Here is a 55,870-nt window from a genome sequence, read left to right as displayed (position 1 = left end):
GTGCCGTCTTCGGCGGCTGGCGTGGTCAAGGAAATCAAGGTCAAGCTCGGCGACAACCTCTCCGAGGGCGACGTCGTGCTGGTGCTGGAGGCCGAAGGCGAGGGCGCTGCCCCGGCCCCGGCCCCGGCCGCGCCGGCCAAGGCCGAGGCACCCAAGGCCGAGGCACCCAAGGCCGAGGCACCCAAGGCCGAGGCCCCGGCCAGCAAGCCGCCGGTGACCCCGTCGCACCGCGCCCCGGCCGAACCGGCGGCGCCGCAGCCGGCGCTGTCGTCGGGCAAGCCGGCCGATATCGAGTGCAAGATGGTGGTGCTGGGCGCGGGCCCGGGCGGGTATACCGCCGCGTTCCGTTCGGCCGACCTGGGCGTGGACACCGTACTGGTGGAGCGTTATGCCAGCCTCGGCGGCGTCTGCCTCAACGTGGGCTGCATTCCGTCCAAGGCGCTGCTGCATGCAGCGGCGGTGATCGACGAAGTGGCCCACGCGGGCGATTTCGGCGTGGAATTCGGCACGCCGACCATCACCCTGGACAAGCTGCGCGGCTACAAGGACAAGGTGGTCACCCAGCTGACCAAGGGCCTGGCCGGCATGGCCAAGCAGCGCAAGGTGCGCACGGTGCAGGGCCTGGCCACGTTCGTGTCGGCCAATGAGCTGGAGATCGTCGGCGACGACGGCAAGACCCAGCTGCTGCGCTTCGAGCAGTGCATCATCGCCGCCGGTTCGCAGGCGGTGAAGCTGCCGAACTTCCCGTGGGACGACAAGCGGGTGATGGATTCCACCGATGCGCTGGAACTGGCGGACGTGCCGGGGTCGCTGCTGGTGGTGGGCGGCGGCATCATCGGGCTGGAAATGGCCACGGTGTATGCGGCCCTGGGCAGCAAGGTGACCGTGGTCGAGTTCATGGACCAGCTGATGCCGGGCGCCGACAAGGACCTGGTCAAGCCGCTGGCCGACCGCCTGAAGAAGCAGGGCGTGGAGGTCCACCTGAAGACCAAGGCGTCGGGCGTGAGCGCCGATGCCAAGGGCATCACGGTGACGTTCGAGGCCGCTGCCGAAGGCGAGGCGCCGGCACTGGCGCAGGGCACCTTCGACCGCGTGCTGGTGGCCGTGGGCCGCTCGCCGAACGGCAAGAAGATCGCTGCCGAGAAGGCCGGCGTGCAGGTCACCGAGCGTGGCTTCATTCCGGTGGACCGGCAGATGCGCACCAACGTGCCGCACATCTTTGCCATCGGCGATATCGTCGGCAACCCGATGCTGGCCCACAAGGCCACGCACGAAGGCAAGCTGGCCGCGGAAGTGGCCTCGGGCGAGAAGAAGGAGTGGGTGGCGCGGGTGATTCCGTCGGTGGCCTACACCAACCCGGAAATCGCGTGGGTGGGCGTGACCGAGACCGAGGCCAAGGCCAAGGGGCTCAAGGTGGGCGTGGCGAAATTCCCGTGGGCGGCCAGCGGCCGCGCGATCGGCATCGGTCGTACCGAGGGCTTCACCAAGCTGATCTTCGATGAAGAAACCCACCGCATCATCGGTGGCGCCATCGTCGGCGTGCACGCCGGCGACCTGCTGGCCGAGATCGGGCTGGCGATCGAGATGGGCGCCGAAGCCGAAGACATCGGCCACACCATCCACGCCCACCCGACGCTGAGCGAATCGGTGGCGATGGCGGCGGAAATCTACGACGGCACCATCACCGATCTGTACATGCCGAAGAAGAAGTAAGCCGCCCGCAAGGCAATGGCACCGCATCAACAAAAAACCCGGCGAACGCCGGGTTTTTTGTGCGCGGCGGGCAAGGCGCGGTACCCACATCAGCGGTCAACGCACGCCAACGCCAGGCACCACTACATCAAGTCCGCCCGCCGCCCGCAGCGCTCGTCGCTCCCCCAACCGCACCCCCGATGATCCCTCCAGAGGGTACCGGGCAGCCCGGCCCGGGACCGTCAAGCGGCATGGATGCCGCTTGTCGAGCCCCCATGGAGGGGTTCACGGCGTGTCCCGGGCCGGGCTGCCCGGTACCCTCCGGCGACACCCGCAAGGCGCCAGGCAGTTGCCTTCGCCCTTGCCTTCGCCCTCAAGCCCACGCACCCAATCACCAAAAAACAAACACGCAAAGAAAAACGCGACAACAGGTCACCCTGTTGCCGCGCTCGGAGAGAGACGCTTGAACCGACTTAGAAGACGAAGCTCACACCGGCCACCGGGCCCTTGAACTCCTGCTTCAGACCGATCGTGCCGTCGCTGCCGGTCTGGTCCACGTCCAGCTTGAACCAGTCGTAGCCGGCGAACAGGCCGAAGTTCTTGGTCAGGCGGTAGTCCACGATCGCGTTGGCGCGGGTCAGGTCGCCGTCGTAGTCGTCGAAGTTGCCCCACTTGGTGTTCAGGTACTGGCCCTGCAAGGTGATCATCCACTTCTCGGACGGGTTGAAGCTCATGCGTGCGCCAACCACCGGCGCCACGCCGTCGGCCTTCTCGTCCAGGAAGCGACCCTGGTACAGGTCACCCACGTCCGCATAGGCCTTCGTGCTCACCTTCGCGTACTCGGCACCCAGCTGCAGGCCAAGGTCGAAGGTATCGGTGTCCACCACCGAGTAGTCGTACACCAGGCTGGCCACCTGGTACTTCAGCTCGCCCTTGATGAAGCTGCCGGCCGGCACCGACACATCGCCGAAGCTCACGCCGTCATCCAGCGTCTCGCGGCGGTCCTTGTCGTACTTGAAGTAGTTGAACAGCAGGCGCTGGCGGTCGCTGATGCGGAACATGCCGTCGACACGCGGCTCCCATTCCTTGCCGCCCAGCTTGAAGTCCTCGGAGAAGCCCACGTCCTGGCCAGCGACGTTGGTGTTGCCGCGGATCGTGTTGTCCGAATCGATGTTCATCGCGCCCAGGCGCAGCGCGAAGCGATCATCGCCCTCGGCGGCACTGGCGGTGTTGGCATGGGTCAGCGCGGCCATGGCCAGCGGCAGGGCGAGGAGGGGGAGCATCAGGCGCATCGGTGTGTGTCCTTGCAGTGGTTCATTGATGTGCCGACACTCTGCCCAGCGCCGCGTCCACCATTCGTGAACGTATGGTGGAGGATGTGTGTACCGTTCATGCGCAAAGGTGCGCCGCCGATCACATTCTGTGTCCGCCGGCTGGCCTGGCCCACGTTATTGGGCAGTCGTGCCGCGGGGCAGTGAAGGCCGCAGCAGGGCCGCGAAAAAAGTGGCCCCGGAGAGAGCTCGGGGCCACTTTGTGGTGCAGACCTGCCTTCGGGGCGTCGACGAGGATCGAAAAGTGCAGGTCGATGGGTCTGACCGGACGCTGCGACCAAAGTTCAATATGTTGCGTTGCAGCAGGCGGAGAGCCTGACAGGCCGGGATTGGCCCGGAGGTGGACCGCAAAATCTGTGGCGATGCAGCAACTTGCGGCCATCCGGGATGAACAGGGGGCGGTTGTCTCGCAAATTGTCCCGTTGCTATAATTTGGCGGCTCGACGGGGCGCTAGCTTGCGACCCCGGCCTTTCTACTCAAGAACATGCAGGACATACGTGTGCTGAACTCCGTTGATTCGGGTCGGCGACTGATGCTGCGCGCAGCGGTTTACCCGCTGGCTGCAGTGGCTGTCCTGGCCTTGGCCTTCCTGCTCCTGGCGGGCACGATGTACGCCCTGGGGGCGCTGGCATCGGGTGTGGCGGTTTCAGCCGGTGGTTGGGTTGCCGCGCGCATGGCCCTCGGGGGCGGTGTGCAGGCTGCGGGATCGGCGATGACCCGCCTGATCCTGGCAGTAGTGGCAAAGTGGGTGCTCGTATTCGGCGTCCTGATGGTGGGGTTCCTGGTCTTCAAGCTGCCTGCATTGGCGCTGCTGGCCGGTATCGCCGTCGGGTTGATGTTCCAGGTCCTGGCTCTGGCCAGGCGCTGATCCATTTTATTTAACTCAAGGTTCCGGACACATGGCAGGCGAGGCGCTGACACCCACCTCCTACATCCAACATCACCTGCACAACCTGACGTTCCATATGCAGGAAGGTGGTTTCTGGGCGATCCACGTCGACACCATCGTGACTTCGGTCCTGATGGGCCTGTTGATGGTGTTCGGCTTCTGGATGGCGACCCGCAAAGCGACCGCGGGCGTCCCGGGCAAGTGGCAGGCGTTCGTGGAGATCTGCCTGGAGTTCGTTGACCGCCAGGCCAAGGACACCTACCACGGCACCAGCAAGCTGGTGACCCCGATCGCGATCACGATCTTCTTCTGGATCCTCCTGATGAACCTCATCAAGATGATCCCGGCCGACTTCATCGCCATGCCGCTCGAACTGCTCGGCGTGCCGTACTGGAAGCCGGTCCCCACCGCCGACGTCAATGCCACCCTGGGCATGTCGATCAGCGTGTTCTTCCTGATGCTGTTCTTCGCACTGCGCGCCAAGGGCCTGGGTGGCTTCACCAAGGAGTTCCTGACCGCACCGTTCGGCAAGTTCATGATGCCGTTCAACCTGATCCTCAACATCGTCGAGTGGCTCAGCAAGCCGATCTCGCTGGCGATGCGACTGTTCGGCAACATGTTCGGCGGCGAAATCGTCTTCCTGCTGATCTGGGTGCTCGGCAGCGCGGGTATTGCCGGCGCCATCGCAGGCGGTGCATTCGGCCTGGGCTGGATGCTGTTCCATCTGCTGGTGATTCCGCTGCAGGCCTTCATCTTCATGATGTTGTCCATCGTGTACCTGAGCCTGTCGGAAGACGCTCACTGAGTTTTCGCTTCACCCTTCATCCGTTTGTTTCTAAACCCTTAGCTATTCAAAGTTCCAGGAGAAAACCATGTACCTCGCCGTCCTGACCAACCTCGCCCAAGTCCAGAGCTCCACCGTCCTCGCCGTCGGCATCATGATCGGCCTGGCCGCGCTGGGTGCCGGTCTTGGTCTGGCCATCATGTCCGGTAAGTTCCTGGAATCGGCTGCCCGCCAGCCGGAACTGATTCCGGTCCTGCAGGTCCGCATGTTCATCACCGCCGGCCTGATCGACGCCGCGTTCATCATCTCGGTCGCCGTCGGCCTGCTGCTGGCCTTCGCCAACCCGACCATCGGCGAGTTCGTTGCACGCCTGCCGGCTGTTGCTGGCTGATCCAGCAACAGCGAAACGATCAGGCGCCCCGTGCGCCTGATCGCGGATGAAGGATCGGATGCGCCGCCACGGCGGCCCATCCACCCCGTCACCCCCGATTGAGCGAACCCCATGGATATCGGTTTTACCCTCGTTGCCCAGGCACTGGCTTTCGCCGGTCTGATCTGGATCATCGCGACCAAGATCTGGCCGCCGTTGATGAATGCCATCGAAGAGCGCCAGCAGAAGATCGCTGAAGGCCTCGCCGCTGCCGACCGCAGCCAGAAGGATCTGGCCCAGGCGCAGGAAAAGGTCAACGAAGCACTGAAGGATGCACGCGGCAAGGCCAACGAGATCATCGACCAGGCCCACGCGCGCGCCAATCAGATCGTTGAAGCCGCCAAGAATGAAGCCATCGCCGAAGCGAACCGCCAGAAAGACCTGGCCCACGCCGAAATCGAGGCTGCCGCCAACCGTGCCCGTGAAGACCTGCGCAAGCAGGTGTCCGCCCTGGCCGTGAGCGGTGCCGAAAAGCTGCTCAAGCGCGAAATCGATGCCAACGCCCACAAGGCGCTGCTCGACGAGCTGGCATCGGAGATCTGATCGATGAGCCAGGCCCTCACGCTTGCACGCCCGTATGCCCGCGCCGCGTTCGCGACCGCGCGCGACGAAGGCACGTTCGCGCCGTGGTCGGACGCGCTTGCGTTCTCCGCCCACGTAGCCGCCGACCCGCGCGTGGCGGCCTTGCTGTCGAACCCGGAACTGGAGCGCGGCGATGCCGTCGCGCTGCTGGCCCCGGAATCGTCCAGCGAGACCTTCGGTCGCTTCCTGGCCCTGCTGGCCGACGCGCACCGTCTGCCGCTGCTGCCGGAAATCGCCGGCATGTACGCCCAGCTGCGCGCTGAAGCCGAACACGTGGTCAAGGCCACGGTCACCTCGGCAACCGAACTGTCCGCATCCGAGCTGGACGCCATCAAGGCCGCGCTGCGCAAGCGCTTCGGCTGCGAGGTGGACGTGACGACCGCGGTCGACGCATCGCTGATCGGCGGCGCCGTGATCGACGCCGGCGATGTGGTCATCGATGGCTCGCTCAAGGGCAAGCTGTCGCGCCTGCAGACCGCGCTCGCTAACTGAATTCATTTAACGTCCGGCGTGACCGCCGGCACTAGGACTTGACGATGGCAACCACGCTCAACCCCTCCGAAATCAGCGAACTGATCAAGAACCGCATCGAGAAGGTCAAGCTGGCCGCGGAATCGCGCAACGAAGGCACCGTGACCAGCGTGTCCGACGGCATCGTGCGCATCTTCGGTCTGGCCGACGTGATGCAGGGCGAAATGATCGAACTGCCGAACAACACCTTCGCCCTGGCCCTGAACCTGGAGCGCGACTCGGTCGGCGCCGTGGTCCTGGGTGATTACCAGCAGCTGCGCGAAGGCGACGTCGCCAAGACCACCGGTCGCATCCTGGAAGTGCCGGTCGGTCCGGAACTGCTTGGCCGCGTGGTGAACGCGCTGGGTGAGCCGATCGACGGCAAGGGCCCGATCGCCGCCAAGACCACCGCGCCGGTGGAGCGCGTTGCGCCGGGCGTGATCTGGCGCAAGTCGGTCGACCAGCCGGTGCAGACCGGTTACAAGTCGGTCGACTCGATGATCCCGATCGGCCGCGGCCAGCGCGAGCTGGTCATCGGTGACCGCCAGACCGGCAAGACCGCCCTGGCCATCGATGCGGTGATCAACCAGAAGGACACCGGCATCAAGTGCGTGTACGTCGCGATCGGCCAGAAGGCCTCGACCGTGGCCAACATCGTGCGCAAGCTGGAAGAAAACGGCGCCCTGGCGCACACCGTGGTGGTGGCTGCCACCGCGTCCGAGTCGGCTGCGATGCAGTACATCAGCGCCTACTCCGGCTGCACCATGGGTGAGTACTTCATGGACCGCGGCGAAGACGCGCTGATCGTGTACGACGATCTGTCCAAGCAGGCCGTGGCCTACCGCCAGATCTCGCTGCTGCTGAAGCGTCCGCCGGGCCGCGAAGCCTACCCGGGCGACGTGTTCTACCTGCACTCCCGCCTGCTCGAGCGCGCGGCCCGCGTGTCCGAAGAGTACGTGGAGAAGTTCACCAACGGCGCCGTCACGGGCAAGACCGGCTCGCTGACCGCGCTGCCGATCATCGAAACCCAGGCCGGTGACGTCTCGGCGTTCGTGCCGACCAACGTGATCTCGATCACCGACGGCCAGATCTTCCTGGAAACCGACCTGTTCAACTCGGGCATCCGCCCGGCCGTGAACGCCGGTATCTCGGTGTCGCGCGTCGGTGGTGCGGCCCAGACCAAGATCATCAAGAAGCTGTCCGGCGGCATCCGTATCTCGCTGGCCCAGTACCGCGAGCTGGCTGCGTTCGCGCAGTTCGCCTCGGACCTGGACGAAGCCACCCGCAAGCAGCTCGAGCGCGGCCAGCGCGTCACCGAGCTGATGAAGCAGAAGCAGTACGCGCCGATGTCCATCGCCAACCAGGCGCTGTCGATCTACGCCGTCAACGAGGGTTACCTCGACGACGTGCCGGTCAACAAGCTGCTGGCGTTCGAAGAAGGCCTGCACGCGCACTTCGCCAACACCCAGGGCGAGCTGATCGGCAAGGTCAACGCCACCGGCGGCTGGGACAACGACATCGAAGCGGCCTTCAAGAAGGGCATCGCCGAGTTCAAGACCACCGGCAGCTGGTAATACCGGTCCTGTAGCGCGGAGCGTTGCTCCGCCGGGCTGAAAGCAGCGGAGCATGGCTCCGCTCTACGTCAAACGCGGGGCATGTGCCCCGCGCCACGGGAATAAGAGATGGCAAGCGGTCGCGAAATCAAAACCAAGATCAAAAGCGTGCAGAACACCCGCAAGGTGACCCGTGCGCTGGAGATGGTCTCGGCCTCCAAGATCCGCAAGGCGCAGGAGCGGATGAAGACGTCGCGTCCGTATGCGCAGGCGATGAAGCAGGTGATCGGCCACCTGGCCCAGGCCAGCACCGATTACCAGCATCCGTTCCTGGTCCAGCGTGACGAGGTCAAGCGGGTCGGCTACATCGTGATCTCGTCCGACCGCGGCCTGGCCGGCGGCCTGAACAACAACCTGTTCCGCAAGATGCTCGGCGAAGTCCGCGAGTGGCAGGACAAGGGCGCGGACATCGACGTGGTCACCATCGGCCAGAAGGCATCCACCTTCTTCCGCCGGGTCAAGGTGGACATGGTCGGCAGCGTCACCCACATGGGCGACGTCCCGCACCTGGAACAGCTGATCGGCGTGATCAAGGTGATGCTCGATGCCTTCACCTCGGGCAAGGTCGACCGCGTCTACCTGGTCTACAACCGCTTCATCAACACCATGACCCAGAAGGCCAGCTTCGACCAGCTGCTGCCGTTGCCGGCCGCTGAGAAGCAGGTCGCGCACCACGACTGGGACTACCTGTACGAACCCGATGCCGCGACCGTGCTCGAGCACGTGATGACGCGTTACATCGAATCGCTGGTGTACCAGGCCGTGCTGGAAAACGTGGCGTCCGAGCACGCGGCCCGCATGGTGGCGATGAAGTCGGCAAGCGACAACGCGAACAAGCTGATCGGCACCCTGCAGCTCGTCTACAACAAGGCGCGCCAGGCAGCGATCACCCAGGAAATCTCCGAAATCGTCGGCGGCGCGGCAGCAGTCTGACGCGCACAGTCAAAGCACACATTAGAGGATTGCAGCAATGAGTCAGGGCAAGATCGTTCAGATCATCGGCGCCGTCGTCGACGTCGAATTCCCCCGCGAGTCGGTGCCGAAGGTGTACCACGCGCTGAAGGTGGACAACACCGAAATCACGCTGGAAGTGCAGCAGCAGCTGGGTGACGGCGTGGTCCGCTGCATCGCGCTGGGCTCCACCGACGGCCTGAAGCGCAACCTGGTCGCCACCAACACCGAACGCGCCATCTCGGTGCCGGTCGGTGCAGGCACCTTGGGCCGCATCATGGACGTGCTGGGCCGTCCGATCGACGAAGCCGGCCCGGTGGCCGCCAGCGACAGCTGGGAAATCCACCGCGAAGCGCCGTCGTACGAAGACCAGTCCCCGGCCACCGAGCTGCTGGAAACCGGCATCAAGGTCATCGACCTGATGTGCCCGTTCGCCAAGGGCGGCAAGGTCGGCCTGTTCGGCGGCGCCGGCGTCGGCAAGACCGTCAACATGATGGAACTGATCAACAACATCGCCAAGGCGCACAGCGGCCTGTCCGTGTTCGCCGGCGTGGGCGAGCGTACCCGTGAGGGCAACGACTTCTACCACGAGATGAAGGACTCCAACGTCCTGGACAAGGTCGCGATGGTGTACGGCCAGATGAACGAGCCGCCGGGCAACCGTCTGCGCGTCGCCCTGACCGGCCTGACCATGGCCGAGTACTTCCGCGACGAGAAGGACGAGAACGGCAAGGGCAAGGACGTGCTGCTGTTCGTGGACAACATCTACCGCTACACCCTGGCCGGTACCGAAGTGTCGGCACTGCTGGGTCGCATGCCGTCGGCAGTGGGCTACCAGCCGACCCTGGCCGAGGAAATGGGCGTCCTGCAGGAGCGCATCACCTCGACCAAGAATGGCTCGATCACCTCGATCCAGGCCGTTTACGTGCCGGCCGATGACTTGACCGATCCGTCGCCCGCCACCACCTTCGCCCACCTGGATTCGACCGTGACCCTGTCGCGTTCGATCGCCTCGCTGGGTATCTACCCGGCCGTGGATCCGCTGGATTCGACCAGCCGCCAGATGGACCCGCTGGTCATCGGCCACGAGCATTACGACACCGCCCAGCGTGTCCAGCAGACCTTGCAGAAGTACAAGGAACTGAAGGACATCATCGCCATCCTGGGCATGGACGAACTGTCCGAAGAAGACAAGCAGGCCGTGTCGCGCGCCCGCAAGATCGAGCGCTTCTTCAGCCAGCCGTTCCACGTGGCCGAAGTGTTCACCGGCTCGCCGGGCAAGTACGTGTCGCTGAAGGACACCATCCGTGGCTTCAAGGCCATCGTCGATGGCGAGTACGACCACCTGCCGGAGCAGGCGTTCTACATGGTCGGCAGCATCGAAGAAGCGGTCGAGAAGGCCAAGAAGATGGCCGAGAAGGCCTGATGCGGCAGGGACGGGCACACGCCCGTCCCGACCGTGACACGGGGTGGGCCTGCGCCCACCGCTGCGGAATCCCTGCGGTGGGTCCAACCCGCCCCCTAGCGAAGAGAGTTACATGAGCACCATCCGTTGCGACATCGTCAGCGCCGAGCAGGAAATCTTCCGTGGTGAGGCGACCCTGGTCGTGGCCACCGGCGAGCTGGGCGAGCTGGGCATCGCGCCCAAGCACGCCCCGCTGATCACCCGCCTGAAGCCGGGCAAGGTGGTAGTGACCACGCCGAATGGCGAGCAGCTGGATTTCGCCATTTCCGGCGGCATCCTCGAGGTGCAGCCGCAGGTCGTGACCGTGCTGGCCGACACCGCCATCCGCGCCCAGGACATCGACGAAGCCTCGGTCCGCAAGGCCAAGGAAGAAGCCGAGCGCATCCTGGCCAACCGTGGTGAAGCGATGGAAGTGGCCGAGGCGCAGCAGAAGCTGGCCGAGGCGGTCGTGCAGCTGCAGGCGCTGGAGCGTCTGCGCAAGACCCTCAAGCACTGAGGCCTGCAGCAGCAGTGACACCCGACGACGCCGGCATCTTGCCGGCGTTGTTGTTTGGGGTTTCGGCAACGGAGTAGCGCATGCAGCAGCGGCAGACCGAGGTGGGCATCCCGGGGCGGCGCCATCGCGTGCTGGCCAGTACCGAGGCGTGCCTGATCGCGCTCTGGGCGCTGTTGTGCCTGCCCTGGCTGCTGGGCCTGCGGATCATCCCCTTCGATGCCGCCCAGCAGTTCTTTCCCGCGGTCAGCTTCGTGGCCCAGCAGTGGCTGCACGGGGAGGCGGCCTGGTGGAACCCGTACCTGTACGGCGGCTACCCGCAGGTGGCCGACCCGCAGATGATGAGCTTCCAGCCCAGCGTGCTGCTGCCGATGCTGCTGGCGCCCACCTCGCTGCACGGGTTCACCGTGGTGGTGCTGCTGCACGTGCTGGGCGGTGGCATCGGCAGCCTGCGCCTGGCCCGCCATTACGGCCTGGCGCGCGCGCCGCAGTTGGTGTTCGCGCTGGTGATGATGTTCGGCGCGGTCGCCGCCTCGCGCCTGCAGCACACGCCGATGATCGTCAGCTTCAGCTATCTTCCGTGGCTGTGGCTGGGCCTGTCGCGACTGCGCCGGCAGGGGCGCCTGCGCGATGCGCTGCTGGCCGGCGTGAGTGGCGGGCTGTGCGCGCTGCAATTGACCCAGGTGACGTACCTCATCGTGCTTGGCTGCGCGCTGTATGCGCTGGCGGCGGTGGTGCGTGCACCGCCGGGGCGACGCGGGCGGATCCTGCTCGGGGTCGTGGCCACCGCCACGCTGGCGGCGTTGATCAGCGCACCGCAGTGGTTGTCGACGCTGGCATGGTTGCCGTCCACCAACCGCAGCGTGATCACGCTGGCGACCAGCGTTGGCGGTGGCATCCACTGGCAGACCCTGGCCACGCTGTTGTCGGGCAATGTCTTCGAGCAGGGCCGCGGCCACTACTGGGGCCCGGGCGACATCACCCAGGATTACCTCTACCTGGGCGCGGTGCCGCTGGCGCTGTGGCTGGGGTGGGGCGCGGCGGTGGTGCGCGCGCAGCCGTGGCGGGCGCGCATCGCGCTGGCGGTGATCGTGCTCGCCGTGGCGTGGGCGCTGGGCGGGCGGACGCCACTGTTCCCGTGGTTGTTCACCTGGTTGCCGGGCCTTGACCTGTTCCGGCGGCCGGCCGATGCGCTGTTCGCGGTGGTGCCGGCGGCGGCCTGGCTGGCCGCGCAGGCGCTGCAGCAGGCGCGCATGGGATCGGGCATGCGCCCGCACTGGCCGTCGCTGCTGGCCATCGGCGTGCTGGTACTGATGACCCTGCGCTGGGTGCTGCCGGCGCATCCGGCGGCGCTCGCGTGGCTGCTGGTGAGCGGCATCCTGATGGGGCTGGCCGTGCGCGCTGCCACGCGCCCCAGCGCGGCGATGGTGCTGGCCGTGCTGGTGGTGGACATGCTGCTGTTCAACGTCGGCACCGACGTCAACACCGGCAGCGCGACCAAATCGGTGCTCGATGGCGATCGCGATGGTCCCGCGCAACGCGCCTATCGCCTGTTGGCCGCGCAACGCCGCGACGGCATCCCGGACCGCGCCGCGGTGTTCGGCCTGCGCGCGCTGACCAACGGCGCCAGCGTGCAGCGGCTGGCGCTGGTCAACGGCTACAACCCGATGATCGATGCGCGTTACCTGCAGGCGGTGGGCATGCCTGGCGAGCCACCGACGCGCGTGCAGGACAAACCCGCCACGGCGTGGACACCGGACTGGGAGGCGCCGCTGTACGACCTGCTCGGACTCCGCTGGCAGATGGCGACCGCGCCGTTCCCGGGCAGCAGCGGCGACGGCGTCCTGTTCGTTGCCGAGCGCACGAGCGTGCTGCCGCGCCTCCTCGTCCCGCGCAGCGTGCGGCGGCACGCCGGGGCACTACCCGATCCGCAGGCCTTCGCCGTCACCGACTTCCGTCAGCAGCTGTGGTTGCCGGCGGATGCACGCAGCCCCTGCGCCGAGGTGCAGGCCGGTCGGGTGCGGATCGCCGCGGTCCACTACCAGCCGCCCGGGCTGCGCGTGGCCTACCAGGCCGATGCACCTGCATGGGTGGTGATCAACGAGGTGCACGCACCGGGCTGGCGGGCGCAGGCCGACGGCGAGGACGTGCCGGTGTTGCGCGCCAATGGCCTGTTCCGCGCGGTATGCGTACCTGCCGGCGCGCACGTGCTGCAGCTTCGTTATGGTCCGCTCGCGCTATGGAAGGATGGACTGCTGTCTGCGCACTAGCCGGGCAGGGCCAGGCGCTCAGCGATAGACCAGGCGCCGCATCGCCAGGAACGACACCGCCGCCAACCCACCCTCGACCAGCGGCTTGGCCAGCCATGCATACGTCAGGCCCAGCTGACTGGCGGCCAGGCTCACCAGCACCGTGCTGATCGCGGTCAACACCGCCCACAGCGCCAGGAAGCGCGCGAACCGCTGCCAGCCCAGCCGATGCTGGCCGTCGCGGGCGAAGGTGTGCCGGCCGTTGAGCCAGAACCCCAGCAGCATGCCGCATACCCGGCCGAGCAGGTTGGCCGGCGACACCGGCATGCCCAGCGCGGTGGCGGCCACGAACACGGCCCAGTCCACCCCAAGCTGGATCAGGCCGATGACGATGTAACTGGCGCCTTGGCGGATCAGGCTCACGAACGCTACCGATGGGGAGAAGGCGGCATGTTAACCCCACTCGTTCTAGAATCCACGCCACTACCAACGAACGCTGCGTTGCCCCATGACCCAAGCCCTGCACGTCATCATCCTCGCCGCCGGTGCCGGCAAACGCATGAAGTCGGCCCTGCCCAAGGTGCTGCAGCCGATCGCCGGCCGGCCGATGCTGGCCCACGTGATCGATGCCGCGCGTGCGCTGCAACCCGATGCGATCCATGTGGTCTACGGGCACGGTGGCGAGGCGGTGCGCGAGGCGTTTGCCGACCAGGGCGACCTGGTCTGGGCCAAGCAGGCCGAGCAGCTGGGTACGGGCCACGCGGTGCAGCAGGCCATGCCGAACGTTCCCGACGCGGCCACCGTGCTGGTGCTGTACGGCGACGTGCCGATGATCCGCGCCGACACCCTGCGGCACCTGCTCTCGCAGCCGGGCCGGCTGGCGGTGCTGGTGGCCGAGGTCGCCAACCCGACCGGCTATGGCCGTATCGTGCGCAACGCCGAGGGTCGCGTGGCCGCGATCGTGGAACAGAAGGATGCCAGCGACGAGCAGCTGGCGATCCGGACCATCAACACCGGCATCATCACCGCCGAGTCGACCGCGCTGCGCACCTGGTTGTCGCAGCTGTCCAACAGCAATGCGCAGGGCGAGTACTACCTCACCGACGTGTTCGCCGCCGCGTCGCACGACTACACCCCCGCCGACATGGCCTTCGTCGAGGACGCCCAGGAAGCCGAGGGCGCCAACGATCCGTGGCAGCTGGCCCAGCTCGAGCGCGCCTGGCAGCTGCGCGCGGTGCGTGCGCTGTGCGCGCAGGGTGCGCGCGTGCTGGACCCGGCACGGCTGGACATCCGCGGCACCGTGGTCGTCGGCAGCGATGTGCAGCTCGACGTCAACGTGATCCTGGAAGGTCACGTCGAGCTGGGCGATGGCGTCAGCATCGGTGCGTTCACCCGGCTCAAGGATGTCCGCCTGGCGGCAGGTACGGTGGTCAAGCCGCATTGCGACCTGGACGGGGTGGTCAGCGAAGGCGCGGCCGATATCGGGCCGTTCGCGCGGCTGCGCCCGGGCACGGTGCTCGCCGCCGGCAGCCACGTGGGCAACTTCGTGGAAACCAAGAAGGTCACCCTGGGGCCGGGCAGCAAGGCCAACCACCTGACCTACCTGGGCGATGCAGTGATCGGTGCGCGGGTCAACATCGGCGCGGGCACCATCACCTGCAACTACGACGGGGTGAACAAGTCGCAGACCACCATCGGCGACAACGCCTTCATCGGCTCCAACAGCGCGTTGGTGGCGCCGGTGGTGATCGGCGAGGGCGCGACCATCGCGGCCGGATCGGTGGTCACCCGCCATGCGCCGGACGGCAAGCTGACGGTGGCGCGTGCGCGGCAGGAAACCATCGAAGGCTGGAAGCGCCCGGTGAAGAAAACCTGATCCCGCTGATGGCCGTTGGCCGGCCATCGGCCGATGCCGGATTGAGGCGGTTGCCGGCCAGCGGCCGGCCCTCCCGGGGCATGCCGCCGCGCGGCTGCCAGCCGCGCGTCAGGCGCTGGGCAGGAAGATCGCCACGCACAGGCCGCCTTCGCGGCGGTTCTGCAGCGAGATGCGGCCGCCGTGGGCTTCGACGATTTCTCGGGTGAGCGCCAGCCCGAGCCCGGTGCCATTGCGCTTGGTCGAATAGAACGGCATCAACGCATTCTGCAGCACCGCCTCGTTCATGCCCCGGCCGCGGTCCAGCACTTCCAGGCGCAGCCACTGCGGCAGCCGGGTCAGCCGCACCTGGACGTCGTCGTTGGGCGGTTCGGCTTCGCCGCAGGCTTCGTGCGCGTTCTTGAGCAGGTTCAACAGCGCCTGGCCCAGCTGGGCGATATCGACCCGGCTGTGCACGTCGTCGCTGATCCCCTCCATGCGGAAGGGGATCTGGTGCTGCAGGCTGGTCAGGAACTGCAGCCACTGCACGTTCTGCAGTTGCGGCTGCGGCAGCTTGGCGAAACGCGCATAGCCGCGGATGAAGCCCTCCAGGTGCCGGGCGCGGTCCTCGATGGTGGTAAACACTTCTTCCAGGCGCTCGGTCTTGCCACGTCGTACCAGCTCGCCACCGGAATGGGCCAGCGAGGCGATCGGTGCCAGTGAGTTGTTGAGCTCGTGGCTGATCACCCGGATCACCTTCTTCCAGGTCTGCACTTCCTGGCGGCGCAGTTCGGCGGTCAGCAGGCGGATCAGCAGCAGGTCGTGCGGGCGGCCATTGAGATGGAAGTTGCGCCGCGACAGGTGGTAGACCTGCTCGTCCTCTTCATCGTCGCTGTCCTCGGCACGCACGGCGAACAGGCTGTCGCCCCCGCGCACGATCGCATCACGCAGTTCCACCGGCATGGTCTCCAGCACGTCCTGCATGCGCTGGCCTTCCAGTTTCCAGCCGTTGTGCAGCAGGCGGCGCGCAGCCAGGTTGGAGAACACCACCCGCTGGACGCCATCGCCGCCATTGGCCAGCAGCAGCATCGACACCGGGGTGTTCTGCACCATGGTGTCCAGCAACAGTTCGCGCTGGACCAGGCCCTGGCGCTGCTCGCGCAGCACGTCGCCGAGCTCGCGATGCGCCTTGACCAGGTCGCCGAGTTCATCGTTGCCCGGCCAGTACACGCCGAAGTTGTATTCGCCGTCGCGGTAGCTGCTGGTGGTGCCCGACAACGCGCGCAGCAGCGAGCGTACCGGCGCGGTGGCGCGGCGCAGGCTCCACCACATCAGCGACAGCAGCACGACCGCCGAGACCAGGGTGATCAGCCAGCCGTGGTCCAGCCAATAGGCCAGGTACCACGGGAATGCCGCCGCCAGCGCCAGCACCGGCAGCAGGCGCAGGAACAGACGGAGGGTGAACGAGCCTCGCTTCATTCGCGGGGGATGCCGTGGCGGTCCATGCGCCGGTACAGCGCCTGGCGGCTCAGCCCGAGTTCGGCGGCGGTCTGGGCGATGATGCCGTGGTTGCGGGCCAGCGCCGCCTCGATGTGGCTGCGGTCCGGGTCGGCGGCCGGGCTGGCCGGGCGCGGTGCGCTGGCGGCACGCGGCAGGTTGAGGTCGGCCACCTCGATGCGTGGGCCGGCGGCGAGCAACTCGGCGCGCTGCAGCACGTTGCGCAGTTCGCGCACGTTGCCCGGCCACGCATGCCGTTGCAGGGCGGTGGCGGCCGCGGTCGACAGCGGCTTGTCGCCCTCCAGGAAGCGTTCGGCCAGCGGCAGGATGTCGCCGGGGCGTTCGGCCAGCGGCGGCAGCGCAAGCTCCACGGTGTTGAGCCGGTAGTAGAGATCTTCGCGGAACTGCCCGTCGCGGATCATCGCGGGCAGGTCGGCATTGGTGGCGCTGATCACCCGCACCTTGACCTGGCGCTCGCGGTTGGAGCCGAGCCGCTCGAAGCGCCCGGTTTCGAGCACGCGCAGCAGCTTCATCTGCCCGCCCAGCGACAGGTTGCCGATTTCATCGAGGAACAGCGTGCCGCCATCGGCGGCCTCGAACTTGCCCTCGCGCGCCTTGTTGGCGCCGGTATAGGCGCCGGCCTCGCTGCCGAACAGCTCGGCCTCGATCAGCTCGGCGGGAATGGCGCCGCAGTTGAGCGCGACGAACGCCCCCTTGGCCACCAGCGAATTGGCCTGGATGATCTCGGCGATCTTCTCCTTGCCGGCGCCGTTGGGGCCGGTGATCAACACCGGCAGTGCCGAGCGCGCGACCTGGCAGGCCAGGTTCACCACCCGTTCGCTGGCCGGGTCGGCCACGACCGCGCCGCGCAGGTCATAGCGGGCTTCCAGCGCCGAGCGCTCGCGTTGCTCGCGGTCGCGGCGGCGGTCCAGCTCGCGGCGGGTCTCGGACAGTTCCAGCAGGTTGTTGACCGTCACCAGCAGCTTGCGGTCGTCCCAGGGCTTGGCCAGGTAGTCGGCGGCACCGGCGCGGACCAGGTCCACCGCGCTGCTCAGGTGGGTCCACGCGGTCAGCAGGATCACCGGCAGGTCGGGATGACGTGCGCGGATCTTGCCGAACAGGGCCTCGCCTTCCTCGCCGGAGGTGGTGTCCTCGGTGAAGTTCATGTCCTGGATCACCAGGTCCACCGGCTGCTGCTCCAGCAGCGCCAGCCCGGCGTCCGGCGACAGCGCGTGCAGCGTGTCGATGTCGTGCAGCGAAAACAGCACGTCCAGTGCGGTGCCGACGCTGGCGTTGTCGTCAATGATCAGGATCGAAGGCATGCGTCGGCAGGAAAGAGGGAATGTGGACAGGCAGAGAGTACCGGAGCGCAGGGCCGGCGGGCAGCCGGCCCTGCGTGCAGGCTCAGGTGCCCGGGCGCGGCGGCGGCGGCGGCGGTGCCGGGGGAGCCGGCGGGGCGGGCGGCAGCACCTTGCCCCATGCCGCCGGGTCGATGCTGACGGTCACCTGGTTGCCCTTGCGCAGCACCGTCATCGGGACCTGCGACCGGCTGCTGGCGGCCAGGTAGCCGGTGAGGTCGTCGATGCTGCGCACCGGCTTGCCGTCGATGCGCAGGATCCGGTCGCCGCTGCGCGCGCCGAAGTAGTTGGCCGGCTCGGTGGTGGTGACGCGGACGATGCCCTGGCTGGCATCCACGACCAGGTGATGGTCGCCTTCGCGCCATTCCAGGCGCCCGGTCTCGGTGGTGGTGGGGGTGGTGGCGGCCAGCGCGGGGGCGCTGGCCAGCAGGAAGGACAGTACGAGGGTGGAGAGGACGGTCTTGCGCATATCAGGCACTCCGGGTGGCGACGGCGGGAGGAACGGCGGCGGCACGACGGGCCGGGCCGAAGACGGCGATCTGGCCGAGCAGCCACAGCAGCACCGCGCCGATTGGCAGGTAGCTGATGGGCATGCGCGGCAGCTCGTAGTTGTTCATCAGGTACAGGTTGATCGTGTAGGCCATCAACATGCCGAGCACGATGCCGACCGTGGCCAGCAGGAAGTTCTCGGTCTGGAAGTAGCGCAGGATCTGCCCGCGGGTGGCGCCCAGCGCACGCCGGATGCCGATCTGCTTGGTGCGCTGCTGCACCCAGAAGCTGGCCAGGCCGACGATGCCCAGTGCGGTCACCACCAGCAGTGCCACGCAGACGGTGATCAGCAGGCCGACCATCGCCCGATCGTTGGCGAAGTACTTGTTGCGGGTTTCCTCATAGGTGACCTTGGCGCGTACCAGGCGGCTGGAGTCCACCCGTTCCAGCGCGGCCACGGCGGCCTTGAGGACCTCATCGCGGCGCGCCGGATCGGTGACCCTGATCAGGTAGAAGCCCATGTCGTAGGACATGCGCACCGGCAGCATCATCGAGTGCTGGGTGTTGCCCTCGACCCGGCTGGGACGGCCCAGTTCCTTGACCACGCCGGTCACCCGCAGCGGCATGCGCCCGCTGTAGACGGTCTTGCCCAGCGCGTCGCCGTCGGGATACAGCTTGTCGGCGGCGGACTTGCTCAGGATCACCGAGCTGCCCTTGGTTTCCGATTCGGGGTCGTTGGCCACCTCGTCGTATTCGCGGTATTCGCCGGGCTGGAAGTCGGCGCCGGCGATCAACTCGACGCCCAGCGTGTCCAGCGTGCCTTCGCGGGCGAAGTACTGTGCGGCGCTCAGCGTCGGGCGCTCCTGGTCGGGAACGCGCGACAGGCTGCTGTTCCAGGAGTTGCGGCGGAACGGCAGCTGGTTGATCGCCACCGCGCTCTTCACCCCGGGGATGCCGCGCAGCGCCGCCAGGTCCTCGCGGGTGCGGGCCTCGACGTTGACCTGCTTGCCGATGCCACCCAGGCGCACCTCCAGCAGCTCTTTCTCGGCGATGCCGCTGGGCTGGCTGATGGTGTCGATGCGCTGCCCGATCAGGAACAGCGCGTTGCAGACGATCGCGCAGGTGAGTGCGATTTCCAGCACGATCAAGGCGGCGGCGGTCTTGTGCCGGCGCAGCGTGGTGAGGATGGGACGGATATCCATGATGTGCTCCGGATCCTTACTGCGTTTTGAGTTGGATGGCGGGCGTGACCTGCATGGCGCGCAGCGCCGGCAGGAACCCGGCCAGCAGGCTGGCGATCAGGGTCAGGCCCAGGGTCAGCAGCAGCATCTGTCCATCCAGGGTGGCCAACTTGGCGTAGTCCACCGGCTGCTGGCGCACCGCGTACAGTCCGATCAAGGCCAGTACCAGGCCGAGCAGGCCACCGGCCAGGCCGACCGTGCCGGCTTCCACCAGCGACTGCAGGAAGATCTGCCCACGGCTGGCGCCGAGGGCGCGGCGCACGCCGATCTCGCCGCTGCGACGCAGGAACTTGGCCAGCAGCAGGCCCACGGTGTTGATCAGGCAGACCAGCAGGAAGCCCATCGCCAGCCACAACTGCAGGCGTACGTCGCTGGGCACCACCTGCTTGTAGTCCAGCCACTCCATCACGTTGCGCAGGCGCACGTTGGACGGGCGCTGGAAGCGACCCGCGGCCTTCTGCTGCGACGAGTAGTTTTCCAGGTAGGCGCGGTAGTCCGCCGCGTCGCTGGCCGAGGGCAGTTCCACCCAGTACTGCAGCCAGGTGCAGGGGGCGTTGACCGCGGTCTCATCGCCGTTGCTGTTGCCCCAGCAGTTCATGTTGCCATTGCGGCCGAGCTTGAGATCCATCGCCGTGGAGAAGGGCAGGTAGACGTCTTCGCTGCTGCCGTAGCGCCCGGTTTCCAGGTCGTAGAAGTGCGGGTTCGGGTTCCACTCGTCGAGCACGCCGACCACGGTGAACGTGTTGCCGTCCATCCGGATCGCCTTGCCGGTGCTGTCGGCGCCATCGAACAGCTTCTGGTTGAGCGTGTGCGAGATCACCGCGACCCGGGCATGGCCATCGTCATCGGCGACCGGCCAGCCACGGCCATACTGGAAGGGCGTGTCGAACATCGCGAAGAAGTCGGTGGAGGTGTAGCGCGCGTCGGTGTCGAACGGGCGCAGCGAGGCCTTGTCCGGTTCCACCGTCACGCCGCCGCCGGTCATCAGCGCCTGGCGCTTGGCCTGCCGCTCGCGCAGCAGTGCTTCGCCGTCGAAGCGGGTCACCTGGTCCTCCGGCTCTTCGCCGGCCTGGTAGCCGAGCATCGGCCGCGGGTCGACCTGCACGGCGAACAGGCGGTCGCTCTTCTGCGGGATGGGATCGCCGGACAGCACGTGGAACACGGTGAGCGTGGTCATCGACGCGCCGATGCCCAGGCCGATGGCGATCACCATCAGCGCGGTCAGTATCTTGTTGCGCCGGAAGCTGCGCAGCGCCAGTCGAAAATAGTAGGCGAGCATGGTGGGCCTCAGTCGTTGGCGGTGGCGACAACAGCGCGCGGGGTGGCCAGCACCGGCTCACGCACCAGGTCGGTGGCCTGGCCATCGACGATGTGCACGTTGCGCTGGGCACGGGCGGCCAGCTCGGGGTCATGGGTGACCATCACGATGGTGGTGCCGGCGGCGTTGATCTCCTCCAGCAGTTCCATCACGCCACGGGCCATCTGGCTGTCCAGGTTGCCGGTGGGTTCGTCGGCCAGCAGCAGGCGCGGGCTGCCCGCGAGCGCGCGTGCGATGGCCGCGCGCTGCTGCTGGCCGCCGGACAGCTCGGCCGGGTAGTGCTTCATGCGCGAGCCCAGGCCGACCTGGCCGAGCGCCTTCTCGATGCGCTGCTTGCGCTCGGCGGCCGGCATGCCCCGGTAGCGCAGCGGCACGTCGACGTTGTCGAACAGGTTGAGGTCGGAGATCAGGTTGAAGCCCTGGAAGATGAAGCCGATCTTCTGGTTGCGCAGGCGGCTGCGTGCATCGTCGCCGAGCGTGCTGACGTCCTGGCCATCGAGCAGGTAGGTGCCGCTGGTGAACGTTTCCAGCAGGCCGGCGATGTTGAGGAAGGTGGTCTTGCCCGAGCCGGACGGACCGGTCACGGCCACGAACTCGCCTTCGCGCACGTGCAGGTCGAGCGACCGCAGGGCATGGGTTTCCACCTGTTCGGTGCGGAACACTTTGGCGACCGAGCGCATCTCGAGCATGGCTGTTTTCCTTTGCAGTTCGTTGGGAGTATCAGTTGAGGGAGACCTGCTCGGCATCGCCGAACAGATCGCTGCCGGACACCACGACGCGATCGCCGGGTTGCAGGCCAGAGAGGATTTCCACTTCGCCCAGGCTGCTGACGCCGAGCTTGACCGGGCGGCGCACCGCGGTGCTGCCGTTCATGACGTAGGCCTGGCCGTTGCCCTGTTCGACGAACGGGCCGCGCTCGACCTTGAGCACGTTGCGGCGGGTATCGAGCACCACCCGTGCCTGCATGCGCTGGCTCTGGCGCAGGCCCTGCGGCTGCTTGTCCGAGAAGCGGATGCGGGCGTTGACCTCACCGGCCACCACTTCCGGGGAGACCGCGCTGATCTCGCCGGGGAACGGCTGGCCGTTGCCGCTGGTCAGCTGCGCCGGAATGCCGATGGCCAGGTCGCGGGCGAAGCTCTCCGGCACCTTGATCTCGATCTCGAAGCGCGACAGGTCGACCACGCCCAGGATGGGCGCGTTGGCGACCACGTTGGTGTGCTGGGTGGCCTGCACCTGGCCGACCTGGCCGTCGAACGGTGCGCGCAGGGTCAGCGCATCCACTTGGCGCTGGACCTCGGCCACCACCGCCTTCTGGCGCTCGGCCAGCAGGTGCTTGTTGCGCGCGTCCAGGTCCGCGCCCTGGCCCTGCAGGCGCGCATCGGTCTGCGCGTTGGCCAGCTGGATGTCGGCCTTCTTCAGCGTGTCGGTGGCCTTGGCCAGGTCGATCTGCGGCACGGCGCCGCCGTCGAAACCGCGCTGGTAGCGCTGCAGGTCGCGGTCGGCGGCCTGGCGTTCGATGCTGGCCTGGTCGGTTTCCTTGCGCGACTTGGCCCGCGCCAGCGTGGCATCCAGGTTGGCCCGGCTGGCTTCGGCTTCCAGGCCGGCCAGGGTGGCCTGTTCCTGGGCCAGCTTGCTGCGCAGCTCCGGGCTGTCGATCACCGCCAGCTCCTGGCCCTTCTTGACCACGTCGCCGGCCACGACCTTGAGGTCCACCGTACCGGCGGAGATCGCATACAGGATCGGGCTGTTGGCCGCGATCACGCGGCCGTCGGCGGCGATGTCGCGCACCAGGTCGCCGCGCTTGACCTCGGCCACGCGCACGCGGCTGGCGTCGAAGGAACGGCTCGCGCCGAGCCAGGCGCGGGCGGCGAAGCCGATCGCGAGCAGGACCACCAGCGCGGCCAGGCCCGGCCACAGCCAGCGCTTCCACGGGGCTGCCGTGCCGGCAACGGAGAGGGTCTGGTCCTGGGCGGAAGTGTCGCGGATCATCGGGCTCGTTCGCGGTTGGGTTGCGGTGTACCAAGCAGATCCCGTGCCAAGTTTTGTGTCTGTCAAATCAAGGGCTTGCGCGGGTGCCCGCGCTGTCCGGGTGTCCGCGGACAGCGGCCCGGACACTTTCGTTAAGCGGACAGCGGCGTCCCGGGCGTGGGCGCCACGCTAGAATGCGAGGCTCGATACCTGGGGTCAGAATCTATGTGCGGCATTGTGGGAGCGATCGCCGATCGCGACGTGGTACCGGTCCTCATCGAAGGCCTGAAGCGACTGGAATATCGCGGTTACGATTCCTCCGGCATCGCCGTGCTCGACCAGCGCCAGGTCCAGCCGGACGTGCGCCGCGTGCGCCGCACCGGCCGCGTGGCCGAGATGGAGAAGGCCGCCGCCAGCGAAGGCTTCGACGCCATGCTCGGCATCGGCCACACCCGCTGGGCAACGCATGGTGGGGTGACCGAGGCCAATGCCCACCCGCACATCAGCCACGGCGTGGCCCTGGTCCACAACGGCATCATCGAGAACCATGAGGAACAGCGCGAGAAGCTGCGCGCGCTGGGCTATGTGTTCGAGTCGCAGACCGACACCGAAGTCATCGCGCACCTGATGCACCACCACCTCAAGGGCGGCGACAGCCTGCTGGCGGCGCTGCAGCGCACCGTGAAGGAACTGACCGGCGCCTACGCGCTGGCGGTGATGAGCCGTGCCGAGCCGGACCATTTCGTCTGCGCGCGCATGGGCTGCCCGCTGCTGGTCGGCCTGGGCGAGGGCGAGAACTTCGTCGCCTCGGACGTCTCGGCGATCATCTCGGCCACGCGCCGGGTGATCTTCCTGGAAGAGGGCGACACCGCCGACGTGCGCCGCGACGGCGTGCAGGTGTACGACGAGCACAACCAGCCGGTGGACCGTGGCGTGCACCTGTCCGACGTGTCGCTGGCGTCGCTGGAATTGGGCCCGTACCGCCATTTCATGCAGAAAGAAATCCACGAGCAGCCGCGCGCGCTGGGCGACACCATCGAGGCGGCGATCGACGCCGGTGGCTTCCCGGCCGAGCTGTTCGGCAAGAACGCCGAACGCGTGCTGGCCGGCATCGAGGGCGTGCAGATCCTCGCGTGCGGCACCAGTTATTACGCTGGCCTGACCGCGCGCTACTGGATCGAATCCATCTCCGGCCTGCCGTGCAGCGTGGAGATCGCCAGCGAGTACCGCTACCGCGCCGCGTATGCAAACCCCAGGCACCTCATCGTCACCATCTCCCAGTCCGGTGAAACCCTGGACACGATGGAGGCGCTGAAGTACGCCAAGTCGCTGGGCCACCTGCACACGCTGTCGATCTGCAACGTGCCGGAAAGCGCGATCCCGCGCGCCAGCGAGCTGGTCTGCTACACCCGCGCCGGCGCCGAGATCGGCGTGGCCTCGACCAAGGCCTTCACCACCCAGCTGGCGGCGTTGTTCCAGTTGACCGTGGTGCTGGGCAAGCTGCACGGCCGCGTGGACGCCGCGCAGGAAGCGGCGTACCTGGAGCAGCTGCGCTTCCTGCCGGGCAGCGTGCAGCACGCGCTCAACATGGAACCGCAGATCGCCGCCTGGGCCGAACGCTTCGCGCGCAAGAGCAGCGCGCTGTTCCTCGGTCGCGGCCTGCATTACCCGATCGCGCTGGAAGGCGCGCTCAAGCTGAAAGAGATCACCTACATCCACGCCGAGGCCTACCCGGCCGGCGAGCTCAAGCATGGCCCGCTGGCGTTGGTCGACGAAGACATGCCGGTGGTGGTGATCGCGCCGAACGACAGCCTGCTGGAGAAGGTCAAGTCCAACATGCAGGAAGTGCGTGCGCGCGGCGGCGAGCTGTTCGTGTTCGCCGACCAGGACAGCAACTTCGCCGAGTCCGAGGGCGTGCACGTCATCCGCACCCCGCGCCATGCCGGCGTGCTCAGCCCGGTGGTGCACACCATCCCGGTGCAGCTGCTGGCCTACCACACCGCGCTGGCACGCGGCACCGACGTGGACAAGCCGCGCAACCTGGCCAAGAGCGTAACGGTGGAGTAACCCCAGGACGCGCAGGCCAGCCTGGCCTGCCGTCATCGATGCCTGGACACACGACGGCCGCGCAGTGCGGCCGCGTGCTTTTCGTACTTGTTGCAATGACCTGCCAGGGCGCTCCCACTACGGTGGTTGGCCCGCGCTGCGCTGGATCGTCTCGACCCGCGCAGTGCCTCCCGATATGGCAGGACACCCCAATGCGTTCGGTACACCCCGTTTTCCGCCTGCTGCTCGCCGTTGCCGCGCTGCTGGTCACCACCGTGGCGCAGGCCACCCCGTTGGCGGTGGCGCCTGCACTCCCCGACGCGTTCGGCACGGTCCTGGCCATGGCGTTGCTGGGTGGGCTGGTACTCAACCTGATGCCGTGTGTGTTGCCGGTGTTGTCATTGAAGGTGCTGTCGGTGCTGGGCAGCGGCAGCCAACCGGCGCAGCTGCGCCGGCACGCGCTTGCCTACACCGCAGGTGTGCTGCTGTCCTTCCTCGCCATCGGCGCCATCATCCTGGCGCTGCGCTCCACCGGCAGCGTGCTGGGCTGGGGCTTCCAGCTGCAGCAGCCCGCGTTCGTGGCCGCGCTGGCGTGGCTGATGGTGCTGGTGGGCCTGAGCCTGGCCGGGATGTTCACGCTGGGCGGTGCGGTCGGCAGCACCGGACAGCGGTTGCTGGGAAAGACCGGGTATGCCGGTGATTTCTGGTCGGGCGTACTGGCCTGCGTGGTTGCCAGCCCCTGCGTGGCGCCCTTCATGGGCCCGGCGCTGGTGTATGCGTTCAGTGCGTCGTGGGCCGCGGCGTTGCTGGTGTTCCTGATGCTGGGCCTGGGCCTTGCGCTGCCGTTCCTGTTGATCGGCTTCTTCCCCGCGCTGGGGCGCTGGCTGCCGCGGCCGGGTGCGTGGATGGAAACGCTCAAGGTGCTGCTGGCCTTCCCGATGCTGCTCACGGCCGTGTGGCTGGTCTGGCTGCTGGGGAACCAGAAAGGCATGGACGCCGTCGCGATCATCCTGGTTGCCGCGGTGGTGCTGGCACTGGGCCTGTGGCTGTTCGAACAGGGCCGCTGGCGCAGCCAGGCCTGGCGCAAGGCGCTGGGGGCGGTGGTGATTGGTGCCAGCCTGCTGTCGGTCGTGATGGTGCAGCGCGTGCCGACGGACGACGGCGCGGCCACGCGGCCGTCGAAGCTGGCAGGCGCCACGCCGTACCTCGCCCGCGATCTTGCCCAGGCTCGCCAGGAGGGTCGGCAGGTGCTGCTCACCGTGACCGCCGACTGGTGCATCACCTGCATCGCCAACGAGCAGACCGTACTGGGCACGGAGCGCTTCCAGTCCCTGGTGCAGGACACCGCGACGGTGTACATGAAGGCCGACTGGACCCACAGCGACCCGCTGGTGGGCGAACTGCTGAAAGCGCACAACGCGCCGGGCATCCCGCTGTACGTGCTCTACCGCCCGCACCAGCAGGGCGAGGTGTTGCCGCAGGTGTTGACCCTGGACGTGATGCGCCGTGCCCTGGCGCCGGTGGACGGCGCGGCGCCGGCGCCGGACACCGGCGTGCAGGCGCCACGCGGCTGACCCTGGCTGAACTTTAGCCGGGCCTGGCGCTGGCATTCAGCGACGGTTTTATCCGCGGTGCCATTCTCGGGGTCGTCAGCGGTTTTCAACGACGATCTGTCCCAGATTTGCAAACTCCCGGGCCAGGAGGCGGTCGTAGAATCGAGTGACCGAGGGCCGGGCGCATGCCGTGCTGCCGACCCCGCTGCAACCAGGCGCATCTCTCGACTTCAGTAACCTGTAACAGGAAACAAGAATGAACGTCCGCGAACTCCTGCAATCCAAGAAAGAAACCATCGTGACCATCGATGTGGACGACACGATCGGTGCTGCCGCGCACAAGATGAGCGCGCACAAGATCGCTGCCCTGGTGGTGATGAAGGACGATGCACCGGTCCGGATCATTTCCGAGAAGGACATCGTGCGCAGCCTGGCCGATGACGGCCCGCAGGCGGGCCGTCGGGTCATCGCCACCTTGCCGTCGGCAGGGCTGGAAGGCATTGCGCCGGATGCGACGTTGAAGCAGGCCATGGCGCTGATGACCTACTCGCGCCACCGCCACCTGATGGTGACCGAGGACGCCAAGCTGGTCGGCATCCTCAGCCTGGGCGATATCGTCAAGAACCTGCTCAGCGAATTGGAGCTGGAAAAGGCGGTGCTGCAGGACATCTACATGGCGGCGCACTGACGCCACCGTCGGTATCGGATAGCGCAACGTGCCGGTCCTGCGACCGGCACGTGCGCGTCTAGAGCATCATCCGTACGTCGTGGGCCGGCGCGTCCGTCGGCAGTTCCCCGTGTGTCCAGAAGTGCTCCAACGTGCCACGCACGATGTCGAGCGAGGTCGAGGCGCCCTTGCGCTGCCCGAACCGGTGTTTGTTCCGCGCCTGCAGCCCGAGCATGGCCATGTCCTGGTCATTCACCCGTTTCAGGAACGGCCAGGCGAACACGCGCACCGCCCACGCCGGCGCCCAGCGGCCCTCGACGTGCAGGGTGATGAACACATCGGTCTCCGCGGCCGTGCGCGGGGTGAAGTGCAGGTCGATCACTACGCGGCTGCCGTTGGCGTAGCCGTACTCGAGCCGGGCACTGCCCGGGGCGGCGAAGTGGGCACGTTCGGCCGTGCGCTCGGATTCGAACAGCCGATACAGCAACCCCGACTGCGACGGCATGCCGCGATAGTCCACCGTGAAGCCAGTGTCGGTGGGACTGAACCGCGCCGTGGCCTGCACGCGTTGCCCATCGCGCCGGACCAGTCCGGCATGGATGAAATGCGTATGCAGGGGATCCAGGAAGTTCTCCATCGCATCGACCACGTGCGCCGACCAGCGCGTGCGCCACAGGAAACGGCGGGTGCGCGGGTCGGTCGCGCGGATCATCGCATGGGGCTGGTCGGCGCCGGCATCGCCGGGGCGCAGCCAGATGAACCCGTCGAGTTCGCAGGTGGCGAAGTGGCGCACGCGGACAGTGGGTGGTGCGGTGTCCGACGGCAGGCCGGGCACCTCGCACAGCCGTCCGTCGGCATCGAACGACCAGCCGTGGTATGGACAGGCCAGACGCTCGCCGCTGACGCAGCCGGCCGACAGCGGCGCATGGCGGTGCGGGCAGCGATCCTCCAGCGCGATCAGCGTGCCGCCTTCGGTGCGTGCCAGCGCCACGTGCGTGTCCAGCAGGGTGACGGCCACGGGCCGGGCGCGGACCTCGTCGGAACGGGCCACGGCGTACCAGTGGGTGAACAACAAGGGATGCCAGGCGGTCATAGGCCGAATCTGCGCAGCAGGGGCGTGCCAAGCCGGCACGTGAGGGTGGACAGCGCGGCGACCGCGGTGCGCGTGCGCCGGGGCAGGTGCCGCGCGTACACGGCACTGTATTCGATGGCCGGCACCCCGCCGCGCAGCCGCTTGAAGCCGGCGGCGCCGGCGCTGAAATTCAGGCGCCAGCCGTTGTCCAGGCAGGCGCGATAGGCGCACGCGGTGGCCAGCCGATACAGCGCCATCTTCTGCGGCTGCGCGGTGTCGTAGCCGACGATCGGGGCGGTGGCGGTGCGGCCCTGCCGGAACAGGCCCAGCACGCAGGCCAGGCGGCCGTCGTCGCTGCGGAAGCCTTCGAAGGTGAGCAGGCCGGCGCGGTGCCACAGGCGCAGGAACTGCGCGTCGTACACGGGATTGAAGCGCGAGTGCTTGCCGATGTAGAGCAGTGCGTAGAGCTCGGCGATGCGCGCGTAGTCGGCGTCGGTGACGTCCTGGTCGCGGCAATGCCGCAAGGGGGTCTTGCGCAGCAGCGCCATGTCCGCCTTGAGGTTGCCGTGTCGGCACGCCCGCAGGTCGACATCGTCGTACAGATACACCTGGCGACTGGTGACCAGGTGGCAACCGGCGGCCTGCAGCGCCGCCAGCCAATCGGCATTGTCGTGCGCGTTGAGCGAGCGGAACCACACGGTGTGCCGGGGCCAGCGGGCGACGGCTTCCTGCAGCAGGGCGGCGGGGTCGACGAGGGCGAGGGCGGGATACAGGTTGGTGGACAGCAGCCAGTTGTTGATCGACACCGCGTGGTCGATCCCGCTCCACTGCAGCGAACCGCCGAGCGAGGCGATCAGGCGCAGCGACAGCGGTGCGGCCCAGGCCGGCAGGTAGCGCGCGCCTTCCTCGGCGGCGTAGTCGGCGTAGGTGGTGCGCGGGGAGCAGACCCAGGCATCGCCGGCGCGGCCGTCATGCACGCTGACGGGCAGGTCGCCGGCCGCGGTGGCCAGGGTGTCGATGCGCGCATGCAGGTTGGGTACCCGCGTGCCCGCGCCGGGCCCGGCGTGGAGGGCTGCGAAGGCCCGTGCGCTGGCCGCGAAGCGTGCGTCCGCGGTGGCCGCTGCGTTCATTCCTGCACGGCCTGCAGCGGTTCGCCATCCCACTCGATGTCCCGCGTGGCCGCTTCGCGCAGGGTGCAGCCCTGGCGCAGCGCCAACCGGCCGTAGGAGGCCAGGTCGAGAAGACTGCCGAGCGGGGGCCGGCGGTCGCCGGGGACGGCGATGACGTCGTCGGCGCGCCGCCAGTCGGCGCGCCACGCGCCAGGCTGCCCACGCGTCAACGCATCCTGCAGGCCCGCCGTGGCCATCAGCACGGCGATCATCCGCGCCCGGGGCGACACCGGCTCACGCAGTCCGCCTTCGCCGAGCAGCGCGGCCGGCAGGTCGACGTCGCTGGGGAACAGGTGCAGGCCACTGGTCGCGCGCGGATTGCACTCCAGGGCCCGCGCACTGCCGTCGGCGGCCTCGATCCAGTCGAAGGACAGTTGGCCGCTGTAGTGCGTGCCGCGGACGAGCGCGGCGACCGCATCCCGCACTGCAGGCCGCTGCACGGGATGAAAGTAGTAGCTGGAACTGCGGCGAAGCCGATACGTGGGGCGATAGATCGCATGGGCCAGCAGCCGGCCCTGGTGGGCGATGGCGTAGCTGCACAGCTCATCGCCGGCGAGGTAGTCCTGCACCACCCAGGCTCCCAGCGCGGGAAGCACGGCGGCATCGGCGGGAATGCCCTGCGGGTACAGGCGCACGTGCACGCCGAAGCGCGAGAATTCCGGCTTCAGCACCACTGCGCGCCCCTGCGCCCACTCACGCGCCTGCGCCAGCGTGTGCACGCGGGCGCTGTCCGGCACCGGCATGCCGTGCTGCCGGGCGATGCGCAGGAAGTCCCACTTGCTGTGCAGGGCGGCCAGTGTGTCGAAGGCGTCCACGGCCACGTGCAGGGATGCCGGCAGGGTGGCGCGGTGCCGTGCAAGGTGCAGCGCCTCTTCGCACGTGGGCAGCACCAGGTCGATGCGCTGGTCGCGGACGATGCGGTTGAGATCGCGGGCGAAGCCCCGGGCGTCGAAACGCGCCGGGTGCAGCGCGTGGGTCGCGGCCACCGCCGATGACCAGCCCGTCAGCCGGCAGGGAATGCTGTCGGCCACCTGCACGTGCCAGCCGAGGCGATGGAAGCGGCGCGCATGGTCCAGCGCGACCGGGGCGCGCCCGCCGAGGATCAGTACCCGGCCGCTCATGCCTGCGGCTCCGGGCGCCATTCCGGGCAGTGCGAAGGCACCAGGCGGACCTCTGGCGCGGCGTGGTGCAGCGCATGCAGCCGCGCCAGCGTGTCGCGGTAGATGGCGGTGCTGCCCAGCCACGCGGTGACCAGCGCCGGGGGCGGCGTGTTGTCGCGGATCGCCTGCGACGACCAGCTGGCATCGGCGACCAGGAACACCGGGCCGTGGCCGTCATCGAACACGGCGCCGTAGTGGCCGGCGGCATGCCCGGGCAGCGGCACCAGCAGCAGGCTGGCGTCGCCGAACAGGTCGATGCCGCGCTCGAATGCGTCCAACGGTGGCGGCAGTGGCACGCTGGCCTGTGCCTCGAACCACCGCGGCGGGGTGTCCTTCCACGATGCCAGCAGCGCCGGCAGCAGGCCGATGCGCAGCGCGCCCACCCGCGTGCGTGCCTGCAGGTCGTCCCAGGCCTCGCGCGAACAGGCCACGCGGGCCTGCGGGAAATCCGCCAGGCCGCCGATGTGGTCGCCATGCAGGTGCGATACCACGATCCAGGCGATGTCGCCGGGGGCGATGCCGTCGCGGCGCAGTTGGGCGGCCAGTGATGCCCGTGGCGACAGGTGGACCGGGGTCACCATGCGGTACAACCGCTCGGGAAACGCCGCCGTCGCCTGCAGGAAGTGCTCGGAATAGCCGGTGTCGAACAGGATCCAGCCGAGCGTCGGGTGCTTCAGCAGCGCCACCAGCGCAGGAAACTCGCAGGCACGCGCGGGCGCGCCCTGGCGGGTGGCCCGCTCGGGATGCGTGCAGTACCCGGCTTCGTAGAGTCGCCATTCAAGCGTGACCATGCGCCCTCCACCAGTCGGCGTAGCGGGCCAGGCTGGCGCCCAGGTCGGTCTGTGGCTGGTACGCCAGCTCGCGCCGCGCGCGGCCGATGTCCAGCGTCTGCGAATAGCCGAGCACACCGACGCCGTAACGGCTCAGGCGCGGCTCGGGCTGGCCGGGCCGCAGCCGCGCCAGCTGCTCGGCCACCGTGGCCAGTGCCAGGGCGGGCGCGCGCGGCAGCGGCAGCATCCGCACCTCCATGCCGAGCGCGGCGAACAGCGTTTCCAGCAGCGTGCGCACCTGCACGGGCGCGCCGTTGCTTACGTTGTAGGCACGCCCATCGCCGGGCAGCTCGGCGTCCACGCAGTGCGCGACCAGCGCCACCAGGTTGTCGATGTGGGTGACGTCGATCAGGGCGCGCCCGCCGTTGACCAGCGGAAACCAGCCGCGCGCGGCGCTGGCCAGCACGCGCGGCAGGATCGCGCGATCGCCTTCGCCGTACACCGCGCGCGGGCGCAGGCTCAGCGTCTGCATGCGCGGGCCGGCGGCCGCGCGGACCCGGCACTCGGATTCCCACTTGCTGCGCGCATAGTCGGTGATCCAGCGTGCCGGCGGCTCGAACGCCTCGCCCAGGCCGTACTGGTCGTCGAACCGGAAGTAGATGCTGGGTGAGCCCAGGTGGATGAAGCGTCGCACCTGCTGGCGTCCCGCGGCCTGGAGCAACCGCTCCGTCGCGGTCACGTTCGCGCGCTGGAAATCCTCGGCCCGGCCCCACGGCGATGAGAGCGCGGCGCAGTGCACGACGACCTCGCAGCCGGCAAGCAACGGATCGAGCGGGTCGCTCGCCAGGTCGGCCGTGACGCTGTCGATCGCGACGTTGCCGGTCTGCAGGCGTGTGCGGTCACGCCCGGTGGCGATGACCCGGTGGCCCGCGGCGGCCAACCGCAGGGCGACATGGTGGCCGATGAAGCCGGAGGCACCGGTGACCAGGATCTGCGCCATGCTCAGTACCGCAGCACTGCGCCGGCAAAGGACAGGCCAGCCCCGGAGCCGACCATCGCAAACAGCTGGCCGCGACGCAGGTCGCCGGCGGTGATCGCGTGGTGCAGTGCCAGGGGAATGGAGGCCGCCATCTGGTTGCCGTGGGTCTGCAGGATCCGCACCAGCGAGCCGGGCGGCAGCCGCAGCGCGCGTTGCAGGTGGTCCAGCGCCTTGGCACTGGCCTGGTGCGGCACCAGCAACGGCACCTGGTCGACGGTCACGCCCGCGCGCTGGAACAGCGTCTGCATGAAGCCGGGCAGTTTCTGCGCGGCCAGCCGGTAGGTGGAGCGCCCGGACATCTCAAAGTGCGAGGCAGCGGCGAACGCTTCGGCGCCGTCGGCCAGGCGCACGCGCGTACCGCCGGCGCGGACCTGGCAGAACTCGGTGCCTTCGCTGAAGGTTTCCATGTGCGAGGCGAGCAGGCACGACCCGGTGTCGTCCTCGCTGGCCTCGACGATCACCGCCGCGCCACCGTCGCCGAACAACGCCGCCGTATCGGTGTCGTCCCAGTTGAGCCCGGCCGAGGCAACTTCGCCGGCCACCAGCAGCGCGCGCCGGAAGCGCCGGGTGACCAGGGTTGCCGCGACCAGGTCCAGGGCGACCAGGAAGCCCAGGCAGGTGGCATTGACGTCGAAGGCGGGGATGCCGCTGCCGGCCAGGCCCAGCCGCCGCTGTACCAGCGCGGCCGTGCAGGGGATGGCCTGTTCCATGACGCCGCCGACACTGATCACCACGTCGACCTGGTCGGCACGCAGCCCGGCACGCTGCAATGCGTCCTGCGCGGCGTGTGCGGCCATCATCGAGGCGGATTCGTCGGGACCGGCGAAATGGCGGTAATCGATGCCGGCATGGCGCCGGGTCCAGCCGGCAGGCTTGCCCCAGCGCTGGTCGAACGTGCTCGACTCGATGCGGCGCGACGGGATGTACTCGCCGGTCGCCACGATGCGCAGCGGGATGGGGCGGGGGAAGTCGTGATCCATTCGAGCCGTCGCCTCGCAGGAAATTGCGCGGCCTTGTTCGATGGAGCGAACCACGGCACGCGGTAGCTGCAGGGTGCAACCGACGGTGCGAAGGGTAGCAAATGGAGGCGGGATCGGCGGCAGGCGTCGGCGGCTCAGGTGACCGGGTCGGCGCTGTCGCCTGCGCGCGGCAGCCTGGCGAGGTCATCCAGCAGCAACCGGTACGCGGCGTCGCGCGCGGTGCCGGCCGGTTGCCGCAGCACCCACGCCGGGTGCACCGTCGCGAAAGCGCGCGTGCCGTCTTCCAGCGCATGCCAGCGGCCATGGTTGTCCATCAGCTTGAACCCCGCCCCGAACACCGCCGTGGCGGCGCTGGCCCCCAGGCACACGATCACCGCCGGGCGCACCTGCTCGATCTCGCGCAGCAGCCACGGGCGGCAGGCGTTGATATGGGTCACCTGCGGCGTGCTGTGGATGCGCCGCTTGCCACGCCGCTCGAAACGGAAGTGCTTGACCGCGTTGGTCAGGTACAGCGTGCTGCGATCAATGCCCAGTTCGCCCAGGGCCTGGTCCAGCAACTGGCCGGCGGGGCCGACGAAGGGATGCCCACTGAGGTCCTCGGCATCGCCGGGCTGCTCGCCCACCAGCATCACCTTGGCATCGCGTGGCCCCTCGCCGAAGACGGTCTGGGTGGCCGGCTCCCACAACGGGCAGCGGCGGCAGGCGGCGGCCGCCGTGCGCAGCGCGTCCAGGTCGTCGCCCGTGGCGGTGGCCGGCCCGCGCAGGGCGATGCTGCGCTCGGGGATACGGCGTTGCGGGGCCTGCGCGGCACGGTCGTGCATGTCCTGCACGCGGTCGCCGGCATCGCGCACCAGGGCGGGCAACAAGGTGGCCTCGGGCAGGTGCTTCCAGTATCGGGCCGGCATCTCCTGCTGCATCATCCGCGTGTTGAGCCGGGCCGGGTTGAAGATGTTGGCGTAGTAGGTGCGCCACAGCGCTTCGCGCGCATCCTCGAGGGGGGCATCGGCCTGGCGGCCGCCCGCGCCGAACGACAGTGCCTGCCCGTCCCAGCGCACGCTGCGCGAGGGGGTCAGGATCGCCCAGCGCATGCCGGTGAAGCGGCGGGCGAAGAAGGGCGCGACGCGGTCCACGATGTGGTGCTCCGGCTCGAACCAGGCGATGAAGGCATCCTGCTCGCCCGGCACTTCGCGGAAGCGCACGAAGGCCTTCATCTTGTGCGTGTCGCGGCGGACCGCCTGGGCCAGCGCCATCGCGCGCAGCACGTCCGGGTCGGTAGGGTTGGACAGCAGGCCGCGCTCGCCGCGGGCGATCCGCCACAACAGCCGGTACAGCAACGGCAGCCGCTGCGGATCGCGATGGCACAGGCAGGTGGCGGCCAGCTCGACGAAGGCCTTGGATACGTAAGTGGGCGCGTCGCCGGCGTCCTCGCTCGCCGGCAGCGGCGGCGCGTCGAGCAGGGAGTGCTCCTGGTCCTGCAGCCAGTCCAGCTGCTCCGGCGCCACGCCCCGGCGCAGCGCCAGGCGCGCGGCGTCGCGCCAGGCATCGAGCGACCACGCCGGGTCGATGCGCACCGTCCAGCGTGCCATCTCAGTGCGCGGCAGGGCTGTCGAACAGGGAGCCCTGTTTCGGCGGCGGCGCCAGCCGCGCACGCAGCGTGGCGGGGTCGTCCAGCTGCTTGCGCGGGTGGTGGTCGGCCAGTTGCACGAACGGCAGCAGCTTGCTCATCGGCGCGCGCAACCGCGCCACGTCGGCCACGCGCAGGCGCACCTGGCGGCGTGCCATCAACACCCGCTTGACGTTGCGCACGCCCAGCCCGGGCACGCGCAGCAGCAGTTCCTTGGGGGCCAGGTTGAGGTCGACCGGGAAGCGCTCGGGATGACGGATCGCCCAGGCCATCTTGGGGTCGATGTCCAGGTCGAGCATGCCGCCCTGGGTGGTATCGGTGATCTCTTCCACGCCATAGCCGTAGAAACGCAGCAGCCAGTCGGCCTGGTACAGCCGGTGTTCGCGTGCGAGTGGGGGCGCCTGCAGCGGCAGGATCCGACTGGCATTGGGTATCGGGCTGAAGGCCGAGTAGTACACCCGGCGCATGCGGTAGTTGCCGTACAGGTTGTCGGCGGCGGTGAGGATCTGCTGGTCGCTGGCGCCGTCGGCCCCCACGATCATCTGCGTACTCTGGCCGGCGGGCGCGAATTTCGGCGGGCGCGGCCGCGCACGCGATACACGGGGCGCGGGCGTGGCGATGGCACCGGCGGCCGCATCGCCCTTCCGGGCCTCCTTCGCCTCTTCGATCCGCCAGCGCAGTTCACCCATCGCGCCGCGGATGGAGGGTAGCGATTTCTCCGGCGCGAAGCTGGCCAGGCCCGCCTCGGTGGGCAACTCGATGTTGATCGACAGCCGATCGGCGTAGCGACCTGCAGCGGCCAGCAGCTCCGGCGACGCTTCGGGGATGGTCTTGAGGTGGATGTAGCCGGCGAAGCGGTGTTCTTCGCGCAGCACGCGTGCCACCTCGACCATGCGCTCCATGGTGTAGTCCGCGTTGCGGATGATGCCGCTGGAGAGGAACAACCCTTCGATGTAGTTGCGCTTGTAGAAGTCCATGGTCAGCGCGACCACCTCGTCCACGCTGAATCGCGCGCGCTGCACGTTGCTGGACACGCGGTTGACGCAGTACGCGCAGTCGTAGATGCAGAAATTGGTCAGCAGGATCTTCAGCAGCGACACGCAGCGGCCATCGGGCGTGTAGCTGTGGCAGATGCCGGGGCCATCGGTGCTGCCGATGCCACCGGACGCGCGCGAATCGCGTCGTCCCGCGCCACTGGAGGCACAGGACGCGTCGTATTTGGCGGCATCGGCCAGGATCGCCAGTTTGCGTATGGTCTCCATGCGCAAACGCTAGGGCAGGGCAGTCTCATCCTGTGAGATCGCCCGTACGGAAGATGAAGAGTTCATCTTCAGCGGTTCAGGGATGCGCGTCGAACCAGGCCACGATGCGGGCGGGCGAGCTGGCAAACCACGCATGTGCCCCCAGTGATTCGGTGTACAGCGCGGTCTCGATCCCCTGCGCCTGCAGGCGGCCGTAATACGCGTTCATCGTCCGCCACGGCACCACCGGATCGATGAAGCCGTGCAGGAACAGGGTCGGCGGATGGTCGGCCGGCAGCACGTCGGGTACGGTGCACATCGGCCCGCCGCAGGTGGCATACGACCCGGATTGCACCGCCAGCGCGCGGAACTCGCCGGGGAAGGACACCGCCATGCGGCTGGTGTTGTAGCCGCCGCTGGAAATGCCGGTGGCATACCGGCGCAGCGGATCGAGCGGGCCGAACGTGCCGGCGGCGATCGCATCGAACACGTTGCCGAGGAAGTCGTAGTCGGTGCCCAGCTCATAGGTGCTGGACAACCCGGGCAGGTTGGTCTGCCAGAACAGATCGGCCGGTGCGGCGGGCGCGACCACCGCATAGCCGTGGTCGAGCAGGCGCTGGACCAGCTTGCCTTCATGGAAACCGCCAAACGGGTCGCTGTCGGCGTAATGGAAGTCGTCCAGCGCGAAGAACGAGCCCTGGTAGAGCAGCACCACCGGCCAGCCCCGGGCCGGTGGCGTGCCGACCGGCAGTTGGTAGGTGACCCGCCGCTGCCCCACGACACCCGAATCGATCCACGCGGTCTGATGGGTGCAGCTGACTTCCGCTGGCCGCAGCAGCGTGCGCGCCCGTTCGGTGCAGCGCGATTGCGCCAGTGCGCTGCTCCATGGCAACGCCAGCAGGCACAGCAGCAGGATCAAAGGACGACGACCAAACCGATGCATGCCGAGCTCCCTGCCAGGCCGCGTTGGTGGACGCGGCGTTCCAGATCGCAGGCCGGGCATTCCCCGGCCGCCCCGTTGCACCGGCATTCCAGCATGCCGGCGTGAACGCGGCGCGAGCGCGAGGCTAGAAGGTGACTTTCACCGAATCGGCGCTGTAGGTGGCCGGGCCATGGAACACCACTTCGATGTTGTTGCCGTCCGGGTCGAGCGCGAACGCGGCGTAGTAGCCGGGGTGGTAGGGGCGTTCGCCCGGCGCGCCGTTGTCCTTGCCACCGCTGGCCAGGGCGGCGCTGTGGAAGGCGGCCACGGTGGCGCGGTCACGCGCCTGGAAGGCGAGGTGGTGGCGGCCGGTGAGCTGGCCGGCGGCGGCCTCGCTGTCGGCGCTGGAAATGAACAGTTCGTCAGCCCAGAAGTAGGTGTCGCCCTCGCCGCCGATGGGGATGCCGAGGGTGTCGAACACGGCCTGGTAGAAGCGGCGGCTGGCCGGCAGGTCCCTGACCACCAGTTGCAGGTGGTCGATCAGGCGGCCGCGATGCAGGTCCATGGTTTCCATGCGCACTCCACAGGTTGGGCGGTCGCGCAGGTATACCACCGGCACGCGAGGCGGGCGTTGCCGCCCCGTGCACCTTGCTGACCACGTCGCCGCGTACCGTCCAGCGACGTGGCGCCCATCGGCCGGCACCCGCGCCCAGGCGTGTACCGGCCCATCGCGCGGGGCTCAGGCGATCGGGCTGTTGGAGATGATCTCCACCCAGTAGCCGTCCGGGTCCTTGATGAAGGCCAGGTGCTTCATGCGGCCGTCTTCCAGGCGCTTCTGGTAAGGCACATCGAGGGCATCGAAGCGCTTGCAGGCGGCCTGGATGTCCGGCACGGACACGCAGATATGGCCGAAACCGCGCGGGTCGCTGTTGCCGTCGTGGTAGACCGGGCCGTCCTGGGTCTCGGTGCCATGGTTGTGGGTGAGTTCCAGCACGCCGGGAATGCCGGCCATCCACACCCGGCGCGCATCGTCGCCTTCCGGGATGACCGTGCCGGCCGGCAGCAGGGCCAGGAAGTACAGGCTGAACTGGGCCTCGGCGAAGTCGCGCTGGTCGATCAGGCGGAAGCCGAGCACGCGGGTGTAGAAGTCCAGCGACGCGGCGCTGTCCTTGACGCGCAGCATGGTGTGGTTGAACACGAAACCGGTGGTTTCGGCCGGCACCTCGGCGGCGACGCCGGGCTGGGACTGCAGGGAAGCAAGGCTCATGGGGGATCCTGGGGCAGCGGGGGCCGCGGAAATCACGGCCGTCGGCCCCCATTTTAGCGGAGTGGTCGCAAGGCGACGTAGAATGCTGCGTCTCCTTGCACAGTCCTGGCCATGTCGCAGCGTGAATGGGTGGCTGCCGCCATCCGCAAGATCGAAGCCGATTTCAACCGTTCGGCCGACACCCATCTGATCCCGATGGACCTGCCCGGGCATCCTGGCATCGACCTGTACTTCAAGGACGAATCCAGCCACCCCACCGGCAGCCTCAAGCACCGCCTGGCGCGCTCGCTGTTCCTGTATGCGCTGGCCAATGGCTGGCTGCGCGAGGGGCGCCCGGTGATCGAGGCGTCCAGCGGCTCCACCGCCGTGTCCGAGGCGTATTTCGCGCGCCTGCTGGGGCTGCCGTTCATCGCGGTGATGCCGGCCACGACCTCGCCGGAAAAGATCGCCGCGATCGAGTTCCATGGCGGCCGCTGCCACCTGGTCGAACGCGCCTGCGACCTGAACTGCGATTCGGAAACGTTGGCCCGCGAGACCGGCGGCCACTTCATGGACCAGTTCACCTACGCCGAGCGGGCCACCGACTGGCGTGCCAACAACAACATCGCCGAATCCATCTTCAAGCAGATGGCCGAGGAGCCGCACCCGGTGCCGGAATGGATCGTGTGCAGCCCGGGCACCGGCGGCACCGCGGCCACGCTTGGTCGCTACGTCAGCTACCGCCGGCACGACACCCGGATCCTGTGCGCGGACCCGGAAATCTCGGTGTTCTACGACGGCTACTGCGCCGCGCTGGCCGGCCAGCCGTGGCGCGAGCTGACCTGCAGCGGCGGTTCGCGGGTGGAAGGCATCGGCCGGCCGCGGGTGGAGTCGAGCTTCATCCCGACCAGCGTCGATGCGATGGTCAAGGTGCCCGATGCGCTGAGCCTGGCCGCGATGCGGCATGTGAGCCGGCAGCTGGGGCGCCGCGTCGGCGGCTCCACCGGGACCAACTTCATCGGCGTGCTGCAGGCCGCCGAGCTGATGCGCCAGGCCGGCCGCAGCGGCTCGATCGTGACCATCCTGTGCGACAGCGGCGAGCGCTATGCGCACAGTTACTACAACCCGGACTGGTATCCCAGGCAGGGGATCGACGTGGACCAGACCGATGCGGTGATCGCCGCGGCGGTGGCCGGGCAGGGCTTGCCTGCGTTGCCCTGCGCGTCGCTTGAGGCGCTGTATTGAGGTGTAGAGCCGACCGTTGGTCGGCTGCCCGCCAAACGGGTTCCGTGAACCTCACCGCCTAGCGCAACGTCCATCGCAACCTCTAGTGCAGCCGACCAACGGTCGGCTCTACGTGGGCTTCAGCCGGTCAGGGACTGGTAGGCATCCAGCACTGTATCGCGGAGCACCGGCGGCAGCGTCTCGTAGGTGGCGGCCAGGTCGTCGAACTGCAGGGCCAGGTCCACGCCCACGCGCTGGCCCGCATGCACGGCCAGCAGCACCAGCAGCGTGCACATCACGAACTCGCGCTCGTGCCCGGGTTCGCAGCGCGCCGCGCCGCGCTCGATCACTTCGTAGGGGTACCAGAGCTGGTCGTCCTGCAGCAGCCCGCGCTGCGCGCCGACCACGTGCTGCAGGGCCGCGCGATGGCGGGCCTGTTCGTCGGCCTGGCCCAGCGCGGCGATCCAGTCCAGTTCGGCGTGGCTGGCGGTGCCGATCAACGCGAATGCCGGCAGTGCGTGGGTGATTCCGTCCATGGGCGCTCCGCGACACCGGCGTGGGAAACCGCAGCGTCGGCCCGCACCCGTCTGCCGCGCGTGAACATCGGCCGCCCGGGCTGCCCGCGAGGGGTTGCGCGGGCCCGGGGGCGATGCCATATCGTGGGGGAATGCCGCTGCCGCGGCCCCGTTGTCTGGAGATGCCTGTGACCCCCACCAACCCCCTGCTCGATTTTTCCGGCCTGCCGCGTTTCGACGCGATCCAGCCCGAGCACATCGCCCCGGCCATCGACGCGCTGCTGGCCGACGCCGACGCTGCGGTGAAGGCAGCAGAGACCGTCAGCCCGGTCACCTGGGCCAGTTTCGTGGTGCCGCTGGACGATGCCACCGAGCGTTTGTGGCGGGCCTGGGGCCAGGTAGGCCACCTGCAGGGCGTGGTCAACACCCCGGCGCTGCGCGAGGCCTACAACGCCAACCTGCCCAAGGTGACCCGCTTCGGCAGCGCGCTGGGCCAGAACCTGGCGCTGTTCCAGCAGTACCGCGCGCTGGCGGCCGCCCCGGAGGCGGCGCACTACGATGACGCCCAGCGCAAAGTGCTGGACAACGCCCTGCGCGATTTCCGCCTGGGTGGCGCCGAGCTGGATGACGCGGGCAAGGCGCGCTTCAGTGCGATCAAGGAAGCGCTGTCGGCGCTGTCGGCAACGTTCTCGCAGAACGTGCTGGATGCGACCGATGCCTGGTCGCTGCATGTCGACGATCGGGCTGAACTGGCCGGGCTTCCCGACGATGTGATCGCCGCGGCGCGGGCGGCGGCGGAGAAGGATGGTCTTCCCGGCTGGAAGCTCACCCTGCAGATGCCGTGCTACCTGCCGGTGCTGACCTATGCCACGCATCGCCCGCTGCGCGAAGCGCTGTACCGCGCCAACGCGTTGCGCGCCTCCGAGTTCGGCGATCCCGCGTGGGACAACAGCGCCAACATCGATCGCGTGCTGGCACTGCGTGCCGAGCTGGCTGCGCTGCTGGGCTTTGCCAACTACGCCGAGTACTCGATCGCCACCAAGATGGCCGAAGACGCGCCGCAAGTGCTGGGCTTCCTGCGCGACCTGGCCGCGCGCGCCAAGCCGCACGCGCAGCGCGACCGTGCCGAACTGGACGCGTTCGCGCGCGACACGCTGGGGCTGGCCACGCTGGAGGCCTGGGACCTGGCCTTTGCCAGCGAACAACTCAAGCAGGCCCGCTACAGCTATTCGGAGCAGGAGGTGAAGCAGTACTTCACCGAGCCGAAGGTGCTGGACGGGTTGTTCAGCGTGATCCAGGGGCTGTATGGCCTGCAGGTGCAGCCGGACAGCGCGCCGGTCTGGCATCCCGACGTGCGCTTCTTCCGCCTGGTGGATGCGCAGGGCGCGCTGGTGGGCCAGTTCTACCTCGACCTGTACGCACGCGAAGGCAAGCGGGGTGGGGCGTGGATGGACGATTGCCGCAACCGCCGCGATACCGCGGCCGGCGTGCAGACCCCGTTGGTGTACCTGGTGTGCAACTTCGGCAAGGGTGCCGAGGGCAAGCCGGCCACCTTCAGCCATGACGAGGTCACCACCCTGTTCCACGAGATGGGCCATGGCCTGCACCAGCTGCTGACCCGCATCGGCGAGCTTGGCGTGGCGGGTATCAACGGCGTGGAATGGGACGCGGTGGAACTGCCGAGCCAGTTCATGGAGAACTTCTGCTGGGAGTGGGACCGCGTGCAGGGCATGACCGCCCACGTGGACAGCGGCGCGCAGCTGCCGCGCGCGCTGTTCGACCGCATGCTGGCCGCGCGCAACTTCCAGAGCGGCATGTTCACCGTGCGCCAGCTGGAATTCGCGTTGTTCGACATGCAGCTGCACAGCAGCTTCGATCCGGTCCAGGACACCGTCCTGCAGGTGCTCGAACGCGTGCGCGACGAGGTGGCGGTGAACCGTCCGCCGGCCTGGAATCGCTTCCCGCACCAGTTCAGCCACATCTTCTCCGGCGGTTACGCGGCTGGGTATTACAGCTACAAGTGGGCCGAAGTACTCAGCGCCGACGCCTATGCCGCATTCGAAGAGGCGCCGGGCCAGGTCGCCGAGACCGGCAAGCGCTTCCGCGATGAAGTGCTCTCGCGGGGCGGCAGCCGCAGTGCGGCGGAGAATTTCGCCGCCTTCCGCGGCCGCGCGCCGAGCGTGGATGCGCTGCTGCGGCACAACGGCATGGCCGGATAACCGCCGAGCCGCCAGGGTAGCGCCGAGCCATGCTCGGCTGCCCTTCATCACGGTGCCTGCCGTCGCCACGGTGTCTGCCCTTCGTTATGGGTCTGCACCGCGTCAGCCGAGCATGGCTCGGCTCTACCGGGTCGTGTGCGCCGTCCGGGCCGTACGGGGCATACGCGCCGTCGGCACGATGCGCGCCGTCCAAGCCATGCGCGGAGTCCGGGCAATGCGGGGCGTGCGCACCGTGTGGGCCATACGCACCGTGTGGGCCGTGCGCACCGTGTGGGCCATACGCGCCGTCCGGGCCGTGCGCGCCGTTCGGGCCGTGCGCACTTCCGCGATGGAGTGCTCTCACGGGGCGGCAGCCGCAGTGCGGCGGAGAATTTCGCCGCCTTCCGCGGCCGCGCGCCGAGCGTGGATGCCCTGCTGCGGCACAACGGCATGGCTGGATAACCGCCGAGCCGCCAGGGTAGCGCCGAGCCATGCTCGGCTGCCCTTCATCACGGTGCCTGCCGTCGCCACGGTGTCTGCCCTTCGTTATGGGTCTGCATCGCGTCAGCCGAGCATGGCTCGGCTCTACCGGGTCGTGTGCGTCGTGCGTGCCGTATGCGGCATGCGCGCCGTCCAAGCCATGCGCACCGTGGGCCATGCGCACCGCCGGGCCATACGCGCCGTGCGGGCCATGCGTGCCGTCGGGACCATGCGCGCCGTCCATGCCATGCGCGCCGTCCAGGCCATGCGAGCCGTCCATGCCATGCGAGCCGTCCAGGCCATGCGCGCCGTCCGAACCATGCGCACCGTCCGCGCCCTGCGGCCGGGATTCATTCTGCGTAGATCATCTTCCGGGTCATGCCGCCATCGACTACATGGTCCTGGCCGGTAATGAAGCCGGACAGGTCCGACAGCAGGAACACCGCCAGCGCGCCGATGTCACCCGGCTGGCCGACGCGGCCGGCCGGGTGTTGCGCATGGTCGCGGCGTGACAGCTTGGGCGCGCGCCGGCGGGCCGGCGCCTGCCAGGCATCGGTGGTGATCCAGCCGGGGCTGATGCTGTTGACCCGCACGGCCGGGCCTTCGCTCAACGCGAGCGCATGGGTGAAGGCGACCAGCCCGCCCTTGGCCGCGGCATAGGCTTCACTGTCCGGCTCGGACTGCCACGCACGCGTGGAGGCGATGTTGACGATGGCGCCGGCGTGCTCGCGCAATGCCGGCAGCGCATGCTTGCTGCACAGGAAGGCGCCGTGCAGGCTGGACAACCGGCGCTGCCATTCGGCCAGCGTCATCCGCGCCAGCGGCGTGCCATGGGCACTAGCGATGCCGGCGTTGTTGACCAGCCCATCGAGGCGACCGAAGCGCTTCAGCGTGGCCTTCACCAGCGCCTGCACACTGCGCTCGCTGGCCACGTCCGCGCGCTGGAACGCCGCCCGCTCGGGCAACGCCCACTCCTTCAGGCAGGCCTTGCCGGCATCGGCATCCAGGTCGGCGATCATTACGCTGCCACCGGCGCCCAGCACGGCCTGGGCAATGCCGCGGCCCACGCCTTGCGCGCCGCCGGTGACCACGACCACGCGGTCGCGCAGCGGTTGCGTGGTCCAGTCGGTGATGGCCGGGGTCAGTGGCATCGCGAGTTGTCCTTGCGCCCGAGCAGGCGCGTCCAGCCTTCCACGCCCAGCTTGTCCAGCGTCTCGATGTTGCGCTCCACGATCACGTCCGGATCCGGGAAGGCGGCCACCGCGCGTTCCACGCTGTCTTCGCGCAACAGGTGCAGGGTCGGGTAGGGCGAGCGATTGGTGTAGTTGCTCACGTCATCCGGGGCCACGCCGGCAAACTGGTACTGCGGGTGGAAGCTGGCCACCTGCAGGATGCCCTGCAGGTCCAGCGCTTCGATGGCCGCATCGGCGTTGTCGAGGAAATCGTTGTAGTCCAGGAAATCGGTCAGCACCTCGGGGTGCACGATCAGCGTGGTATCGATTTCCTCGGCCGGCGTATCGCGCAGGAGCACCAGCTCTTCGGCCAGTTCCTCCACCAGGGCCTCCGGCGTGGTCGCATCGCTGAGCACGAAGCGCACCTGGTTCTTCACGTACACCGCCTTGGCGAAGGGGCACAGGTTCAGCCCGATCACGATCTGCTCCAGCCAGGTCCGGGTTTCGGCGATGACATCGGGGCCGTCCGGGGCGCTGTCGTCGGTGAAGGCGTGGTCGTTCATGGCGGGCGGTATCGCGGGCTGGGCAGGTGATTGTACGGCGCGCGGCCGTGAGGACGTGGCCGGCCACGCCTACTGTCCATTAACTGGACACCGGTCATGCTCGAAACCCGTGTACAGGCAGGGGCTTGCGTCATGTCCGCCAACGGCCAATAGGCAGTGCGCGTGCGCAGGTATCCAATGCCTGGGTGAACCATGTGCAGGAGACGGCCCTGGCCGTCCTGCGTCAACAGGAGTCAACCGATGCAAGCAACCTCCGCCTTCCTCCCCGCCGACGTGTGGTCGGGCAAGCTGTTCGACGGTGCCTGGCAGGCCGGTGCCAGCACCCAGGACGTGATCGAGCCGGCCACCGGCACCGTCCTGGGCCGGATCGCGATGACCGATCCGGCCGGGATCGCCGCCGCCGCCGCGACCGCCGCCAAGGCCCAGCGCGAGTGGGCGGCCGCGCCCTACGAGACGCGTGCCCAGGTGCTGCGCCGTGCCGCGCAGCTGGCCGAGCAGCACAACGATGAGATCGTGCAATGGCTGGTCCGCGAAAGCGGCTCGACCCGGCTCAAGGCCGGTTTCGAGGCCAAGGTGAACACCAAGGCGCTGCATGAAGCGGCCGCGCTGCCCTCGCGCAGCATCGGCGAGGTGCTGCCGTCCGAGCCGGGCCGGCTCAACCTGGCGCGGCGCCGCCCGCTGGGCGTGGTCGGGGTGATCGCCCCGTTCAATTTCCCGCTCTACCTGGCCATGCGCGCGGTCGCCCCGGCGCTGGCACTGGGCAATGCGGTGGTGCTCAAGCCGGACCCGCGCACCGCGGTGTGCGGCGGCTTCGTCATCGCGCGCCTGTTCGAACTGGCCGGCCTGCCGGCGGGGCTGCTGCACGTGCTGCCCGGTGACGGCGCGGCGGGTGCCGCCCTCACCAGCGACCCCAACATCGCCATGATCCAGTTCACCGGGTCCACCGGCGCCGGCCGCAAGGTCGGTGAAGCGGCCGGCAAGCACCTGAAGAAGGTGTCGCTGGAGCTGGGCGGCAAGAACTCGCTGATCATCCTGGATGACGCCGACATCGACCTGGCCATCGCCAACACGGCGTGGGGCGTGTACCTGCACCAGGGCCAGATCTGCATGGCGACCGGCCGCGTGCTGGTCCAGCGCGGCATCTACGCGCGCTTCCTGGAAAAGCTGGTGGCCAAGGCCGCCTCGCTCAAGGTCGGGGACCCGGCCACCGGCGATGTGGCGATCGGCCCGCTGATCAACGCCCAGCAGCGCGACCACGCCGCCCGCCTCGTCGCCGAGGCGCAGGCCGCAGGCGCCACGCTCGCCACCGGCGGCACGTACCAGGACCTGTTCTTCGCCCCCACCGTGCTCAGCGACGTCAGCCGCGACAACCCGGCCTTCCACGAGGAAATCTTCGCGCCGGTGGCGGTGGTGGTGCCGTTCGACAGCGACGACGAGGCGGTGGAACTGGCCAACGACAGCGAATACGGCCTGTCGATGGCGATCGTGTCCAGCAACGTCGGGCGCGCGCTGAATCTGGGCGAGCGCCTGCGCACCGGGCTGCTGCACATCAACGACCAGACCGTGAACGATGAAGTGATCAACCCGTTCGGGGGCGTGGGTGCCTCCGGCAACGGCACCAGCATCGGCGGTCCGTCCAACATCGACGAGTTCACCCAGTGGCAGTGGCTGACCGTCAAGGGCGAAGCGCCCGCATACCCGATCTGAGCGAAGGAAACCGACATGAGTGCAACTGCAGAACTGCGCGACATCACCGTGGCCGTGGTGCGCGGGAAGGAACAGCCTTTCACCATCGAACCCGCGCGCATCCGCGCGCCGCAGGACGACGAGGTGCTGGTGCGGGTGATCGCCACCGGGCTGTGCCATACCGACCTGATCGTGCGTGACCAGTACTACCCCGTGCCCTTGCCGGCGGTGCTCGGCCATGAAGGCGCGGGCGTGGTCGAAGCGCTCGGCCCGGGGGTGAAGGACCTGAAGGTGGGTGACCACGTGGTGCTCACCTACGGCGCCTGCGGCCATTGCAACCCCTGCAACGGCGGCCATGGCGCGTACTGCAAGGACTTCTTCGGGCTCAACTTCGGCGGCGGCGCGCTGGACGGTTCCACCGCGATCCAGGCGCCGGACGGCACCCCGCTGCACGATCATTTCTTTGCGCAGTCCTCGTTCGCCACCTATGCGTTGAGCCGCGAGAACAACGCCATCAAGGTGCCCGACGACGCCCCGATCGAACTGCTGGGCCCGCTCGGCTGCGGCATCCAGACCGGTGCCGGGGCGGTGATCAATTCGCTCCAGGTCACCCCCGGCAGCAGCTTTGCCAGCTTCGGTGCCGGCGCGGTCGGCCTGAGCGCGGTGATGGCCGCGCGCGTGGCCGGGGCCACCACCATCATCGCCATCGACGTGGTGCCGTCGCGGCTGGCACTGGCCACCGAGCTCGGCGCCACCCACGTCATCAACAGCCGCGACGTGGACGTGGTCGACGCCGTACGCGCGATCACCGGGGGCGGTGCCAACTTCGCGCTGGAATCCACCGGCCGTCCCGAGGTGCTGGCGCAGGGCATCGAGGCGCTTGGCGGGCGCGGGGTGATCGGCGTGGTCGGTGCGCCCAAGCTCGGCACCAAGGCCGAGTTCGACGTCAACAACCTGCTGCTCGGCGGGCGCAGCATCCGCGGCATCGTCGAGGGCGACAGCGTGCCCAAGGTGTTCATTCCGCAGTTGGTGCAGCTTTACCAGCAGGGCCGTTTCCCGTTCGACAAGCTGGTGAAGTTCTATCCGCTGGACCAGATCAACCAGGCCGCCGAAGACAGCACCCGTGGCATCACCCTCAAGCCGATCCTGACCATCGGCAAGTGAAACGCACCGTCGCAGGTCCACGGGCCTGCGACGGTGCGGTCAGTCAGCATCACGGGTGTACGCTCCAGGTCCGGTTTGGAGGAACACCCATGGGCGGCATGCAGCGGGAGCAGCAACTGGCATTGGCGGCCGCGCGCCAGCGTTTCGCCGACGGCGGGGCGCTGGCCGAGTCGCTGCTGGCGCCGTCGGTGCAGCGCTCGTGGGAGCGCTCGCGGCAGGCCGGGGTGCAGCCCCGGCAGGAGCCGCACTACGCGCCCCTGGCCGCCGCCGGCCCGCGCCTGGAGGCCCCGGCCGACCGCCGCCTGGCCCGCTGCGTGCGCGACGACCTGGACCATCTCTGGGCCGCCTTCGGTGGACGCCAGTGGACCTTGTTCTGCGTCAACGCCGACGGCATGGTGGTGGCCCAGCGCGAGCATGGCCTGGCCGATGTGCCGGTGCTGCGCCCGATCCAGGTCGGGCGGCGCCTGCGCGAGATCGACATCGGGACCACCGCGCCGGCCTGCAGCCTGGCCGACGACACCCCGGCGCTGGTGCGCGGCAACGAGCACTACCTGGACCGCTTCGCCGCGGTGTTCTGCCTGAGCGTGCCGCTGCATGGGCTGGATGGCGAAGTGCTCGGCGCGCTGGACATCACCGGTACCGGCGAGCGCGATGCGGAGCTGCTGCATGGCTATTTCCGCCAGGCCGCGCTGTCCACCGAGAACCGGCTGATGGTCGAGCACCGGCCCTGCCACCTGCTGGCCGTGCAGCACGACGCGCGCTGGCTGCAGTCGCCATTGCAGGGACTGCTGGCGATCGAGGAGGACGGGCGCGTGCGCGCGGCCAACCGGGTGGCGCGACGCCTGTTCGGCCTGCCGCGTCGCGGGCCGTTGCCGCTGCTCACCCTGCACGGCCTGTTCGCCGGCGCCAGCGTCCACCAGCGCCGCCGCCTGCTGCTGGCCGGCCCGGCACATCGGGTGCGGCTGGACGAAGACCACGCGGTCTACGTGCAGTACCTACGGGGGCCGCTGGCCGCGCGGGCAGGGCGGGGCACGACGGCCACCGCGCGGGGGGGCGGCATGCCGTCGCTGCGGGCACAGGGCACGCAGGCCGTGCGAGACGCCGTGACGGCGCACGAGGGCAACATCGCCGCCGCGGCACGCCAGCTGGGGATCTCGCGGACCACGTTGTACAAGCACCTGCGCGGGTAGCGGCGCGGGGGTGCCGGCCCACGGCCGGCATCACCGGATCCGCGCGACCGGCCGGTAGTGCCGGCCGTTGGACGGCGCCACGCGGCCGATCGGCGTTGGATCAATCGCGGAAATTATCGAACTGCAGCGGAACCTCGAAGGTCTCCTTCCTCAGCAGCGCCATCGCGTCCTGCAGGTCATCGCGCTTCTTGCCGGTCACCCGCAGCTTGTCGCCGTTGATCTGGCTATCCACCTTCAGCTTGGCTTCCTTGATCTTCGCCGCGATTTTCTTGGCCACCTTCTGCTCGATACCCTGCTTGACCGTGATCTTCTGGCGCGCACCGGCCAGATTGGATTCGATATCGCCGAACTCCAGGCACGCCGCGTCGATCTTCCGCGCGGTCAGCCGCTGGCGCAGGATGTCGGTCATCTGCTGCAACTGGAAGTCACTCGGCGCGGACTGGGTGATCACGCTGTCTTCCAGCACGAACTTCGCCTCCACCCCCTTGAAATCGAAGCGCGTGGACAGCTCGCGGTTGGCCTGGTCGACCGCATTGGTCAACTCGTGGATGTCGACTTCGGAAACAACGTCAAAAGAGGGCATGGGCGAAACTCCAGCGGGTGAATGCCCACATTCTATCAAGCCACCGTGGACGCCCCGGCCATGCCGGTGATAATGGGCCATGGACATGCAGAAATCCCCCACCCGTGCCGTCGCCTGGATGCTGATGGCGGTCGCCTGCTTCTCGCTGATGGACGCCGGCATGAAGCAGCTCTCGGCCAGCTATCCCACCCTGCAGGTCACCTTCCTGCGCGGCGCGGCCTCGCTGCCGTTCGTGCTGGTCTGGGTGCTGGCCACCGCCGGCCCGCGCTCGCTGGTGCCCCGGCGCTGGGCCCTGCACCTGCTGCGCGGCGTGCTCGGCATGGCCATGATCGGCTGCTTCGTCTACGCCCTGCGCAGCCTGCCGCTGTCCACCGCCTACACGATCTACTTCGTCGCCCCGCTGCTGATCGCCGCGCTGTCGGTGCCGTTGCTGGGCGAGCACGTCGGCCCGCGCCGCTGGATCGCCATCGGCATCGGCCTGGTCGGGGTGCTGGTGGTGCTGCGCCCGGGCGTGGGCGGCTTCATCTCGGTGCCCGGGTTGATGGTGCTGCTGGCGGCGACCGCCTACGCGGTGGCTGCGATCACCGTCAGCATGCTCACCCGCACCGATACCCCGCAGTCGATGGTGGTGTGGTTCCTGGTGATCATGGCCGTGGGTGCCGGGCTGTTGGCCATCCCCGACTGGCAGCCGTTGCAGCTCGGCCACGCCGCGCTGATCGCCGGCATGGGCCTGGCCGGGGCCGGCGGGCAGGTTGCGCTGACCCGGGCCTTCCAGCTGGGCGAGGCCTCGCTGATCGCGCCGCTGGAATACACCGGGCTGGTCTGGGTGATCGGCTGGGACCTGCTGTTCTGGGGCGCGCTGCCGGACGGGGCGACCTGGCTGGGCGCGGCGATCATCGTCGCCTCCGGCCTGTACCTGCTGCACCGCGAGCGGGTCCGCCAGGTCCAGCCGCCCAGCCCGCTGGACCACCCGTGAGCCGTGCCGGGCCCACAGCGGGCCCGATCACGTCGGCTTAGAACCAAACGGAATATCATTGCGCGCTGCCGCACGGGCCAGGGCCGTCCCGCGCTGGTAGGCTGCACGCCCCCTCCCGTCGATGCCCCGGTTGACCGCGAAGTGATCGAGTTCCAGCGCCTGCACAAATCCTATGCCGTCGGCGGCCGCGCGATTGCCGCGCTGCAGCCGCTGGACCTGACCATCGAGGCCGGCGAAGTGTTCGGCATCATCGGCCATTCCGGTGCGGGCAAGTCGACCCTGATCCGCCTGATCAACCGGCTCGAAGAACCCACCGGTGGGCGGCTGCTGATCGGGGGCGAGGACGTCACCGCGCTGGATGCCGACGGCCTGCGCGTGCTGCGCCGGAAGATCGGCATGATCTTCCAGCACTTCAACCTGCTGTCCTCGCGCACGGTGGCCGCCAACGTCGCCTTCCCGCTGGAACTGGCCGGCACCCCGCGCGCGGAGATCGATGCGCGCGTGGACGAACTGCTGCGCACCGTCGGCCTGGAAGCGCACGCCACCAAGTACCCGGCGCAGCTGTCCGGCGGCCAGAAGCAGCGCGTGGGCATCGCCCGCGCCCTGGCCACCCGCCCGCAGATCCTGCTGTGCGACGAGGCCACCAGCGCGCTGGACCCGCAGACCACCGCCTCGGTGCTCAAGCTGCTGGGCAGGATCAACCGCGAACTCGGCCTGACGATCGTGCTGATCACCCATGAGATGGACGTGATCCGCCGCGTCTGCGACCGCGTTGCCGTGCTCGATGCCGGCCACCTGGTCGAGACCGGCCCGGTCACCCAGGTGTTCCTGCACCCGCAGCACCCCACCACCCGCCGCTTCGTCAGCGAATCGGAGCAGGTGGACGAAGGCGAGCTGCACAAGGATTTCGACGCCGTCGCCGGCCGCATCGTGCGCCTCACCTTCCTCGGTGCCGATACTTACGAACCGCTGCTGGGGCGCATCGCGCGCGAGACCGGCGTGGACTACAACATCCTGTCCGGCCGCATCGACCGGATCAAGGACACGCCCTATGGCCAGCTGACGGTATCGCTGGTCGGCGGTGACGTGGCGGCCGCACAGGCCGGCTTCGTTGCCGCCGGTGTCCACCTCGAGGAGCTGCGTCGATGATCCTGGCTACCGCCGGCGGGTTCTTCCGCCACCTGGACGCAGGCAAGTGGGCCGATATCGGCCAGGCCACCCTGGATACGCTGCTGATGCTCGGCGGCTCGCTGCCGCTGACGCTGCTGATCGGCCTGCCGCTGGGCGTGCTGCTGTTCCTCACCGGTTCGCCGCAGCTGCACCGCAAGCCGGTGCTGTATGGCGCGCTGGCGCTGCTGGTCAACCTGCTGCGCTCGGTGCCTTTCATCATCCTGATGATCGTGCTGATCCCGCTCACGCTGTGGATGATGGGCACCTCGCTCGGCGTCCGCGGCGCGATCGTGCCGCTGGTGATCGGCGCGGCGCCGTTCTATGCACGGCTGGTGGAAACCGCCCTGCGCGAAGTGGACCGTGGCGTGATCGAAGCCACCCAGGCGATGGGCGCCACGACTTGGCAGCTGGTCACCCGGGTGCTGCTGCCCGAAGCGCGCCCCGGCCTGATCGCCGGCGCCACCGTGACGGTGATCGCGCTGATCGGCTTCACCGCGATGGGCGGTGCGATCGGTTCCGGCGGCCTGGGCGATCTGGCCTTCCGCGATGGCTACCAGCGCTCGCACACCGACGTGGCCCTGGTCACCGTGGTGCTGCTGCTGGTGCTGGTGCAGGTGCTGCAGATGATCGGCGACCGCCTGGTCTCGCACTACAGCCGGAAATGACCGGTCGGTACCGACCGTTGGTCGGTACGCCATGCCCAGGGCGACGTCGCATGGCCCCAAGATGTGCCGCCGACGCGATTGCACGCCATCGTGCATCAAACCCGTGGCATAACGGCGGATACCGCAGTGCGCCTGGCGCGTCATTTCGGCGGCGACGCCGCGTCGTCGCTGGCCCTCCAGGCCGAGTACGATCTGAAGACGCTGCCGACCCGTCAGGAAATCGAGCGCAGGGTGCAGCCGCGCGAGGCGGCCTGACCGCCGCCCTTACCGGACGTTCGGCACCTCATAGCCCAGCCGGTCCACCTGCTCGGGGTGCTGCGGCACGCGCTTGAGCTTGTCGGTATTGACCCCGTACTCGTCACGCAGGCGGGTAGCCAGTTCCTTGTACAGGTCCTTGTCCATGTCCGGCTTGCGCGCGAAGATCCAGGCCATTTCGCGGCCCGGGTAGCCAAGCATCGCCCACGAATAGTCCGGCGCCACTTCCAGCACGCGGGTGTGGGTGGGCACGATCTTGTAGAACCAGGTGCGCCAGTTGTGGTTGCCGCTGTCCTCGTCCACCGAGGCGCGCACGGTCAGCTGCTGCAGCGGTTCGGAGAAGCCGTTGCGGTAGCGGTAGGTGATGCTCACCTTCTGGTCGCCGCGCAGGCTGAACTCGTTGACGCTGGCCACGTGGCCGCGCTCCACCGGGTTGGGCACCCGGCCGATCACGTACCAGGTACCCATGAACCGCTGCAGGTCGATCGGGGCGCCGATGGCGTTGGCGGCCTCCGGCGCCGGGGTCGGCTTGGCCTCGTGGCGGAAGGCGCAGGCGGACAGCAGCGACAGCGTCGACAGCAACAGGAGAGCGCGAAGCGGGCGGTTCAGAGACATGCGGCAGAAGGCTCCAGTGGCTGGCACGGGCATGGTGGGTGGGACGGGGGAGAACGTCAATGGTGGCGTTCACGCTTGCCGTAGCCGCTGCGTCGGCAGGTCGCAGCCGGTGAGATGGTGGCACGGCAAGGTGACGCATCACTTTCGCACGGAGTCGTGTCATGTCCTTGTCGTCTTCGCGTCATTGCCCGCGTTCACAGCGCTCCGCGCGTGCCGGCACCTGCCCCGATCCGCAGGTGCTGCGGGCCGTACGCCAGGTGGCCCTGGCCGGCCTGGCGCTGGTCCTGGTGTGGCCGGCAGCCCGTGGCAGCAGCGAGTGGCTGGGCTGGATGCCCATGTGGCTGGTCGGCATGCCCTGCCTGGCCTGGTGGAGCCTGTACCGCTTCCGCTTGCCGCAGGCCCTGCTGCAACGCCGCAGCCGTCGCCGGCGTGGTCCGCAGGCCAGGCGCCGCACGGCGCGCATGGTCCCGCGCACCGCGCGCCCTGACCTTCGACACGGGGGCGCGGGCCAGCCCGTGTGATAGCGTCCGGGGCCTATGACTGTCTGGAGCCCCAATGTCCCGAATCGCTTCCGCCTGCCTGTTGGCAGGCCTGCTGTCCGCCACCGTGGCAGGCACCGCCATGGCCGCTGACGCCCCCGCCGACCCTTACGCCTGGCTGGAAGACGTCACCGGCGACGCGTCGCTTGACTGGGTCAAGCAGCAGAACGCCAAGTCCGAAGGGCGCCTGGCCCAGACCCCGGCGTTCAAGCAGATGGAAGCCAGCATCCGCGAGGTGCTCGATTCGGACGCCAAGATCCCCGGCGTGCAGAAGATCGGCGACTACTACTACAACTTCTGGAAGGACAAGCAGCACGAGCGCGGCCTCTGGCGCCGCACCACGCTGGCCGAGTACCGCAAGGCGTCGCCGACGTGGGAAACCGTGCTCGACCTGGACGCGCTGAACAAGGCCGAAGGCGAGAACTGGGTATGGCATGGCGCCGAGTGCCTGCGCCCGGACTACTCGCGCTGCCTGATCGCGCTGTCGCGCGGCGGTGCCGATGCCGACGTCACCCGTGAGTTCGACCTGGCCAACAAGTCCTGGATCAAGGACGGCTTCTTCCGTCCGGAATCCAAGGGCGGGCTGAACTGGATCGATCGCGACACGGTGTTCGTCTATACCGATTTCGGCGACGGCACGATGACCAGCTCCGGCTATCCGCGGGTGGCCAAGCTGTGGAAGCGCGGTACTCCGATGGCCTCGGCGAGCGTGGTCTACGAGGGCAAGCCGGATGACATGTACATCGCGGCGATGCACGACGACACGCCCGGCTACGAGCGCAACCTGGTCAGCCGCACGCTGGCCTTCTACAACAACGAGGTCTACCTGCGCGGCGACGACGGCACGCTGACCAAGATCGATGCACCCAACTCGGCCGAGAAGGGCCTGCGCAAGCAGTGGCTGACCCTGGAGCTGCGCGAGCCGTGGACGGTGGGCGGCAAGACCTACACCGCCGGTTCGCTGCTGGTGACCAAGCTGGACGATTTCATCGCCGGCAAGCGTGATTTCGAGGTGCTGTTCGCGCCGACCGAGACCACCTCGCTGGCCGGCAGCAGCTGGACCAGGAACCACCTGGTGCTGAACGTGCTGGACGACGTCAAGAGCCGCCTGAGCGTGCTGACCCCGACCGACAGCGGCTGGAAGAAGAGCGCCTTCACCGGTGCCCCGGCCTTCGGCACCGTGGCCGTGGGTGCGGTCGATGCCGATGACAGCGACGCAGTATGGATGACGGTCACCGACTACCTGACCCCGACCACGCTGGCACTGGCCGAGATCGGCAAGCAGCCGGAAGTGCTCAAGACCATGCCGGCGTTCTTCAATGCCGACGGCAAGGTGATCGAGCAGCACTTCGCCACCAGCAAGGACGGCACCCGCGTGCCGTACTTCGTGGTGCATGCCAAGGACATGAAGCTCGATGGCAGCAACCCGACCCTGCTGTACGGCTACGGTGGCTTCGAAATCTCGCTGACCCCGTCGTATTCCGGCGGCATGGGCCGGGCGTGGCTGGAGAAGGGCGGCGTGTACGTGGTGGCCAACATCCGTGGTGGTGGCGAATACGGTCCGCGCTGGCACCAGGCCGCGCTGAAGCAGAACCGGCACAAGGCGTATGAGGACATGGCGGCGGTCGCCCGCGACCTGGTGACCCGCAAGATCACCTCGGCCAAGCACCTGGGCGTGCAGGGCGGCAGCAACGGTGGCCTGCTCACCGGCAACATGCTCACCCAGTACCCGGAGCTGTTCGGGGCGGTGGTGGTGCAGGTGCCGCTGCTGGACATGAAGCGCTACAGCCACCTGCTGGCGGGCGCCTCGTGGATGGCCGAGTACGGCAATCCGGATACGGCCGACTGGTCCTACATCCAGACGTTCTCGCCGTACCACCTGTTCGATCCGGCCAAGACCTACCCGCCGGTGCTGTTCACCACCTCCACCCGCGACGACCGCGTGCATCCGGGCCATGCCCGCAAGATGGCGGCCAAGATGATCGCGGCGGGCAAGGACGTGACCTATTACGAGAACATCGAGGGCGGTCACGGCGGGGCGGCCAACAATGCGCAGGCCGCGCACATGTCGGCATTGGCCTATAGCTTCCTGTGGGAGCAGTTGCGGTAGAGTCGAGCGTTGCTCGACTGCTGGGATGGCCCATCGGCCCGGTAGCCGCAGGGAATAGCCGAAGGCATCTTCGGCCCGCCTCCGGGTGGTGGGGCGTCAGGTTGGCCTCACCCCAGTTTCAACGCCACGCAGCAATGCGTGGCGTTTTTTTTGGGGTTTTTCTTTCGCCTGCGGCGGGCTTTCAAGTGCCGAAGGCAACTGCAGGATCAACGTCAACGTCAACGTCAACGTCCACCGCTGCTCGTGTGTGCTTTCGCTGGTTTGGGCGGGTACGGGCGGGTTGGCGGGACACGCCGTAAATACATCCCTGTAGGCTCGCATGCGCCATCCATGGCGCATGACGGTCCCGCCAACCCACCCCTACCCGCCCTTGACAGTGTGCGGGTGCTCAACCAAGAAGCAGGGAAGCAAAGAGCGGTGAAGCCGGCGATGCCTTCTGCTGGCGCTTTCGCGTTGTGCCATGGCCACCGACCCGTTGTCTGGGGGGGGGGGGGGTGGGGGGGGGGGGGGGGGGCCCGGGGGCGCGAGGTTGGGGTAGGGGCCCCACACCCCCGGATGTTAAT

Annotated in this window: 51 protein-coding genes (1 of these 51 cut by a window edge); 26 read left to right on the top strand and 25 right to left on the bottom strand. The window is 68.5% G+C overall.

The window, feature by feature from the left end; all coding sequences use genetic code 11:
- A protein-coding gene (gene lpdA, locus M2421_RS18755) for a dihydrolipoyl dehydrogenase (protein ID WP_259209696.1) crosses the window boundary here: on the top strand, window positions 1-1,713 show its 3' portion. The gene continues 141 nt to the left of window position 1, outside the view; 1,713 of the gene's 1,854 nt are visible here — the last part of the coding sequence; its start codon lies beyond the left edge, outside the window; its stop codon occupies window positions 1,711-1,713.
- A 452-nt stretch (window positions 1,714-2,165) separates the two neighbouring features.
- Here lpdA and M2421_RS18750 read toward each other — a convergent pair whose 3' ends face one another.
- Window positions 2,166-2,984, bottom strand: coding sequence for a hypothetical protein (locus tag M2421_RS18750; RefSeq protein WP_259209693.1), 819 nt, complete (start codon window positions 2,982-2,984; stop codon window positions 2,166-2,168).
- A gap of 539 nt (window positions 2,985-3,523) precedes the next feature.
- Between M2421_RS18750 and M2421_RS18745 the strand changes: the two genes are divergently transcribed.
- From M2421_RS18745 to M2421_RS18700, 10 genes are all read left to right on the top strand, one after another.
- A complete protein-coding gene (locus tag M2421_RS18745; protein ID WP_181394075.1) occupies window positions 3,524-3,892 on the top strand; it encodes a hypothetical protein in 369 nt (122 codons plus the stop codon).
- Window positions 3,893-3,923: 31 nt separating this feature from the next.
- On the top strand, window positions 3,924-4,718 hold the full coding sequence (gene atpB, locus M2421_RS18740) for a F0F1 ATP synthase subunit A (protein WP_259209692.1): 795 nt from the start codon (window positions 3,924-3,926) through the stop codon (window positions 4,716-4,718).
- 67 nt (window positions 4,719-4,785) lie between these two features.
- Complete coding sequence (gene atpE, locus M2421_RS18735; protein WP_038686092.1) at window positions 4,786-5,088, top strand: F0F1 ATP synthase subunit C; 303 nt, start codon at window positions 4,786-4,788, stop codon at window positions 5,086-5,088.
- 111 nt (window positions 5,089-5,199) lie between these two features.
- Window positions 5,200-5,670: a F0F1 ATP synthase subunit B gene (locus M2421_RS18730; RefSeq protein WP_038686094.1), complete on the top strand. Its 471-nt coding sequence runs from the start codon at window positions 5,200-5,202 to the stop codon at window positions 5,668-5,670.
- A gap of 3 nt (window positions 5,671-5,673) precedes the next feature.
- Window positions 5,674-6,201 (top strand): F0F1 ATP synthase subunit delta, encoded by a 528-nt coding sequence (locus M2421_RS18725; RefSeq protein ID WP_259209683.1) that lies wholly within the window; start codon window positions 5,674-5,676, stop codon window positions 6,199-6,201.
- A 44-nt stretch (window positions 6,202-6,245) separates the two neighbouring features.
- A complete protein-coding gene (gene atpA / locus M2421_RS18720; RefSeq protein ID WP_259209681.1) occupies window positions 6,246-7,793 on the top strand; it encodes a F0F1 ATP synthase subunit alpha in 1,548 nt (515 codons plus the stop codon).
- A 108-nt stretch (window positions 7,794-7,901) separates the two neighbouring features.
- Window positions 7,902-8,765, top strand: coding sequence for a F0F1 ATP synthase subunit gamma (gene atpG, locus M2421_RS18715; RefSeq protein WP_259209679.1), 864 nt, complete (start codon window positions 7,902-7,904; stop codon window positions 8,763-8,765).
- A gap of 37 nt (window positions 8,766-8,802) precedes the next feature.
- Complete coding sequence (gene atpD, locus M2421_RS18710; protein ID WP_017354878.1) at window positions 8,803-10,209, top strand: F0F1 ATP synthase subunit beta; 1,407 nt, start codon at window positions 8,803-8,805, stop codon at window positions 10,207-10,209.
- A 112-nt stretch (window positions 10,210-10,321) separates the two neighbouring features.
- Complete coding sequence (locus tag M2421_RS18705; RefSeq protein WP_005411127.1) at window positions 10,322-10,744, top strand: F0F1 ATP synthase subunit epsilon; 423 nt, start codon at window positions 10,322-10,324, stop codon at window positions 10,742-10,744.
- An 80-nt stretch (window positions 10,745-10,824) separates the two neighbouring features.
- Complete coding sequence (locus M2421_RS18700) at window positions 10,825-13,011, top strand: hypothetical protein (protein WP_259209649.1); 2,187 nt, start codon at window positions 10,825-10,827, stop codon at window positions 13,009-13,011.
- An 18-nt stretch (window positions 13,012-13,029) separates the two neighbouring features.
- Here the strand turns inward: M2421_RS18700 and M2421_RS18695 are convergent, their stop codons facing one another.
- Window positions 13,030-13,413 (bottom strand): GtrA family protein, encoded by a 384-nt coding sequence (locus tag M2421_RS18695; protein ID WP_259209647.1) that lies wholly within the window; start codon window positions 13,411-13,413, stop codon window positions 13,030-13,032.
- A gap of 85 nt (window positions 13,414-13,498) precedes the next feature.
- On the opposite strand from M2421_RS18695, the gene glmU reads away from it, so the two are divergent.
- Entirely contained in the window at window positions 13,499-14,866 is a 1,368-nt protein-coding gene (gene glmU / locus M2421_RS18690; protein WP_259209645.1) for a bifunctional UDP-N-acetylglucosamine diphosphorylase/glucosamine-1-phosphate N-acetyltransferase GlmU, read from the top strand.
- Between the two features lie 108 nt (window positions 14,867-14,974).
- Here the strand turns inward: glmU and M2421_RS18685 are convergent, their stop codons facing one another.
- The 7 genes from M2421_RS18685 to M2421_RS18655 form a co-directional block, all read right to left on the bottom strand.
- Window positions 14,975-16,321 (bottom strand): ATP-binding protein, encoded by a 1,347-nt coding sequence (locus tag M2421_RS18685; RefSeq protein WP_259209642.1) that lies wholly within the window; start codon window positions 16,319-16,321, stop codon window positions 14,975-14,977.
- Window positions 16,318-17,661, bottom strand: a complete 1,344-nt coding sequence (locus tag M2421_RS18680) for a sigma-54 dependent transcriptional regulator (RefSeq protein ID WP_259209640.1) — start codon at window positions 17,659-17,661, stop codon at window positions 16,318-16,320. The genes M2421_RS18685 and M2421_RS18680 overlap by 4 nt, the downstream gene beginning before the upstream one ends.
- Before the next feature lie 82 nt (window positions 17,662-17,743).
- Window positions 17,744-18,166 (bottom strand): PDZ domain-containing protein, encoded by a 423-nt coding sequence (locus M2421_RS18675; protein ID WP_259209639.1) that lies wholly within the window; start codon window positions 18,164-18,166, stop codon window positions 17,744-17,746.
- 1 nt (window position 18,167) lies between these two features.
- Entirely contained in the window at window positions 18,168-19,388 is a 1,221-nt protein-coding gene (locus M2421_RS18670; RefSeq protein WP_259209637.1) for an FtsX-like permease family protein, read from the bottom strand.
- A 16-nt stretch (window positions 19,389-19,404) separates the two neighbouring features.
- Window positions 19,405-20,706, bottom strand: a complete 1,302-nt coding sequence (locus M2421_RS18665) for an ABC transporter permease (protein WP_259209635.1) — start codon at window positions 20,704-20,706, stop codon at window positions 19,405-19,407.
- A gap of 8 nt (window positions 20,707-20,714) precedes the next feature.
- Window positions 20,715-21,434 (bottom strand): ABC transporter ATP-binding protein, encoded by a 720-nt coding sequence (locus M2421_RS18660; RefSeq protein WP_259209633.1) that lies wholly within the window; start codon window positions 21,432-21,434, stop codon window positions 20,715-20,717.
- A gap of 31 nt (window positions 21,435-21,465) precedes the next feature.
- On the bottom strand, window positions 21,466-22,734 hold the full coding sequence (locus tag M2421_RS18655) for an efflux RND transporter periplasmic adaptor subunit (protein WP_259209631.1): 1,269 nt from the start codon (window positions 22,732-22,734) through the stop codon (window positions 21,466-21,468).
- 204 nt (window positions 22,735-22,938) lie between these two features.
- Between M2421_RS18655 and glmS the strand changes: the two genes are divergently transcribed.
- The 3 genes from glmS (at window position 22,939) to M2421_RS18640 (ending at window position 27,000) form a co-directional block, all read left to right on the top strand.
- Window positions 22,939-24,780 (top strand): glutamine--fructose-6-phosphate transaminase (isomerizing), encoded by a 1,842-nt coding sequence (gene glmS / locus M2421_RS18650; RefSeq protein WP_259209629.1) that lies wholly within the window; start codon window positions 22,939-22,941, stop codon window positions 24,778-24,780.
- 191 nt (window positions 24,781-24,971) lie between these two features.
- Window positions 24,972-26,333, top strand: a complete 1,362-nt coding sequence (locus tag M2421_RS18645) for a thioredoxin family protein (RefSeq protein ID WP_259209627.1) — start codon at window positions 24,972-24,974, stop codon at window positions 26,331-26,333.
- A gap of 235 nt (window positions 26,334-26,568) precedes the next feature.
- Complete coding sequence (locus tag M2421_RS18640; protein ID WP_259209626.1) at window positions 26,569-27,000, top strand: CBS domain-containing protein; 432 nt, start codon at window positions 26,569-26,571, stop codon at window positions 26,998-27,000.
- A gap of 58 nt (window positions 27,001-27,058) precedes the next feature.
- Here the strand turns inward: M2421_RS18640 and M2421_RS18635 are convergent, their stop codons facing one another.
- From M2421_RS18635 to gloA, 11 genes are all read right to left on the bottom strand, one after another.
- Window positions 27,059-28,072: an aromatic ring-hydroxylating dioxygenase subunit alpha gene (locus M2421_RS18635; RefSeq protein WP_259209623.1), complete on the bottom strand. Its 1,014-nt coding sequence runs from the start codon at window positions 28,070-28,072 to the stop codon at window positions 27,059-27,061.
- Complete coding sequence (locus M2421_RS18630) at window positions 28,069-29,181, bottom strand: GNAT family N-acetyltransferase (RefSeq protein WP_259209621.1); 1,113 nt, start codon at window positions 29,179-29,181, stop codon at window positions 28,069-28,071. Before M2421_RS18630 ends, M2421_RS18635 begins: the two co-directional genes overlap by 4 nt.
- A complete protein-coding gene (locus M2421_RS18625; RefSeq protein WP_259209619.1) occupies window positions 29,178-30,341 on the bottom strand; it encodes an ATP-grasp domain-containing protein in 1,164 nt (387 codons plus the stop codon). The genes M2421_RS18630 and M2421_RS18625 overlap by 4 nt, the downstream gene beginning before the upstream one ends.
- Entirely contained in the window at window positions 30,338-31,171 is an 834-nt protein-coding gene (locus tag M2421_RS18620; protein WP_259209617.1) for an MBL fold metallo-hydrolase, read from the bottom strand. Before M2421_RS18620 ends, M2421_RS18625 begins: the two co-directional genes overlap by 4 nt.
- Entirely contained in the window at window positions 31,158-32,150 is a 993-nt protein-coding gene (locus M2421_RS18615) for an NAD(P)-dependent oxidoreductase (protein ID WP_259209616.1), read from the bottom strand. The genes M2421_RS18620 and M2421_RS18615 overlap by 14 nt, the downstream gene beginning before the upstream one ends.
- A 2-nt stretch (window positions 32,151-32,152) precedes the next feature.
- Window positions 32,153-33,169 carry a 3-oxoacyl-[acyl-carrier-protein] synthase III C-terminal domain-containing protein gene (locus M2421_RS18610; protein WP_259209614.1) on the bottom strand — a complete coding sequence of 339 codons (1,017 nt, stop codon included), beginning with the start codon at window positions 33,167-33,169 and terminating at the stop codon, window positions 32,153-32,155.
- Between the two features lie 134 nt (window positions 33,170-33,303).
- Entirely contained in the window at window positions 33,304-34,755 is a 1,452-nt protein-coding gene (locus M2421_RS18605) for a UdgX family uracil-DNA binding protein (RefSeq protein WP_259209611.1), read from the bottom strand.
- A gap of 1 nt (window position 34,756) precedes the next feature.
- Window positions 34,757-36,055, bottom strand: a complete 1,299-nt coding sequence (locus M2421_RS18600; protein ID WP_259209609.1) for a putative DNA modification/repair radical SAM protein — start codon at window positions 36,053-36,055, stop codon at window positions 34,757-34,759.
- A gap of 76 nt (window positions 36,056-36,131) precedes the next feature.
- Window positions 36,132-36,977: a hypothetical protein gene (locus M2421_RS18595; RefSeq protein WP_259209607.1), complete on the bottom strand. Its 846-nt coding sequence runs from the start codon at window positions 36,975-36,977 to the stop codon at window positions 36,132-36,134.
- 124 nt (window positions 36,978-37,101) lie between these two features.
- Window positions 37,102-37,530 (bottom strand): VOC family protein, encoded by a 429-nt coding sequence (locus M2421_RS18590; RefSeq protein ID WP_259209605.1) that lies wholly within the window; start codon window positions 37,528-37,530, stop codon window positions 37,102-37,104.
- Window positions 37,531-37,695: 165 nt separating this feature from the next.
- Window positions 37,696-38,223, bottom strand: a complete 528-nt coding sequence (gene gloA / locus M2421_RS18585) for a lactoylglutathione lyase (protein ID WP_259209603.1) — start codon at window positions 38,221-38,223, stop codon at window positions 37,696-37,698.
- 111 nt (window positions 38,224-38,334) lie between these two features.
- Between gloA and M2421_RS18580 the strand changes: the two genes are divergently transcribed.
- A complete protein-coding gene (locus M2421_RS18580) occupies window positions 38,335-39,447 on the top strand; it encodes a PLP-dependent cysteine synthase family protein (RefSeq protein WP_259209599.1) in 1,113 nt (370 codons plus the stop codon).
- 119 nt (window positions 39,448-39,566) lie between these two features.
- Here the strand turns inward: M2421_RS18580 and M2421_RS18575 are convergent, their stop codons facing one another.
- On the bottom strand, window positions 39,567-39,962 hold the full coding sequence (locus M2421_RS18575; protein ID WP_259209596.1) for a hypothetical protein: 396 nt from the start codon (window positions 39,960-39,962) through the stop codon (window positions 39,567-39,569).
- A gap of 161 nt (window positions 39,963-40,123) precedes the next feature.
- Between M2421_RS18575 and M2421_RS18570 the strand changes: the two genes are divergently transcribed.
- Window positions 40,124-42,160 (top strand): M3 family metallopeptidase, encoded by a 2,037-nt coding sequence (locus M2421_RS18570; RefSeq protein ID WP_259209594.1) that lies wholly within the window; start codon window positions 40,124-40,126, stop codon window positions 42,158-42,160.
- An 809-nt stretch (window positions 42,161-42,969) separates the two neighbouring features.
- Here M2421_RS18570 and M2421_RS18565 read toward each other — a convergent pair.
- Both M2421_RS18565 and M2421_RS18560 read right to left on the bottom strand, forming a co-directional pair.
- The gene (locus M2421_RS18565) at window positions 42,970-43,770 is read right to left on the bottom strand and encodes an SDR family oxidoreductase (protein WP_259209591.1); all 801 of its coding nucleotides are present in this window, start codon (window positions 43,768-43,770) and stop codon (window positions 42,970-42,972) included.
- Complete coding sequence (locus M2421_RS18560; protein ID WP_259209588.1) at window positions 43,761-44,354, bottom strand: DUF1415 domain-containing protein; 594 nt, start codon at window positions 44,352-44,354, stop codon at window positions 43,761-43,763. The genes M2421_RS18565 and M2421_RS18560 overlap by 10 nt, the downstream gene beginning before the upstream one ends.
- Before the next feature lie 240 nt (window positions 44,355-44,594).
- Here M2421_RS18560 and M2421_RS18555 point away from each other — a divergent pair, with 240 nt between their 5' ends.
- The 3 genes from M2421_RS18555 to M2421_RS18545 all read left to right on the top strand — a co-directional run bounded on the left by M2421_RS18555 (window position 44,595) and on the right by M2421_RS18545 (window position 48,394).
- Window positions 44,595-46,061, top strand: coding sequence for a benzaldehyde dehydrogenase (locus tag M2421_RS18555; RefSeq protein ID WP_259209585.1), 1,467 nt, complete (start codon window positions 44,595-44,597; stop codon window positions 46,059-46,061).
- A gap of 15 nt (window positions 46,062-46,076) precedes the next feature.
- Complete coding sequence (locus M2421_RS18550; protein ID WP_259209583.1) at window positions 46,077-47,204, top strand: NAD(P)-dependent alcohol dehydrogenase; 1,128 nt, start codon at window positions 46,077-46,079, stop codon at window positions 47,202-47,204.
- 89 nt (window positions 47,205-47,293) lie between these two features.
- Window positions 47,294-48,394 carry a helix-turn-helix domain-containing protein gene (locus M2421_RS18545; protein WP_259209582.1) on the top strand — a complete coding sequence of 367 codons (1,101 nt, stop codon included), beginning with the start codon at window positions 47,294-47,296 and terminating at the stop codon, window positions 48,392-48,394.
- Window positions 48,395-48,494: 100 nt separating this feature from the next.
- On the opposite strand, the gene M2421_RS18540 is transcribed toward M2421_RS18545, so the two are convergent.
- A complete protein-coding gene (locus M2421_RS18540; protein ID WP_259209580.1) occupies window positions 48,495-48,977 on the bottom strand; it encodes a YajQ family cyclic di-GMP-binding protein in 483 nt (160 codons plus the stop codon).
- A 79-nt stretch (window positions 48,978-49,056) separates the two neighbouring features.
- Here M2421_RS18540 and M2421_RS18535 point away from each other — a divergent pair, with 79 nt between their 5' ends.
- From M2421_RS18535 to M2421_RS18520, 4 genes are all read left to right on the top strand, one after another.
- Window positions 49,057-49,953: a DMT family transporter gene (locus tag M2421_RS18535; protein WP_259209578.1), complete on the top strand. Its 897-nt coding sequence runs from the start codon at window positions 49,057-49,059 to the stop codon at window positions 49,951-49,953.
- Window positions 49,954-50,094: 141 nt separating this feature from the next.
- On the top strand, window positions 50,095-51,102 hold the full coding sequence (locus tag M2421_RS18530) for a methionine ABC transporter ATP-binding protein (protein ID WP_259209576.1): 1,008 nt from the start codon (window positions 50,095-50,097) through the stop codon (window positions 51,100-51,102).
- Window positions 51,099-51,788 (top strand): methionine ABC transporter permease, encoded by a 690-nt coding sequence (locus M2421_RS18525; protein WP_259209575.1) that lies wholly within the window; start codon window positions 51,099-51,101, stop codon window positions 51,786-51,788. The genes M2421_RS18530 and M2421_RS18525 overlap by 4 nt, the downstream gene beginning before the upstream one ends.
- 63 nt (window positions 51,789-51,851) lie before the next feature.
- Window positions 51,852-52,043, top strand: a complete 192-nt coding sequence (locus tag M2421_RS18520) for a hypothetical protein (protein ID WP_259209572.1) — start codon at window positions 51,852-51,854, stop codon at window positions 52,041-52,043.
- A gap of 9 nt (window positions 52,044-52,052) precedes the next feature.
- Here the strand turns inward: M2421_RS18520 and M2421_RS18515 are convergent, their stop codons facing one another.
- Complete coding sequence (locus M2421_RS18515) at window positions 52,053-52,658, bottom strand: lipocalin family protein (protein ID WP_259209569.1); 606 nt, start codon at window positions 52,656-52,658, stop codon at window positions 52,053-52,055.
- A 161-nt stretch (window positions 52,659-52,819) separates the two neighbouring features.
- On the opposite strand from M2421_RS18515, the gene M2421_RS18510 reads away from it, so the two are divergent.
- Both M2421_RS18510 and M2421_RS18505 read left to right on the top strand, forming a co-directional pair.
- On the top strand, window positions 52,820-53,179 hold the full coding sequence (locus tag M2421_RS18510) for a hypothetical protein (RefSeq protein WP_259209568.1): 360 nt from the start codon (window positions 52,820-52,822) through the stop codon (window positions 53,177-53,179).
- Between the two features lie 34 nt (window positions 53,180-53,213).
- Window positions 53,214-55,307: a prolyl oligopeptidase family serine peptidase gene (locus M2421_RS18505; protein WP_259209566.1), complete on the top strand. Its 2,094-nt coding sequence runs from the start codon at window positions 53,214-53,216 to the stop codon at window positions 55,305-55,307.
- Window positions 55,308-55,870 lie beyond the last annotated feature (563 nt).

Origin of the sequence: Stenotrophomonas sp. BIGb0135, assembly GCF_024810105.1 — a bacterium.
In the GTDB taxonomy this organism is placed as follows: Bacteria; Pseudomonadota; Gammaproteobacteria; order Xanthomonadales; family Xanthomonadaceae; genus Stenotrophomonas; species Stenotrophomonas maltophilia_AB.
The sequence above is the reverse complement of the archived record's forward strand: the minus strand, read 5'-3'. Positions and strand labels throughout refer to the sequence as shown.

Excerpts from the sequence above, each read along its gene's own strand:
- M2421_RS18750 (WP_259209693.1), bottom strand. The coding sequence starts at position 2,984 with ATGCGCCTGATGCTCCCCCTCCTCGCCCTGCCGCTGGCCATGGCCGCG.
- atpB (WP_259209692.1), top strand. The coding sequence starts at position 3,924 with ATGGCAGGCGAGGCGCTGACACCCACCTCCTACATCCAACATCACCTG.
- atpE (WP_038686092.1), top strand. The coding sequence starts at position 4,786 with ATGTACCTCGCCGTCCTGACCAACCTCGCCCAAGTCCAGAGCTCCACC.
- M2421_RS18730 (WP_038686094.1), top strand. The coding sequence starts at position 5,200 with ATGGATATCGGTTTTACCCTCGTTGCCCAGGCACTGGCTTTCGCCGGT.
- M2421_RS18725 (WP_259209683.1), top strand. The coding sequence starts at position 5,674 with ATGAGCCAGGCCCTCACGCTTGCACGCCCGTATGCCCGCGCCGCGTTC.
- atpA (WP_259209681.1), top strand. The coding sequence starts at position 6,246 with ATGGCAACCACGCTCAACCCCTCCGAAATCAGCGAACTGATCAAGAAC.
- atpG (WP_259209679.1), top strand. The coding sequence starts at position 7,902 with ATGGCAAGCGGTCGCGAAATCAAAACCAAGATCAAAAGCGTGCAGAAC.
- atpD (WP_017354878.1), top strand. The coding sequence starts at position 8,803 with ATGAGTCAGGGCAAGATCGTTCAGATCATCGGCGCCGTCGTCGACGTC.
- M2421_RS18705 (WP_005411127.1), top strand. The coding sequence starts at position 10,322 with ATGAGCACCATCCGTTGCGACATCGTCAGCGCCGAGCAGGAAATCTTC.
- M2421_RS18700 (WP_259209649.1), top strand. The coding sequence starts at position 10,825 with ATGCAGCAGCGGCAGACCGAGGTGGGCATCCCGGGGCGGCGCCATCGC.
- glmU (WP_259209645.1), top strand. The coding sequence starts at position 13,499 with ATGACCCAAGCCCTGCACGTCATCATCCTCGCCGCCGGTGCCGGCAAA.
- M2421_RS18685 (WP_259209642.1), bottom strand. The coding sequence starts at position 16,321 with ATGAAGCGAGGCTCGTTCACCCTCCGTCTGTTCCTGCGCCTGCTGCCG.
- M2421_RS18680 (WP_259209640.1), bottom strand. The coding sequence starts at position 17,661 with ATGCCTTCGATCCTGATCATTGACGACAACGCCAGCGTCGGCACCGCA.
- M2421_RS18675 (WP_259209639.1), bottom strand. The coding sequence starts at position 18,166 with ATGCGCAAGACCGTCCTCTCCACCCTCGTACTGTCCTTCCTGCTGGCC.
- M2421_RS18670 (WP_259209637.1), bottom strand. The coding sequence starts at position 19,388 with ATGGATATCCGTCCCATCCTCACCACGCTGCGCCGGCACAAGACCGCC.
- M2421_RS18665 (WP_259209635.1), bottom strand. The coding sequence starts at position 20,706 with ATGCTCGCCTACTATTTTCGACTGGCGCTGCGCAGCTTCCGGCGCAAC.
- M2421_RS18660 (WP_259209633.1), bottom strand. The coding sequence starts at position 21,434 with ATGCTCGAGATGCGCTCGGTCGCCAAAGTGTTCCGCACCGAACAGGTG.
- M2421_RS18655 (WP_259209631.1), bottom strand. The coding sequence starts at position 22,734 with ATGATCCGCGACACTTCCGCCCAGGACCAGACCCTCTCCGTTGCCGGC.
- glmS (WP_259209629.1), top strand. The coding sequence starts at position 22,939 with ATGTGCGGCATTGTGGGAGCGATCGCCGATCGCGACGTGGTACCGGTC.
- M2421_RS18645 (WP_259209627.1), top strand. The coding sequence starts at position 24,972 with ATGCGTTCGGTACACCCCGTTTTCCGCCTGCTGCTCGCCGTTGCCGCG.
- M2421_RS18640 (WP_259209626.1), top strand. The coding sequence starts at position 26,569 with ATGAACGTCCGCGAACTCCTGCAATCCAAGAAAGAAACCATCGTGACC.
- M2421_RS18635 (WP_259209623.1), bottom strand. The coding sequence starts at position 28,072 with ATGACCGCCTGGCATCCCTTGTTGTTCACCCACTGGTACGCCGTGGCC.
- M2421_RS18630 (WP_259209621.1), bottom strand. The coding sequence starts at position 29,181 with ATGAACGCAGCGGCCACCGCGGACGCACGCTTCGCGGCCAGCGCACGG.
- M2421_RS18625 (WP_259209619.1), bottom strand. The coding sequence starts at position 30,341 with ATGAGCGGCCGGGTACTGATCCTCGGCGGGCGCGCCCCGGTCGCGCTG.
- M2421_RS18620 (WP_259209617.1), bottom strand. The coding sequence starts at position 31,171 with ATGGTCACGCTTGAATGGCGACTCTACGAAGCCGGGTACTGCACGCAT.
- M2421_RS18615 (WP_259209616.1), bottom strand. The coding sequence starts at position 32,150 with ATGGCGCAGATCCTGGTCACCGGTGCCTCCGGCTTCATCGGCCACCAT.
- M2421_RS18610 (WP_259209614.1), bottom strand. The coding sequence starts at position 33,169 with ATGGATCACGACTTCCCCCGCCCCATCCCGCTGCGCATCGTGGCGACC.
- M2421_RS18605 (WP_259209611.1), bottom strand. The coding sequence starts at position 34,755 with ATGGCACGCTGGACGGTGCGCATCGACCCGGCGTGGTCGCTCGATGCC.
- M2421_RS18600 (WP_259209609.1), bottom strand. The coding sequence starts at position 36,055 with ATGGAGACCATACGCAAACTGGCGATCCTGGCCGATGCCGCCAAATAC.
- M2421_RS18595 (WP_259209607.1), bottom strand. The coding sequence starts at position 36,977 with ATGCATCGGTTTGGTCGTCGTCCTTTGATCCTGCTGCTGTGCCTGCTG.
- M2421_RS18590 (WP_259209605.1), bottom strand. The coding sequence starts at position 37,530 with ATGGAAACCATGGACCTGCATCGCGGCCGCCTGATCGACCACCTGCAA.
- gloA (WP_259209603.1), bottom strand. The coding sequence starts at position 38,223 with ATGAGCCTTGCTTCCCTGCAGTCCCAGCCCGGCGTCGCCGCCGAGGTG.
- M2421_RS18580 (WP_259209599.1), top strand. The coding sequence starts at position 38,335 with ATGTCGCAGCGTGAATGGGTGGCTGCCGCCATCCGCAAGATCGAAGCC.
- M2421_RS18575 (WP_259209596.1), bottom strand. The coding sequence starts at position 39,962 with ATGGACGGAATCACCCACGCACTGCCGGCATTCGCGTTGATCGGCACC.
- M2421_RS18570 (WP_259209594.1), top strand. The coding sequence starts at position 40,124 with ATGCCTGTGACCCCCACCAACCCCCTGCTCGATTTTTCCGGCCTGCCG.
- M2421_RS18565 (WP_259209591.1), bottom strand. The coding sequence starts at position 43,770 with ATGCCACTGACCCCGGCCATCACCGACTGGACCACGCAACCGCTGCGC.
- M2421_RS18560 (WP_259209588.1), bottom strand. The coding sequence starts at position 44,354 with ATGAACGACCACGCCTTCACCGACGACAGCGCCCCGGACGGCCCCGAT.
- M2421_RS18555 (WP_259209585.1), top strand. The coding sequence starts at position 44,595 with ATGCAAGCAACCTCCGCCTTCCTCCCCGCCGACGTGTGGTCGGGCAAG.
- M2421_RS18550 (WP_259209583.1), top strand. The coding sequence starts at position 46,077 with ATGAGTGCAACTGCAGAACTGCGCGACATCACCGTGGCCGTGGTGCGC.
- M2421_RS18545 (WP_259209582.1), top strand. The coding sequence starts at position 47,294 with ATGGGCGGCATGCAGCGGGAGCAGCAACTGGCATTGGCGGCCGCGCGC.
- M2421_RS18540 (WP_259209580.1), bottom strand. The coding sequence starts at position 48,977 with ATGCCCTCTTTTGACGTTGTTTCCGAAGTCGACATCCACGAGTTGACC.
- M2421_RS18535 (WP_259209578.1), top strand. The coding sequence starts at position 49,057 with ATGGACATGCAGAAATCCCCCACCCGTGCCGTCGCCTGGATGCTGATG.
- M2421_RS18525 (WP_259209575.1), top strand. The coding sequence starts at position 51,099 with ATGATCCTGGCTACCGCCGGCGGGTTCTTCCGCCACCTGGACGCAGGC.
- M2421_RS18515 (WP_259209569.1), bottom strand. The coding sequence starts at position 52,658 with ATGTCTCTGAACCGCCCGCTTCGCGCTCTCCTGTTGCTGTCGACGCTG.
- M2421_RS18510 (WP_259209568.1), top strand. The coding sequence starts at position 52,820 with ATGTCCTTGTCGTCTTCGCGTCATTGCCCGCGTTCACAGCGCTCCGCG.
- M2421_RS18505 (WP_259209566.1), top strand. The coding sequence starts at position 53,214 with ATGTCCCGAATCGCTTCCGCCTGCCTGTTGGCAGGCCTGCTGTCCGCC.